Source organism: Actinacidiphila sp. bgisy167 (genome assembly GCF_057707665.1).
This window is the reverse complement of the sequence record NZ_JBYIQP010000053.1, coordinates 1-46770: the sequence shown is the minus strand read 5'-3', so window position 1 is coordinate 46770 and position 46770 is coordinate 1. Positions and strand designations below refer to the sequence as shown.

Here is a 46770-nt window from a genome sequence, read left to right as displayed (position 1 = left end):
TGTTTTCTCTTTTCCCCCCCCCCCCCCGCGCGCGGACGTCCGCGCGCGCGTCATACCGCGCACCAGTCGCCACGCGGCGCTTCCGGTCCACCTCACCGGCCCGCCCCTCCGACGCGGGCGCCCCGCTTCCGGGTAGCGCGCCGGCCCCGGCCGGCTCCCCGAAGCCGCGCGGCCCGCGTCCGAACCGTCCGTCGACCGGCCGGGATCCTTTCTCGGCTGCGTTCCCGTTCCCGACGTGCGCGGTGGCGCGGACGCGCGAGCAGCGGCGCGGACACGGCCCTCGTCCGCGGACTCGGCGCCGCCCGTGTGAACTCGTCCTTCCCGTAGGCGTCGAAGGCCGGGGAGACCAGCCCGGGGACACGCCCGGCCGGACGTCGGCATGTGGGGCTCTTTCGTGGAAATCACGAAACGCGGCGAGTGCAAGACCTTGACAGGCTCCTCCCGGTAGGTGCATGTTCGGCAACGTTGTCATCGCGATGGCAACGTTGTCATCCCCTCGATGATGCCAGGCCGCCTCCTCGTTGAACATCCCTGAACGGAGCCGTTGTCCATGCCGGACCAGTCCCCTCAGCCCTCCCGACGTGCCGTACTCACCACCGGTTCCACCCTGCTCGCGGGGTTCGGGCTCGGCATGGCCTTCCCGTCCGCCGCCGCGGCGCACACCCTGACCTCGAAGCCGGGCGGCGCCCGCGGCGAGCTCGCCGCGTACCGCCCGGTCACGGTGTCCTCCACCGACTACGCCCCCACCCCCGCCGAGTTCGCCGTCGACAGCCTCGACCAGGTCGGCGTGCGGGGCTCCGGCTGGCGCGCAGCGGCCGGCGACCCCCAGTGGATAGCCGTCGACCTCCAGGCGCTGTGCGAGGTGGAGTCCGTGCGCCTCGTCTTCGAGGCGACCGCCGACGACCCGCCGTTCACCCCCTCGACCAGCGGCAGTCCGCGTGACAACACCACCGGCCAGGAGATCCTGTCCAGTTGCGCGGTCGCCTTCGTCATCGAGACCTCCCGTGACGGGCAGTCGTGGACCGTCGTGCACCGCACCGACGACGGCAAGGGCGGGGTCGTGGAGATCGCCTTGCCGAAGCCCGTCACCGCCCGGCATGTGCGGATGACCGTCACCAAGCGCTCCAACGCCAACCCACTGGGCCTCAACGGCTTCCAGGTGTACGGCACCGCGCCCGGCCACCGGCCCGAGGCCACCGGCTGGACCGACTGGGGCACCCACCACCGCACGCCCCCGGCCCTCGAGGTCGCCGACGACGGTACGGTGCCGCTGGAGTCCGGCTGGGACCTGACCATGGACGACTGGGCGGGAGGCAGCGCCGCGGAGCTGTCGGCGCCGTCCGTGGACACCAGCGCCTGGCTGCCGGCCGTGGTGCCCGGTACCGTGCTCTCCTCCCTCGTGGCCGAGGGGCACCTACCCGACCCGGTCGCAGGCTTCGCCAACCTGCACATCCCCGAGGCGCTCTCCCGCCACTCCTGGTGGTACCGCCGCGAGTTCCGCCTGCCCAAGGGCCTGCGCACCGGGGCCGGCCGGCGCGTCTGGCTGGAATTCGACGGGGTCAACCACGAGGCCGACATCTGGCTCAACGGCAAGCAGGTCGGCACCCTCACCTTCCCCTTCGCGCGCGCCGCCTACGACGTGACGGAGCTGCTGACCGCCGATGGCCCGCAGGCCCTCGCGGTGAAGATCAGCCCCATGCCGTTCCCCGGCAGCCCCACCGACAAGGGCCCTGCCGGGCTCGCCTTCGTCGACGCCGGCGCGAACATGATGAACCGCAACTCGCCCACCTACCTGGCCTCCTCCGGCTGGGACTGGATGCCCGCCGTGCGCGACCGTGCCGCCGGCATCTGGAACCACGTCCGGCTGCGCTCGACCGGTGACGCCGTCCTCGGCGACCCCCGCGTCGACACCGTGCTGCCCGACCTGCCCGACACCGGCACCGCCGAGGTCACCCTCGTCGTCCCGGTCCGCAACGCCGCAAGCGAGGCCAGGTCCGTCACCGTCACCGCCGCGTTCGACGACGTGCGCGTGCAGCGGACGGTCAGCGTGCCCGGGGGCGGAAGCGTGGACGTCGTCTTCGACCCGGCCTCGCACCCGAAGCTGCGGGTGCGCGACCCGAAGCTGTGGTGGCCCAACGGCTACGGCGAGCCGGAACTGCACCGGCTCACCCTCACCGTTTCCGTGTCCGGGCAGGAGAGCGACCGGCGTACCACACGCTTCGGCATGCGCCAGTTCGGCTACGAGTACGACGTCCCCCTGACGTTCCAGTCGGGCTCCGACGCGTACGCACAGACGGTGACGTTCGCCCGCACGACCGCCCGTCACGTGCGGATCCTGTGCCACACGCGGGCGACCGACTGGGGCTCGTCCATGTGGAGCCTGACGGTGGCCGACAGCTCCGCGCCCGGCGTCGACCTGGCCCTGCACAAGGACGCCTACGCCTCCTCGACCGACGACCCCGCCAACCAGCCGGGCAACGCCACGGACGGGAACCCGGACACGCGGTGGTCGTCGGAGTTCAAGGACGACCAGTTCATCCGGGTGGACCTGGGCTCCGCGGTGTCCTTCGACCGCGTCGTCGTCACCTGGGAGCAGGCATACGCCGAGACGTACACCATCCAGGTCTCCGACGACGGCGAGGACTGGACCGACGTCGCCTCCGTGGACAACTCCGCCGTCCCCCTGCCCTTCCAGACCGGGGGCTCGGCGAGCCTGCAGAACGTCGACTTCTCCGCCACCACGGCGCGCCACGTGCGGATCCTGTGCCACACGCGGGCGACCAGCTGGGGCTCGTCCATGTGGGGCCTGTCGGTGGTCGACAGCGGCACGCCGGGCGTCGACCTCGCGCTGCGCAAGGAGGCCACCGCATCGTCCTTCGAGGGCGAGGGCAGTGAGCCGGCCAACGCGGTGGACGGCAAGCCGGGCACCCGCTGGTCCTCCACGTACGAGGACGAGCAGTGGATCCGGGTGGACCTGGGCGCCCCGGTGCGCTTCGACCGCGTCGCCATCACCTGGGAGCAGGCGTACGCCAAGACCTTCACCGTCCAGGTCTCCGACGACGGAGAGCAGTGGACGGACGTGAAGTCCGTCGACAACTCCACCGTGCCGCTGAAGATCAGCGTCAACGGCGTCCGCGTCTTCGCCCGCGGCGGCAACTGGGGCTGGGACGAGCTGCTGCGCCGCATGCCCGCGGAGCGTATGGACGCGGCCGTGCGCATGCACCGCGACATGAACTTCACGATGATCCGCAACTGGGTCGCCAGCAGCAACCGCGAGGAGTTCTACGCCAGTTGCGACAAGCACGGCCTGCTGGTGTGGAACGACTTCCCCAACGCCTGGGCGATGGACCCGCCGAACCGCCAGGCCTTCCTCGACCTGGCGCAGGACACCGTGCGGCGCTACCGCATCCACCCCAGCGTCGTGGTGTGGTGCGGCGCCAACGAGGGCAACCCTCCGGGTCCGGTCGACGACGGGATGCGCGCCGCGGTGCGCGCGGAGGCGCCCGCCCTGCTCTACCAGAACAACTCGGCCGGCGGCATCGTCTCGGGCGGCGGCCCGTACGGCTGGGTCGAGCCCGAGCGGTACTACTCCGCCTCCACCTACGGCGGCGGCGTCTTCGGCTTCCACACCGAGATCGGCATGCCCGTCGTGTCGACCGCCGAGACCATGCGGCGCATGGCGGGCGAGGAGCCCGCGTGGCCGGTCGGCGGCGTCTGGTACCACCACGACTGGAGCACCCGCGGCAACCAGGCGCCGCAGAACTACCGTGCGGCCATCGAGGCCCGGCTCGGCACCGCGAAGGACCTGGAGGACTTCTGCCGCAAGGCGCAGTTCGTCAACTACGAGAACTTCCGCGCCATGTTCGAGGCCTGGAACGGCCGGCTGTGGGAGGACGCCTCCGGTCTGATGCTGTGGATGTCGCACCCCGCCTGGTACAGCACCGTGTGGCAGACCTACGACTACGACTTCGACGTCAACGGCGCCTACTACGGGGTCCGCAAGGCCTCCGAGCCCGTCCACGTGCAGGCCGACCCCGTCAGCGGGAGGGTCGTGGCGGTCAACCACACGCCCCGGGCCCTGAAGGGCGCGCAGGTGTCCGCGCGCCTGTACGACCTGACCGGCCGTCCGCTGTCCGCGGAGCGGCACGCGGCGGTGGACGTGGCGGCGTCGGCGAAGGCCGACGCCCTCACGGTGGCCTGGACGGACGACCTGCCGGACTTCCACCTGCTGCGGCTGCGCCTGACGTACCGTAGCGGCGAGGTGCTGTCCGAGAACATCTATTGGCGCTACCGCAAGCCCGAACACATGCAGGAGCTCAACAAGGCAGCCCGGACCCGGGTCTCCGCCGAGGTCACGGACACCGACCTCACGGGCGACCGCCACGGGCTGACGGCTCGGCTGAGCAACCGCGGGTCCTCGGTGGCCGCCCTGGTCCGGCTCTCCCTGCTGGACTCCCGTACCGGCGACCGGGTGCTGCCCACCCTGTACAGCGACAACTACCTGTGGCTGCTGCCGGGTGAGAGCCGCACGGTCACGTTGTCCTGGCCCGCGGGGGCCCTGTCCTCCAAGCGGCCGACGCTGCGGGTCGACGGGTACAACGTGCCGCAGGTCGCCGTGAAGCCGTAACCGGTCGCGCGGGCATGGAGGTGTGGGGGCCGTCCGCCGGGTGGCCCCCACACCGGTTCGGCGTGCCGGGAACCCGTCCCCCAGCGCGGACGTCTGACAGGAGGTGACGACTTCTCCCTCCCTGATGCGCCCGGCGCGGTTCGGCGACCTGGCGGCCATCGTGGACGTGCACACGCAGGCGCGTGCCGCGTACTACCAGGCGGGCGGCCTGCCCGGCTCCGAGATCGACAGTCCCGACGGGTGGGCGCGCCGCCGCGCGTTCTGGGCGCACGCCGTCCAGTCCAGCGCGATGACGGTGCTGTGCGCCGTCGAGGACACCGAGGTGGTCGGTGTGGCGGCCATGGGGCCGCCGAAGGAAGGCGCACAGGCTGCGCCGGCGTGCGGTCAGCTGCACCGGATCCATGTGCGCCCGGACCGCTGGGGCCGCGGGGTCGGGGGGCGGTTGCACGCGGAGTTCATCCGATTCCTTCAGGAGTCGGCCTTGGGGACGGGGCTGTTGGACGCCTGGGAGCACAACACCCGTGCTCTCGCCTTCTACACGCTCCGCGGCTGGGTCCCGGACGGCCACCGCCGCCCCGGCCCGGGTGGCATCGACTTCCTGCGGCTCCGGCTCGACCTGCGCGACCGTGCGACCGCCGCGTCCGCCGCGTCCGCCGCCGCGTCGTCGGGCGCGTCCCTGCCGCAGGTCTGACGCGCGCCGCGTGGCATTGTCTGCGGCGTGCTGATCAAGGGTTACCGGTAGAGGGCGGGCCGCTGACGGCCGGTGAGCCGCTGGCGGCCCGACCCGGCTTCTGGGCGAACCGCCTCCTGGAGTGGTGCGCGGCCGGGCCGGACGGCGAGCGTCCCGCGCCGGAGTGGTTCGGGGACGACGGCGCCGACGCCGACGCCCTCCCCGAGGTGCTGTACGAGGAGGGGTCCTGGCCGGTCCTCCGGGTGCCTTTCGGGGACGGGCACGGCGTCGTCGTGGTCTTCCGCAACTTCGCCGATGATGCCGGGCTGGACTTCCTGCTCACCCATCCCGGCTGGGCCCGTGCCGAGACCCTGCTCTCGTACGACGGCGAGCGCCGCGGCCCCGGTCTCGGCTGGCGCCGGCTGCTGCACGTCGCCGAGACGGGGCCGGATGCCGGGCCGGACGAGGGCCTGTCGGACCCTGACGTCCGACTGCTGCTCCTGCTGCCCCTGCTCGACGACGGCCAGCGGCACGCGCGGCAGGCCGTGCCCCGGATCGCCGGTGCGCTCCGGGCGGTCGGGGCGCCGGAGGAGACGGTGGCGCTCGCGGCCCGGTGCCTGGTCCACGGGACGGCGGACGAGGTCTGGCACGACCCGGCGTGGGGCTCGCCGCTCAGCGGCGGCGCTCCCCGTCCCCCGGAGGGCCACGAGGGGCCTGGAGATGTGCCGTTGCCTGGCCTCGGCGTGACCCCCGCACAGGGGGAACGGCTCGCCCGCGCCCTCGGTGGGCACGGGGAGCCGTCCACTGGAGTCAGTTCGCGAGCGACGTGCCCCATTCCTTCACGGTGACGACCTCCGCCTGCCGCGGGAACACCTTTTCCGTGAGCACGCGGTGCACCTCGGGATCGGAGTCCAGGCATCCGTCGGACAGGACGGTCAGGCCGTAGTCGAGGTCGGCCGCCTGGCGCAGCGTGGAGAGCACCACGCCGGAGGTGGCTATGCCGGTCAGCACGAGGCTGTCGATGCCCCGCGCCCGCAGGACCATCTCGAGGTCGCTGCCCGCGAAGGCGCTGACGCGCTTCTTGGTGACGACGACATCGCCGGGCTCCGGCGCCACCTCGGGGTGGATCTCGGCGCCCGGGTCGCCCGCGGCGAAGCCGCCCGCCTGCGCGAGGGCGCTGAAGCCCTTGTTTCGGGGGCTGATCTCGGGATGTCCGGCGCGGAACCCGATGACGACGTACAGGACGGGGATGCCCGCGGTGCGCGCGGCGGCCACCGCGTCCCGCAATCGGGGCAGGTAGCCGTCGTCCCCGGTGAAGCGATCGGTGATCCCGCGCTGGACGTCCATCACGAGGATTGCGCTGTTCGCCATTCTTGCTGTCCTTTGCTCGTGCCGTTCGGGGTGTCGCCGCCGTTCGGGTCGCTCGCGCCGCCGGGCCGGCGGCCGCGCAGCGCCGAGGCGAGCGCGGCGACCAGGGCCATGACGGCGGCCGCGCCGAAGACGGTGACGAGTCCGTGGTGGAAGGGGCCTGCGACGAGGGCGGGGAAGAACGCCGTGCCGGTCAGGATGTGGACCTGGTGCTCGGGCAGGGTGGTCAGGACCCCGCTGGGTCCGAGGAGGTGGCCGATGGGGTTGTCGCCGAGGAAGGTGGCGAACAGGGTGCTCACCGGCGGCAGTCCGGCGACCTGCTCGGCGGTGCCGGCGGGCACGCCGTTGGCCTGCAGCCCGCTCGCCAGGGTCCGCGGCAGCGACCCGGCAAGTCCGGCGATCATCAGCGAGAAGCACAGGCCGATGGAGAGCGCCGTCCCGGAGTTCTGGAAGGTGGAGCGCATGCCGGAGGCGACGCCGCGCTGGTCCGGCGCGACACTGCCCATGATGGCCGAGGTGTTGGGGGCCGAGAACATGCCCTGCCCGATGCCGCTCACCAGCAGCAGGGCCGCGAAGGCGGGGTAGGGGAAGTCGACGGGGAGCGCGAGCAGGCCCACGAACGAGGCGGCGACGAGGACGAGTCCGGTGGTGGAGAACAGCCTGGCGCCGAAGCGGTCCGACAGGGTTCCGGACACCGGCCCCGCCACCAGGAAGCCGACGGTCAGCGGCAGCATGAAGATGCCCGCCCACAGCGGCGTCTGCTCGAAGTCGTAGCCGCGCAGCGGCAGCCAGATGCCCTGCAGCCAGATGATGAGGGTGAACTGCAGGCCGCCACGGGCGATCGCAGTGAGCAGCGCCGCGAGATTGCCGGCGGCGAACGCCCTGATGCGGAACAGCCCGAGCTGGAACATCGGTTCCGCGACCCGGGTCTGGGCGACGCAGAACGCCACGAGCAGCAGCACTCCCGCCGCGAGGCCGCCGAGCACCCAGGGGTTGGTCCAGCCTGTGGGATGGCCCCCGTAGGGCTGGATGCCGTAGGTGATGGCGGCGAGCAGGCCCCCGGCCCCGGCGGTGAAGGTGAGGTTGCCGACCCAGTCCACGCGTCCCGGTTTGCGCGCACCGGTCTCCCGCAGACTGCGGTACGACCAGACGGTGCCGACGACGCCTATGGGCACGCTCACCCAGAACACCGCGCGCCAGTCGACGGTGGCCAGCAGCCCGCCGGCGATCAGCCCGAGGAACTGGCCCGCGAGCGCGGTGATCTGATTGACGCCCAGCGCCATGCCGCGCTGCCGGGCGGGGAAGGCGTCGGTCAGGATGGCCGCCGAGTTCGCCGTGAGCATCGACCCGCCGACCGCCTGCACGATGCGGAAGCCGATCAGCCACAGGGCGCCGCCGCCGCCCCGCAGCGGGTCGAGGGAGAGCGCGAGCGACGCGCAGGCGAAGATCGCGAACCCCATGTTGTACATGCGGACCCGGCCGAACATGTCGCCGAGCCGGCCGAGCACGACCACCAGCACGGCGGAGACCAGCAGGTAGCCGAGGATCATCCAGAGCAGGTAGCCGATGTTGCCGGGCGCGAGAGGGTCGAGGCCGATGCCCCGGAAGATGGCCGGCAGGGAGATGATCACTATCGAGGCGTCGATGGTCGCGATCAGCACTCCGAGCGTCGTGTTGGACAGCGCCACCCACTTGTAGCGGCCGCTGTCGTCGACCGGCACGGCGGTCACAGCTGCTCCGCCAGCCGGTCGAGCAGCGGCAGCGCGTCGACGAGCTGCCGCCGCTCCTCGGCGGTGAACCGCCCGTCCAGCACCGCGGCCAGCCGCCGCACCGACTCCGAGCGCCGGTCCGCGAGGACCTTCCGGCCCGCCTCCGTGACCGTCATCACCACGCGCCGCCGGTCGGCGGCGTCCGGGCTGCGGCTCACCAGCCCGCGTTCCTCGAGACCGGCCAGCGTCGTCGCCATGGCCTGCGGGCGCACCCGCTCCAGTTCGGCCAGCGACCCCGGCGAGTCCGGGCCGTCCCCGTCGAGCCGGGCGATCACCGACACTTCCGACAGGGTGACGTCCCCCACGGTGTGCGCCTGGCGCAGCCGCCGCGCGATCCGCCCCACACTCAGCCACAAGGCGGCCGCCGCCTCGGTCGGGGCACCGGCCCCGAGTGCCTTCTCGTCCATGGTGATAACAGTAGGTTGATCAATCCGATGTAACGATCCAGCTCTGGTCAAGACCAGGCCAAGGATGCGCCCCGCGGCGCGCCGCACCGAGCCGCCATCCCCCGGCGGGAGCGTGCGGGGACCCCGCTTGCGCGGGGCCCGTGGGCAGCGCATAAGGTTAGGCTCGCCTAATACTTCAAAGGCGAACCACGTACAGGAGTCTGCGCATGTCTCTTCGCCGCCGCGGCACAGCCGCCGTCGCCGTCGTCATAGCCGCCGCGCTGTCGCTCGCGGCCTGCGGCGGGTCCGGCGGCGACGGGAAGGAAGCCGGCGCGGCCGCCTCCGCCGCCGCGGGGGGGTCCAAGGACTCCAAGTCCGTCGCCAAGGGCGGCAAGGACTTCGCCGACGCCGCGGAGAAGACCGCGGCCATGGGCACCACCGCCAAGCCCGGCGAGTGGCCCCGCACCGTCACGCACGCCATGGGGACCACCGTCCTCAAGGCGCAGCCGAAGCGCGTCGTCGTCCTGGACGTGGGCGAGCTCGACAACGTCGTCTCGCTCGGCATCAAGCCGGTCGGCCTCGCACCCACCGAGGGCTCGCCGGAACTCCCCTCCTACCTCAAGGGCGAGGCCGGGGATCCCGCGAACATCGGCACGATCAACAGCCTCAACCTCGAGGCGATCGCCGCGCTCAAGCCGGACCTGATCCTGGGCAGCCAGCTGCGCGCCGCCGACTCCTACGACGAGCTGTCGCAGATCGCGCCGACCGTCTTCTCCATCCGCCCCGGCTTCACGTGGAAGCAGAACTACCTCCTCAACGCCGCCGCGCTGGACAAGACCGCGCAGGCCGAGGCGAACCTGGCCGCGTACGAGAGGAAGGCGAAGGACCTCGGCGTCAAGCTGGGCGACCGCAAGCCGACCGTCTCGATGGTGCGCTTCATGCCCGAGGGCAAGATCCGCCTCTACGCGAACAACTCCTTCATCGGCACCATCCTCAAGGACGTCGGCATCCCGCGGCCGAAGAACCAGGACATCGACGACCTTGCCGCGGAGATCAGCTCGGAGAACATCGACCAGGCCGACGCGGACTACATCTTCACCGGCGTCTACGGTGACCCGAAGGCCACCGACAAGTCCAAGGCCCAGGGGAACCCGCTGTGGAAGAACCTGAAGGCGGTCAAGGACGGGCACGCCTTCGACGTGCCGGACGAGACCTGGTACCTCGGGCTCGGGGTCACCGCGGCCAACGCGGTCCTCGACGACCTGGAGAAGTACCTCACCGCCTGAGCCGGTGAGGCGCCGAGTGCCGAGTGCCGGGCGCCGGCGGGCCGCCGTGCCCGCCGGCGTCCGGCGCCCGTACGACACCCGGCACGAGACCGGCACACGACCGGACACGACACGCGACCCGGAAAGAGAGAGTGAGCGCGGCGCATGGCGCGATCGACCCGTCGCCGTATCGCCTGGCTGGTGGGGTGCGCGGTGATGCTGCTGATCGCCGTCCTGCTGAGCCTGGCCGTCGGCAGCCGCCAGATCGCCCCCGGCGAGGTGGTCCAGGCCCTGCTGCACGGCGGCACCAGTGACGACGCCCAGGTGGTGCGGGCGCTGCGCGTACCGCGCACCGTCATCGGGGTGCTGGCCGGCGCCGCCCTCGCCGTCGCCGGGACGGTGATGCAGGGCATCACCCGCAACCCGATCGCCGAACCCGGCATCCTCGGCGTCAGCCAGGGCGCCTCCGTCGGCGTGGTGTGCGCGATCGCGTTCCTGGGCGTGCACACGCTCACCGGGTACGTCTGGTTCGCCTTCGTGGGCGCGGCGGTCGCCGCCGTCGCCGTCTACGCCGTCGCGGCGGGCGGCTACCGCGGCGCCTCTCCCGTGAAGCTGGCGCTCGCGGGCGCGGCCATGAACGCCTTCCTCGCCTCCGTGGTCTCCGGGATCGTCACCACCGACGCCCACGCGCTGGACGAGTTCCGCTTCTGGCAGGTCGGTTCCATCAGCGGCCGCGGCAGCGACGTCATCGGCCAGATCTGGCCGTTCGTCGCGGCCGGCCTGCTGCTCGTCGCGGCCATGGCGCGGGGCCTGGACGCGCTGGCGCTCGGCGACGACGCGGCCAAGGGCCTCGGCCACAACGTGGCGCGGCTGCGCGTCCTCGGCGCGGTCGGGGCGACCGTGCTCACCGGCGCCGCCGTCGCCGCGGTCGGCCCGATCGCCTTCACGGGCCTGGCCGTGCCGCACATCGCCCGGGCCCTGGTCGGCGCGGCGCACCGCTGGGTGCTGCCGGTGGCCGTCCTCCTCGGGCCGGTGATGATCCTCGCCTCCGACGTGCTCGGCCGTATCGTCTTCCCGCCCTCGGAGGTCCCGGTGGCCGTCATGACCGCGCTGCTCGGCGTGCCGTTCCTCATCGCGCTGGTCCGGCGCCGGACGGTGGTCGCCGCATGAGCGGCACGAGTCGCACGCGGACCGCGCCGGCCACGGGTCAGGGCGCCGTTCCCCCCGCCGCGACGGCCGCCGGGAGTGCCGCCCGGTCCGTGCGCCCGGCGGGCCACACCGTGCTGCGCCGAGGTGGGAGCAGCTTCCTGCTCCACCGCCGGGCCGTCCTGGTCGCCGCCGTCCTCGCCGTGCTGCTGGCGGCAGCCGTCGTGGTCTACCTCTGCGTCGGCGAGTCCTTGGTCTCCCCGGTGGAGGTCGTCGACGTCCTCCTCGGCCGGCCCAGCCCCGACCGACTGGTCGTCGGCACACTGCGGCTGCCGCGACTGGTCGTCGGGATGCTCGCCGGACTCGCCTTCGGCATCGCCGGGGCGCTGGTGCAGACGGTCGCGCGCAACCCGCTCGCGAGCCCCGACGTCATCGGGGTGACCCATGGCGCGGGCGCCGCGACGGTCGCCGCGATGAGCTTCGGCCTCGTCTCGCACACCACCCTGCCGTATGTGTCGATCGCCGGCGGGCTCGGCGCGGCGCTGGTGGTCTACGTCTTCGCCTGGCGCCGCGGGCTGCACGCCTCGCGGTTCGTCCTCGTCGGCATCGGCGTCTCGGTCGCCCTGGGCTCGCTGACCCAGCTCTTCCTCACCAAGGGCGACTTCCTCGTCGCACAGCAGGCCAAGGTCTGGCTGACGGGCTCGCTCAACAGCCGCGGCTACGACCAGGCCGCGCCTTTGGCTACGGTGCTGCTCCTGGCGATCCCCGCGGTGCTGTGGGCTGCCTGGGCCCAGCGCGGGGTGTCCTTCGACGACGACACCGCCGTGGCCCTCGGCATCCGCCTGGACCGCGTCCGGCTCGGCCTGACCGCGCTCGGCATCGTCCTGGCGTCCGTGGCGACCGGGGCCGCCGGACCGATCGACTTCGTCGCCCTCCTCGCCCCCCAGATCGCGCGCCGGCTGACCCGTACGGCGCAAGTCCCGCTGCTGTCCTCGGCGCTGACCGGCGCGCTCGTGGTCGTCGTCGCCGACCTGCTGGCCCGGCGCCTGTTCTCCCCCGTCGAGCTCCCCGTCGGCGTCCTCACCGCAGCGGTGGGCGCCCCGTACCTGATGTGGCTGATCGCCCGCACCCGCAGCCGTTCCGGAGGCACCACCTCATGAGCCGTACCAGCCGACTCGCCGCCCGGGAACTGACCCTGGCGTACGAGGACCGCACCGTCGTCGACGGCCTGGACCTGGAGATCCCCGACGGCAGCGTCACCGTCATCGTCGGCCCCAACGCCTGCGGCAAGTCCACGCTGCTGCGCGCGCTGGGCCGGCTCCTCAAGCCGCGCTCCGGCACGGTCCTGCTGGACGGCGAAGAGCTCTCCCGTCTGCCCGGCCGCCAGATCGCCCGGACCGTCGGCGTACTGCCGCAGAGCCCCACCCCGCCGGACGGCATCACCGTCGCCGACCTCGTGGCGCGCGGGCGCCAACCGCACCAGAGGTGGTGGCAGCAGTGGTCCGAGGCCGACGAACGCGCCGTCGCCGAGGCCCTGGAGCACACCGGCACCGCGGACCTCGCGGACCGGCCGGTGGACGAGCTCTCCGGCGGCCAGCGCCAGCGGGTGTGGATCGCCATGGCCCTCGCGCAGGAGACGGACCTGCTGCTGCTGGACGAACCGACGACCTACCTCGACATCGCCCACCAGGTGGAGGTGCTGGACCTGGTCCGCCGCCTCAACCACCGGCGCGGGCGCACGGTCGTCGCCGTGCTCCACGACCTCAACCAGGCGGCCCGCTACGCCGACCACCTCATCGCCATGAAGGCCGGACGGATCGTCGCCCAGGGCGCACCCCGCGACGTCGTCACGGCGGAACTCGTCCACGAGGTCTTCGGCCTGTCGTCGGTCGTCGTCCCCGACCCGGTCACGGGCAGCCCCCTCGTCGTCCCCGGGGTGCCCTGGCAGCCCGCTGCCGCCGGGTGACCCCTCCCCCGCCGAACGGCACTGCGGAGGCCACATGCCTCGGACATACTGTCCGGGTGAACGCACCGGACCGGTCGGCCCCGTGATCGTCTTCGACGACGACTTCCACAGGAACGTGCTGAAGGACGTCGCCCACGCCGAGGACTTCTGGGAACTGCCGGAGGAGTACACCTGCGGATTCGACGCGCACGCCCACCCCGCATGACGGGCGAGCCCCACCGTGTCTCGCTCGAACGCAGCGGCGCCCCACCCGACGAGGCTGAACTACGCCGCCTCGTCGCCGACCACTACCGGCGTTTCCTCCCCCGCCGGATGCCGCCGCGGGCCGCCGCCCTGGCGGAGTTCGCGGCGTCGCTCCCCCTCGGAGGGAGCTGAGGCGGCACCGCGTCCGCCGACGATCCGCCGGGCGCCGGCGCGGCGCTGTCTGGCAGCATCGCGTCATGAGCGGAACCCGTCTGACCGTCAAGGACATCGTCGTCGACTCCGCGGATCCGGAGCGCCTGGCCGCGTTTCGGGGTGAGCTGCTGGGCCGGGAGGTCGTGGCGAGGATCGGCCCGTACGTCTGGCTCGCGCGGGGCGAGGGTCCGGGCCTCGACTCCGCGGATCCGGAGCGCCTGGCCGCGTTTCGGGGTGAGCTGCTGGGCCGGGAGGTCGTGGCGAGGATCGGCCCGTACGTCTGGCTCGCGCGGGGCGAGGGTCCGGGCCTGGGCATCCCCGGACGGACGGGTCCAAGTCCGTGAAGAACCGCGTCCATTTCGACGTGGCCTCGCCCGATCCGGCCGCGCAGCGGGCGCGGATCGAGGCGCTGGGCGGGCAGGTGCTCGGGGAGTACGCGGAGGGCGGGTTCCTGGTCATGGCCGACCCTGAGGGGAACGAGTTCTGCGTCGTCCCCGAGGGGCCGTTCGACCTCGACGACGACGGACGCGCGAGCTACCTGCGCGACGGCGGCTGATCAGGGACGACCGTCCGGCGCTCTCCGCCCGTGACGGTCGGCGCGGCGACGAGGAGGGCTCGCAGCGGGTCGCGCTCCGTGGGGAGTCCCGCGGACCGGAGCCAGGAGACGCGGTTGGCGACGTTCCCCCAGCAGTCGTCCTGGTCGGACAGGGCCTGCAGGAAGGCGCGCTGGGCGCCCGTCAGGGGGCGGCCGGGGGCGTACGGGAGGGGGAAGGCGGAGGCGAGGAGCGGGCCCCAGTCACTGTCGACAGTGTACTGGCTGCACATCGGGACCAGCGCGAGGGCGGCCGGGAGGACTTGCTCGAAGTCCTGGGCGCGGTCGAGCAGTCCGCGGAGCAGGGTGAACCGGAACCAGCCGTCGAACTGGGGCAGCGGCTCGCCGAACCACGCGTCGGCGGCCGCGGGGTCGCCGAGCGCGTCGAGCAGGGCCGGCACGGCGCCGGGGCCGGTGGTGCCCAGGGCGGCGCAGGCGCGTACCGCCGGGTCGGGGTCCGTCAGGAAGCCGACCGTGTCATGGCCCCAGGCGCCGAGCGACAGGAGGGCGCCCGCCCGTTCGCGGCGGTCGCCGCCGCCTCTGGCGATCCGCTCCAGGCGATCGGCCGCGGCCGGTAAGCGGTCGGCGAGTTCGGGTGCCCGGAGCAGATGTGTCACCGCGCCGAGGGCCGCCTCCCTGACGGTGCCGTCGGCGTCGTCCAGCCAGAGCGCGACCGCGTCGAACAGCTGCGGGCGGACGGCACGGCAGGCCTCGGTCGCCGCGATCTCCTCGGCCCACTCCTCGCCGTCGTCCTCATCGTCCTCCTCCTCGTCCTCGTACGCCGCGGACTCGGCGAGTTCGCCCAGCCATTCCAGTAGCGCGGCGCGCAGCGGCCCGACCCGGTCGTCCCAGGGGAAGAAGCCCTCGTGAACGGCGAGTGTGCGGGGGTCGCTCAGGATGCCCGCGACGAACAGCGCGGCCGGTGGGGTGGCGGAGTACAACGACCCTTGGTGCAGTACGGACATCTCCAGCCGGCCGAGCGACTCCGCCTGCACCTCCGGATCGTCGTGCAGGAGGCCGAGCAGGTCGTCAGGTGTGCCGTCGGCGGGCCCGTAGGCGTGGGCGAGATCGGACCAGTCGGTCTCCAGCAACAAGGCGGCCGGTTCGGGCAGGGCGGCGGTGGCGTCGTTCGCGGACATGGCCGCAGTCTCCGGCATGGGTCTGACAACGGCCCTGCGCATCAGGCGAATCCGGCCTTTCACCCCCGTTTCCGCGTTAGCTGTGGGGCGGCAGTGGACGATGTGAAGCGGGAGAGTAGATTGCGGCTGCCATTGGCATCTGATTCAGCAACAGCCTGGAGAACCAGTGACCGTATCCCCCCGCCGTGCCTGGCACCGCCCCGGCACCCTGATAGCGGCCGCCGCGACCGGCGTCATCGGCCTCGGCCTGTGCGCCACCCCGGCGTCCGCCCACACGCCTCGCTGGAGCGCTGACTGCTCCACGGTGGACATCAACCTGACGGCGTACAACGCGAAGGTCACGAACACGGTGACCCTCACCGCCGACGGCAAGGTACTGCTGTCCGAGACCTTCGACGCCTCGTTCAAGGACACCGTCGAGCTGCCGGCCCACAGCGCTGAGATGCAGCTGCACCTCAGCGTGAAGGCCGGCGACGGCCAGCGCTACTCGTTCGAGGGCGACAAGACCGCCCCCGTCTGCGAGGGCTCGGGCGAGGCCACGCCGACGCCCACCCCCACGCAGTCGGAGGCCGACACCGAGTCTCCCGCGCCCAGCGAGACGCCCAGCCAGGCGCCGAGCGAGGCGCCGAGCGAGGCGGCCAGCGAGGCGCCGAGCGAGGCGGCCAGCGTGGCCCCCACCGCTGTGGCCTCGACCCCCTCCACCGACGAGTCCCCGGCCGGCGACCTCGCCGAGACCGGTGCCTCCAGCTCCACCCCGCTCCTCGCGGGCGGTGCGGCGGTCGCGCTGCTCGCCGGCGGCGGTCTGCTCTTCGCGAACCGCAAGCGCCGCGCCGCTGCCCGTCACTGACCCCGGTCACTGACGGCGGCGCGGTGACGCGCCATGCATGACCCAAGGGTGCCGGACCGTGCTCCGTACGGTCCGGCACCCGGCTTTCGCGCCGCGCCCCGGAGAGGGGGACGCCCCACGTCAGGAGGCCGCTGACCCGATGCGGTGGGAGGCCTCGAACTCCCCCTTGCGCAGCCGGTACACCTGCAGCCGCATGCCGTAGTACTTCTCGGTCTCCCCGACCCATTCCATGCCGACGCTGCGGGCGGTCGCGACCCCGCGCTCGTTCCGCGGGCGGACCACAGCGAAGAGTTCGTCGACGCCCGAGGCGAAGGCGTACCGCGCCAGGCCGTGCCCGGCCTCGGCGGCCAGGCCCATGCCCCACGACGGCTGAGCCAGTTGCATGCCCATCTCCAGGTCGACGCCGTGCGGCGGGAGCGGCAGGACGGCGGCTCCGCCGACGAGTTCGCCGGTCTCGCGCAGTTCGATCGCCCAGCGTCCGGCCGGCCGTTCCAGGGCGTCGCATTCCTCCACCCAGGAACGCAGCAGCTCCCGCATGGACGCCGCGTCGGGCTGCCGGGTCATCGCCGGGGCCAGCCAGCGCGTCACGTCGTCCGTCCCGTAGACGGTCAGCGCCGCCTCCGCGTCCTCGGGGCGCCACGGCCGCAGTACCAGCCGGGGGGTGACGATCCGGGTCTCCTCGTTGCCCCTCGCGCGCCGCGCCGCGCCGGTACCAGTCATCTGCGTCTTCCGTCCCTGTCGCGGGCCCGTCGCCGGCCCTACGCCGGGCGGGTGCCCGAAGTCCCCTGTGGCCTCGAACAACACCGGATGGCCACCGTCGCTTCCCGCCCACCTCCGGACCGTCGCCCGACGGCGCCGAACTAACCACCATGAAAAATTCGACAGGTTACCTTCCCTGCGTTTGCACGTAACCGTCGATACGGATCCATGGGGTGAGGCGTGCCTGACGTGCACCACCACTACGCCGACGTCGAGGGGCACCGGCTCTTCTACCGGGAGGCGGGCCCCGCCGACGCCCCCGCGTCCGCACAGGCCCGGCTCGCTCCGCGTGTGCAGCGACGGGGCGCCGTCGTGCGGGAGGCCGCGCGCCGCGTGGGCCCGCCGCTCACCGGCCCGCCCCGGCCGGCCCCCGGTCAGCCCCCGGTCACCGCGGCCAGCAGCCCGCGGAAGTCCTCCTCGCAGGCCGGGCAGCCGCGCAGATGTGCCGCGACCCCGGGATAGCGCCGCTCCGGCGCCGCGTCGGCCAGGAACAGTTCCAGGTAGACGTCCATCAGGTCGAACGCCCCGTCGCAGCCGGGATCCAGCGGGTCGGGGCTGAGGAGGTCGTCAAGGCCCTGCCATTCGTTCATGAGCGCCTCGCTGTCGTCAGGGGCAGATGTCCATGAGCGGCGAGCCGGGCGCGGAGCTTACGTCGCGCGTCGAACATCGTCTTGTAGAGCGCGTTGCGGTTCGTCCCGAGTTCGGCCGCGAGGGCGTCGGCGTCCACGCCGTTCACCGCGAGCGCGGTGAACACCCGGCGCTGGCGCTCGGTGAGCTCCTCCTCCACGGCCTCGCGCAGGGCCTCGACGAGCTCCCGGGCCTCGCTCCGCCGCACGGGATCGACACCGAGCCGGTCCGGAAGCCGCTCCCACGCCTCGGGGTCGAGCCGCACGCCGGCCGTCCGCCAGAAGTGCCGGCCGAGCTTGCTCGACACCTCGTTCACGACGAACTTGTAGGCCCAGGTCGTGAAGCGGCTGTCACCGCGAAAAGCGCCGATCTTCCGCGTGATCGACAGCACGGCGTCAGCCGCGGCCTGGTGGGCGATGTCGTCCAGCTCCGGCCCGGCGATGCCGTGCCGCGACCCGCGCCGCTGCAGTTCCGCGTACGCGATCCGCAGCAGCAGCGCGTGCAGCCGGGCGGCCGCCTCCTCGTACGCCTCGCCGTCCGCCGACAGCGCCCGAACCCACTGCGCGGACTCCGCGTCCATGGGCCGGTCGCCCCGGCGGCCTTCGCCGGCCCGGCCGTCGTTCTCCGCGGGACCCATGCAGCGATCCTAGACGCGGCCCCCCGCCCCCACCCCCACGGCCGCGCCGGCCCCGACCGGCCCGGTCCCCGGCCCCGGGAAACCGGCCGTGTACGGGAGGTAAGACCCGCGCGTCCCCCGTCACCAATGGGCGTACGGAAAACAGAGAGCCGCGAGCAAGGAGGGACCGTGACCGGCTACCACAGGAATCCGGAGGCCGTCTCGCGACTGTCACCGGAGCAGTACCGGGTGACACAGGAGAACGGCACCGAGCGCCCCTTCACGGGCGCCTACCTGGACAACAAGGAGCCCGGGATCTACGTCGACGTGGTCTCCGGGGAGCCGCTGTTCGCCTCCGTCGACAAGTACGACAGCCGCAGCGGCTGGCCGAGCTTCACCCGGCCGCTGGACCGGACCCACGTCGTGGAGCGGCCGGACCCGGGCTACGGGCTGTCGGCCACTGAGGTCCGCTCGGCCGTGGGCGACAGCCACCTGGGGCACGTCTTCCCCGACGGCCCCCGGCAGACCGGCGGCCTGCGCTACTGCATCAATTCCGCCTCGCTGCGCTTCGTCCACGCCGACGACCTGGAGCGGGAAGGTTACGGGGCCTACCTCGGGTTGTTCGACAATGGTGACAGGACCGATTCGGAGGATTGACATGGCAGGACAGACACAGAGGGCCGTGCTCGCGGGCGGCTGCTTCTGGGGCATGCAGGACCTGATCCGCAAGCAGCCCGGAGTGGTCGCGACCCGCGTCGGCTACACGGGCGGCGACGTGCCCAACGCGACCTATCGCAACCACGGCACCCACGCCGAGGCGATCGAGATCCTCTTCGACCCCGAGAAGACGGACTACCGGGCGCTGCTGGAGTTCTTCTTCCAGATCCACGACCCGACGACGAGGAACCGCCAGGGCAACGACATCGGCATGAGCTACCGCTCGGCGATCTTCTACGTGGACGACGAGCAGAAGCACGTCGCGGAGGACACCATCGCCGACGTCGACGCCTCGGGCCTGTGGCCCGGCAAGGTCGTCACCGAGGTCGAGCCCGCCGGGCCGTTCTGGGAGGCCGAGCCGGAGCACCAGGACTACCTGGAGCGCTACCCGGAGGGGTACACCTGCCACTTCCCGCGGCCGAACTGGCGGCTGCCCGTCCGCGCGAAGGGCTGACCTGCCCGGTCGCGCCGCCCTGGCGACGGGCTCGGGCGGTGCGGCGGCCCTCGGCGGCCAGGGGTCCACGGCCCCGGGCCGCCGTCGCGTGACGGCCGAGGTGTTCCAGCCGTCACGCGTCAGCTGGCGTACGTGAGCCGGGGTACGTCAGGCGGGGTACGTGAGCCGGCGGTACGTGAGCCGGGGTATGTCAGCCGGCGGCCGCGGCGCGGGCGCGCCGGTGGTGGCGCCGGGCCTTCATCCGGTTGCCGCAGGCGGCCATGGAGCACCATCGCGCGGTGTTGGCCTTGCTGCGGTCGAGCAGGAACAGCCGGCACTCGTCGTTGGCGCAGGGCCGCAGGCGTCCGGGCCTGCTCTCCTGGAGCACACCCCAGGCCGTAACGGCCCGGACGGCGGGCACGCGGTCACTGGGTGCCTCCAGCACCCAGTCGATGCCGTGCGGAGCCACCCTCGGCGTCCGGGCGACCCCCGCCAACAGTTTCTGCAGGTCGGCGGGCTGCCCGTCCCCGCGTACGACGCGCTGCAGCGCGTCGCGCGCCTCCAGGAGGTGGCGTAGCTCCTGCGCCGTTCCCGAGCCGCCGTGGGCGCGCAGCCAGCGGCGGCCGGCCTCGGGGTCGGCGAGTTCGTCCACCTGGGTCCCGTCGGCGACCGGGGTCGTGTTGAGCAGCTCCAGCAGGAGATCGTCGTCCGCCGTATCGTCCGCCATGCCGGCACCCCACCCTCCCTTGGGTAACCTGTCATCACACCTTGGCAGGTTACGCCCGCGCGTGACGGCAGTGCGCGACCGCGGTCCCGGGCGAGGTCGAGCGCCGCCGCGCGGGGCCGTGTGAGGCGCGGAGCCCCGGCCCCCGCCCGCACCCGCTTCCTTCCCACAGGCCACGCCCGGATCATCGGGCACCCCACCCCGCGCCGCGGTCGGCGGGGAGGTCACAGCGCACGCAGCTGGCCGCCGTCGACGGGCAGCATCACGCCGGTGAGGTAGCTCGCGGCCGGCGAGAGGAGGAAAGCCGCGGCCGTCGCGAACTCCAGGGGCCGTCCCGTGCGGCGCAGCGCGTTCTCCGGGCTGCCGCCACCGGTCAGCGCGGCCACTTCCCTGGCGCGTTCGGTGTCGATGTGCGCGGGCAGCAGCCCGTTCACCCTGGTGCCCGACCCGCCCAGTTCGCCGGCGAGCGTCTTGGCCACCATGGCGAGCCCCGGCCGCAGGCCGTTGGAGAGGGCCAGCCCGGGGATCGGTTCGCGGACCGAGGACGACAGGACGAAGGCGATCGAACCCGCGCCGGTGAACGCGCGCGCGGCGGCCCGGGCCATGCGCACCGCGCCCAGGAACGTCGTCTCGAAGACGTCCCGCCACACCTGGTCGTCGACCTCCATCACCGTGCCCACGGGCGGCCCGCCCACGCTGACGAGGGCGCCGTCCAGTCGGCCGAAGTGCCGGAGCGCCGCCCCCACGACCTGGACGGCGGACCCCGGCTCGGCGTTGTCCGCGACCACGCCGAGGGCGCGGGCGTCACCGCCGAGGTCCCGGGCCGCCTCGGCGACCGAGGCGGCGCTGCGCCCGGTGACCACCACCCGGGCGCCCTCGGCGGTCAGCACCTCCGCGACGGCACGGCCGAGTCCCCGGGTGCCTCCGGTCAGCACGTAGACGTGGTCCCGGAATCCCAGATCCATCGCGGCGTCCCTTCCCGGCTCGTCAAAAGGTGATCTTCTGCGGCCGGGTGGTCACCACGATGACGGAGGCGACCCCGGCCTCCAGAGCGGCCGTGAACTCCCGTGCGAGCTCCGCGGTGCTCGTCACCTCGGCCGCCCGGCAGCCGAAGCCCCGCGCGACCGAGGCGATGTCCAGACCCGGCAGGTCCAGCCCGGGCACGCCCGGGGTCTCCTCCAGGTCGGCGAAGGACTTCAGGATCGCGTATTCGCCGTTGCGCATCGCGACGTAGACGACGGGCAGCCCCTGCTGCACGGCCGTCCACAGCCCCTGCACCGAGTACTGGAAGGAGCCGTCCCCGATCAGCGCCACCACCGGGCGCCTGACCCCGCGGTCCCGGTCGCCGAGAGCGACGCCCACGGCCGCCGGCAGGGCCCAGCCGATGCCGCCGCTGGGCGTGGCGTAGAACGACTCGGGCTCCACGGCGGGCAGCCACGCGGCGTGCTCGGCCATGGTCGAGGTGGACTCGTTGACGAACACGGCGTGCTCCGGGCGGACCTCGGCGAGTGCCGCGTAGACCTCGGCGGGCGTCGGCGGGCCGCTCGGAGTCGGCGCCGGCTTCCGGTGGCGCGGCATGGGCTCGGGCGGCTCGCGGTCGGCGCCGTCCGCGACCGCCTCGGTGAGCAGTTCGAGCGACATCCGCGTGTCGCCCAGCAGGCTGTCCCCGACCCGGGCCGCCGCGGCGACCGCCGGGTCGCACGTGAGGTGCAGCAGTTCGGTCCCGGGCGGCAGGATCTCGCCCGGGACGTGGGGGTAGTACCGGAAGACGTCGGCCCCGACGACCACGACCAGGTCGTGGCCGGTGAGCCGTTCGCCGATGGCCCGCACCGACATGCCGAGCGCACCCTGGTGGAGCGGGTGGTCCTCGGGGAAGGACGCGCGGTCCGCGAGCGGGGGGCTGTAGACCGCGCACCGCAACCGCTCGGCGAGCGCCACCGCGGCGTGCCACCCGCCGGCGCGGTCCACCTCGGGCCCGAAGACCAGCGCCGGTCGCCGGCTCGCCGTGATGCGGGCGGCGAAGGCCCGCAGCCGCTCCGGGTCCGGCGCGTACGCCGTGCTGACCCCGCGCACGACCGCGGGGCCGGTCAGGGGCCGGTTCCAGTCGTCGAGCGGGACGGAGAGGAACACCGGTCCCGCGGGCGGCTGCAGCGCCGTGGCGTAGGCGCGCATGAAGGCCTCGGGCACGTCCTCGGCCCGCAGGGGCTCGTACGACCACTTCACCCACGGCCTGGGCAGAGTCGTCGCCTCGCGGTTGGCCAGATAGGGCTCGCCGATGACCAGTTCGCGGTGCTGCTGGCCCGCGGTGACGATCAGCGGGGTGTGTCCGTGGTAGGCGGCGACCAGATTGCCGACGCTGTTCCCCAGGCCGGCCGACGAGTGCACGTTGACCAGCGCCGGGCGGCGGGTCGTCTGGGCGTAGGCGTCCGCCATGGCGATGACGGAGGCCTCCTGGAGAGCCAGCACATAGGTGAAGTCGTCGGGGAAGTCCTGGAGGAACGGCTCCTCGGTCGATCCGGGGTTGCCGAAGACCGTGGTCAGCCGCAGTGACCGCAGCAGATCGTAGGTCACGTCGTGGACGGTGGACCGCTCGCTCATGGTGCGCACTGCTCCCGTGGACAGGGTTGGGTTCGGGTCCGAAGCGGACGGCGCCCACCGGTCGCGGGATCTCACACGTCGCCGTCTCCGTGACGCTAGACGCTTCCCTCGCGCCCACCCGGCACATCGGACATGTCGCACTGTCCGATCATCCCAACGGGTGGTGCGTGCCCCCGGACTCAGCGGTCCGCCACCCTTCGCGCGCCAGGCGCAGCGAGGCGCCGGCGTCCCTGTCCGAGGCGGTGAGGTAAGCCCAGCCCAGGGGGTTCCAGCGCAGCCGGCGCACCTCGACGCCGTCGATCACCGCATTCTCCCGCGCCGCGCGCTCCTACGCGTCGGCGGCGCGGTCCGACGCGGTCCGCACCGCGTCCTCGGCGTCGGCGGCCTCGCCGACCACGTAGTAGTGGCTGCGCACGGCCCCCTGGGCCGTACGGAACCGCAATCCCACGAACCATCGGTCCTCGGGGGCGACGGTGGCAAGCATCGGAAAGCGCTCTCCTCGTTCCTGGTCTGCGCGGGGGCCGTGTCCCGGACCGCCGCCCTTCGATCCGTTGGAACAGCGGGCGCACCGCCCCTCATCGCAGACCCGGCGGGCCCAGGTGGACCTGGGAACGGGATTACCACCCAGCGGCCCTGCGAACGCGACGCGCGGGGCCGGGCGCGCTCGGGGCCGACGGCGCCGCCCCGGGGTCACCCCCCGCTGGGACCGAAGCGCTCGGTGCGGATCCGGTCCGGGTGGTGGCCGAGGGCCACCAGCAGTCCCGCGGCCGTCTCGACGAAGCCGGTGGGTCCGCACACGTAGCAGGCGGGTTCGAAGTCCGCGGGCCAGCCCCACTCGGCCAGATCGCGCGCCTGGATCCGGCCCGCGGGGCGGGCACCGCCGTCCGGTGCCGACCGGGTGTAGAGGTACGTCGTGTCGAGGCCGGGCGCGCCACGCTCCATCTCGTCTGTGTAGAACCGGTCCTCGGGCGTGCGCACGGAGTACAGCAGGCGGAACGGCGCTCGGCTGCCCGCCGCGGCGCGGGCGCGCACCATCGCCATGAGCGGGACCAGCCCGGAACCGCCCGCGACCAGCAGCACCGGTTCGGTCTGCTCGGGGCGCCACACGAACCAGCCGCCGACCGGCCCGCGCAGCTCGATCGCGTCCCCGACGGCGAGGTCGTCGGTCAGATAGGGCGACACCTCGCCCTCCTCGACCCGCTGGACGGTCAGTTCGATCCGGTCGCCGTCGGCCGTGGACGCCAGGGAGTAGCTGCGCTGGGTGCTGTAGCCGTCCTCCGCGGTGAGCCGGACGTCGACGTGCTGGCCGGGCAGGTGGCCCGGCCAGCCGGGCACGTCGAACACCAGCGTCCGCGCGGCCGCGGACTCGTGGCGCCGTGCCACCAGTTCGGCGGCGAGCCAGCGCAGACGGTCGCCTAGTCGCCTTGGTACCGCTGTTCGCGCCATGGGTCTCCGTAGTCGTGGTAGCCGACGCTCTCCCAGAAGCCCGGCTCGTCGTCCAGCAGCAGCCGGAGGCCGCGGACCCATTTCGCCGACTTCCACAGGTACAGGTGCGGGACCAGCAACCGGGCCGGGCCCCCGTGCTCGGGGTCGAGCTCCTCGCCGTCGTACTCGTAGGCGATCCACGCCTGTCCGTCGAGCAGGTCCTCCAGGGGCAGGTTGGTGGTGTAGCCGCCGTAGGAGTGGACGAGCGCGTACTCGGCGGCGGTCTCCACCTCGGCCAGCAGCGTGTCCAGGGACACGCCGCGCCAGTGGGTGCCGAACTTCGACCACTTGGTCACGCAGTGCAGGTCGACCGTCGGGGTCTGCGCGGGCAGCGCCGTCAGCTGCGCCCAGTTCCACCGGTGGCGGGTGCCGTCCTCGGTGGTGACGGTGAACTCCCAGTCCTCATGGGTGATCCGCGGGGTGGGGCCGGCCGACAGGACGGGGAAGTCGAAGGTCTCGTACTGTCCCGGCGGGAGCTTGTTGCCCGAGGTGGGACGCCGGCCGTGGAATCCGCGCGAGATGATCGGCATGCCGCGCCGCCCTTCTTCTTCTCGCCGGCCCCCGGCTCGCCCGTGGACGCGGAACGTGCGGAACATGCGGAACTTCAGCATCGCGGACCGGCGCCGTCCGGTCCACCGGAGCCGGCGGGCCTGGCGCCCGGTCCCCGCGAGCGGGGCGCGCCGCGCGGCGCGACCCCCGCGCTCAGCGCAGCCGCGTCGCCGCCCGGCGGCGGTCCGCCAGCACTTCCCGGGCGGCCCGCGTGCCCGAGGCCAGCGCGCCCTGGAGCGACCCGGTCGCCCGGTGGTCGCCGCAGACATGGCGCCCCGGCGCGAAGCGGGTCGTGCGGGTCATCGCGAGCGGCGCCGGCATCGCCGGCAGGGCCTCCCGCACGGTGCGGCGGTGCAACGGCTCCCAGGCGGCGGCGTCCGTGCCGTACGCCTCCGACAGCGCCGCGGTCAGCGCGGGCTCGTCGTCGGTTCCTGGCACTCCGAGCACCGAGGTCGCCACAAGGGCGCGGCCGTCCGGGGACAGCCCGGGCTGCACCTCGGTGAGGACCACGGTGTTCAGGAAGCGCCGGCGCTCGTCCACCATCAGCGTCGGCTCGGCGAGGGGCGACCGGTTCGCGGCGTGGTAGAAGGTCGTCACCGTCCTCGTCGGCGGCGCAGTGAGCCCGGGCAGGAGCCTCACCGCCGCCCCAGGTCCGGTGGCCACCACCACGACGGGCGCGGCGAGATCCGTGCCGTCCTCCAGCAGCACCCCGTCACCGGTCAGCTCGCGCACCGGGGCCTGCGTGGACACCGTGCCCTCCGGCAGCCGCCCGGCCAGCTGCGCGGGCACGGCGCCGATCCCCTCGGCGGGCAGGGCGAGGGTGCCGCGCAGCATGCTGCGCCAGACGAAGTGGAAGAAGCGGCTGGAGGTCTCCAGTTGGTCCTCGAGAAAGACCCCGGACAGGAAAGGCCGGAACAGGGTCTCCACCAGCTCGGACGAGATGCCCGCGGCGGCCAGCGCGGTCAGCGTCGTGGTGTCGGGGCCCGCGCGCAGCCGTGCGGCGGGAAGCACCATGTCGCGGGCGCTCAGGACGGCCAGGGCGGCCAGGTCGCGTCCCGACGCGAGCCGACCGGGGAGCAGATCTGCCAACGCGTACGGCGGCCGGGTCGGGTCCGCGAAGCGCAGCCTCCCCCGGGAGGTGTGCACCAGGACACCCGGGGTGAACGGCCGCAGCCGCAGCGGCGCCAGCTCAAGGCGCCGTTTCACCTGCGGGTAGGAGGTGTTGAAAACCTGGAAGCCGCGGTCGAGGAGGAAGCCGCGGTGCCGGTCGGTGCGCATCCGGCCACCGACGGCGTCCGAGGCCTCCAGCACCCGCACCGCCAACCCGGCAACGGCGAGGTCCGCCGCGCACGCCAGCCCGGCGGCGCCCGCCCCGACCACGATCACGTCGCAGCGGCCACCGCGTTCCTGCAGCATGGTCCATGCCTTTCGTCCGCGTACACCCTGATACGGGCCGACCGCCCTCACGCTACGCGGCTGGCGCCCCGGAACGCCCCCCGCAACACACCGCCGAAGGGGCGCCCCGCGCCGGGCCGGGGCCAGACATCCTGCGGTTGCGCTCGCGCCTCTTCGCTTCCGCACGACGTTCCGGATCCCGCCCGGCGCCCGCCGGAGCATCACCCAGCGCTCGCTCGCCGCCACCGCGGGCGGCAGGGCCGCCCGCCACCGGTCGAGTTCCGCGGGTCTCGCGAGACGTTCTCGTGGCGGCGCACGGCGTGAACCCCCGTCAGGTCGCCACCTGCGGCCTGCCCTCGGCCGACGCCCCGACGGCGGTCCGTGCCGTCGGAACACCGCTCCCGTCGAATCCTGCGGCGCGCGGCCGATGAGTTCCCGCGCGACCGGCAGTCAGCCATGATGGCGAGCACGCCGCGACGCGACCGTGACGGCGTAGCACGGACCGATCGCCGAGAACCTGACACGAGACACCGAGGGAAGACGACGATGCGCACTCTGATCAGCACCGCTTTCATGTCGCTCGACGGCGTGGTGGAGGCCCCGGGTGGCGAGAGCGGTTACCGGAACTCCGGCTGGACCTTCAAGAACATCGAGTTCCTGCCCGAGGCCTTCGAGATCAAGGGGCGGGAGCAGAAGGAGGCCGCCGCCATGCTGATGGGCCGCGTCAGCTACGAGGCGTTCAGCCCCGTGTGGCCGGACATGGCGGAGTTCGCCGACTACAAGATCATGCCGAAATACGTCGTCTCCACCAGTCTCACCGAGGACGACCTCGTGCCGAACTGGGGCGAGACGACGATCCTGCGATCGCTCGACGACGTGGCCGCGTTGAAGGACACCGAGGGCGGGCCGATCATCGTCCACGGCAGCGCCGCCCTGAACCGAGCGCTTTCCGACGCCGGCCTGATCGACCGCTACCACCTGCTCGTCTTCCCGCTCCTGCTCGGCGCGGGCACACGTCTGTTCAGCACCACGGACAAGGACGCCCAGAAGCTGAGGCTGGTCGAACACGAGGCCTACGCCAACGGCCTGCAGAAGAACGTCTTCGACGTCGTCCGCTGACGGACGCGCCCGCCCCCGGGTCCCTGCCGACGTGAGCCACGGGCCGCGTCCACGGGGGCATGGACCCGGCGCCGGACCTGGGCTCCTTGCCGATCGGGCACATCCCTTGCCTCTTTGTCACACCGCCGTGTCTGCGCGGTCCAGGAGGTGAGACCGAAAACACCGACGCCCGGACAGTCCGTACCCCAGGCGTCACCGAGGGTGAGCTCCACGGCCCGACACATCGTCCGGGCCGGAACCCGACATGCGGGGGGTGCGGGGCAGGCGAACAATGGAACCAGCGGAGTTGACGCACCGTGCCAGTCCGTGGCGCAGGCGCCCACAGGCGCGCGTCGCGCTCCCCGTCGGCCGCTCGCGTCGCGATCCCCGTCAGCCCCGCACACGCATCAGTGAGGGTGTTGGTCATGGGCGGTATCAACGGGCAGGCTCTCCAAGGCCTGCGAGAGACGCTGCGCGGGCCCGTCGCCGTGGCGGGGGACCCCGGCTACGAAGAGGCCCGCCGTGTCTACAACGCCATGATCGACCGGCGCCCGGCGGCGATCGCCGGCTGTGTCGACGTGGCGGACGTCCGGACCGTCCTGGCCTTCGCTAAGGACACCGGGCTCGAACTCGCGGTGCGCGGCGGCGGTCACAGCGGTCCGGGGCTGTGTGTGCTCGACGACGGAATCACCCTCGACCTGACCCCGATGCGCTGGGTGCACGTCGACCCCGCGACGCGCACCGCGCGCGTGGGCGGCGGAAGCCGGCAGGGCGACCTCGACCACGCGGCCCACGCCTTCGGCCTGGCCACTCCCACCGGGACCATATCGACCACCGGAATCGGCGGTCTCACCCTCGGCGGCGGCCACGGACATCTGACCCGCCGGTACGGGCTGAGCATCGACAACCTGCTCTCCGCCGACGTGGTCCTCGCGGACGGCACCTACGTCACCGCGTCGCAGCACGAACATCCCGACCTGTTCTGGGCGCTGCGCGGCGGCGGGGGCAACTTCGGTGTGGTCACCACGTTCACCTTCCGGCTGCACCCCGTGGACACCGTGGGCGTCGCGCTGACCCTGTGGCCCGTCGACCACACGCGCGAAGTACTCCAGTGGTACCGGGAGTTCCTGCCCGCCGCACCCGAAACCCTCTCCGGCTTCTTCGCCTTGCTGACCGTGCCGCCCGTACCGCCCTTCCCCGAGCAGATCCACGGGAGGAAGGTGTGCGGCGTGGTGTGGTGCTTCACGGGCGACCTCGATGGGGACCGTCTGGAGGAGACCCTGACCGTCGTCGACGAACCAGGGCCGCCGGCGTTCCACTTCACCACGCCCATGCCCTACCCGTCCCTGCAGAGCATGTTCGACGGACTGATGCCCAAGGGGCTGCAGTGGTACTGGCGAGGCGACTTCTTCGACGCCATCACGGACGAGGCCATCGCCGTACACGAGAAGTTCGGCCCGAACCTGCCCACCGGGCTCACCACCATGCACCTCTACCCGGTGGACGGGGCGGCACGCCGCGTCGACTCCGACGACACGGCCTGGGCCTACCGGGACGCCGTGTGGTCCGGCGTCATTGCCGGCATCGACCCCGAGCCCGCCAACGCGGGCCTCATCCGGCAATGGAGCGTCGACTACTGGACCGACCTGCACCCCCACTCCATGGGCGGCGCCTACATCAACTTCCTCGGCGAGAACGAGACCGCCGGCCGAGTCGAGGGCACCTACCGAGATCACTACGACAGGCTGGCCGCGGTCAAGGAGACGTACGACCCTCACAACTTCTTCCGCGCCAACCAGAACATCCCACCCGCCGTCTCGTGACCTTCTGAGAACACCAGGGGTGTCCGGCTTCGGGATCGAGGGACGACCGCGTGCCCTCGTCGGCCGTCCGTTGACCCGTATCGACCCCTGTCCGGCTGGTCCTGGACGTCCAGGACAACGAGTGGTTCGCCGACCGCCCCGTCCTGCTCGGCTTCACCGGCGAGCGGGTCGAGATCGACCACGGTGAGTCCCACGACCTGCCGATCACCGGGAACACGGTGGCCCCCGCGGGCCGGTGCCGACACGCGCCGCGAGATGCACGTCCTGCGGGGCGAGGTGCATGCCCTGCGGAAGCCGAACGGGTCCGCCCAGGGCCGCGGCGCCGAGAGTGCCGGTGCCTGGGCTGCGCCGCGCCGCCGGCTGCACGAGGTGTGATCGGGCCGCGCCGGGACGGCGCAGGCGCCGGGACGGCGCAGGCGCCGGGACAGGGTACGGAACAAGAGCACGCGCTGGGACACGCCGCGGCGCGCCGAGTCGGACTCCGGCCTGCCGCGGGCGAACCGGGGCGCCCGGGAGGACTGACGTCACCCGCTCGGCTACTCAATGTGCACACTTCGCTACACAGGGCGATTCTTGCTGTGGGCTCGCCGCTGTCTCCGACAGCCCTTTCCTTTGGTGAGCGGCGTCTGCCGCCCCCGGCGGGCCCCTTCTAGGAGGTGACGTGTTGTCCCGAATAGCCGTGCCTCAGGCGGTGCGTGAGCGGCGTCGAGGCGGGATGCGGATGTGGACGGTGGCCGCAAGCATGGCCCTGGCGTCCAGTGCCCTGACAGGTGCCGCGTACGCGGGAGGCGCCGAAGGCGGCGAGTCCGCCGCCGTGAACCCCGGCAAGGAAACCGGTCTTTCCGACCCGTGCTTCCGCTTCCCCTCCTTCCCCGGGTACTGCCCCAGCCGCCCCGGCCACCATCACCACGGCGGCCCGGTGATCCCCGGTCCGCCCGGCCCGCCCGGGCCTGCCGGTCCGCAGGGGCCGGCCGGACCCGCCGGGCCTCCCGGCACACCAGGTGCCCCCGGTCCCGCCGGGCCTCCCGGACCGCAGGGCGACCCCGGCGCACCGGGTGCCCCCGGTCCCGCCGGACCGCAGGGCGACCCCGGTGCACCGGGCGCCCCCGGTCCCGCCGGACCTCCCGGACCTCCCGGAGTGGCTCCGGAACACGGCCTGGTGGACTTCGTCACCGAGGGCCTGTTCGTACCGCCCCCAGGGGTCACCTCGGTCTTCGTCCAGGCGTGGGGCGCCGGCGGAGGCGGTTCGGGTGGCGACACCATCACCAGTGGATCCGGTGGTGGCGGTGGCGGCTTCGCCTGGTGCGTCCTCCCCGTCCAGCCGCTCACCCAGGTCACGGTGAACGTCGGCACGGGAGGTGCGGGAGCGCCCGCGCCCGGGCCCGGGGCGGCGGGGACGAGCACCACCGTGGACAACGGCCTCGGCGATGTGGTGACCGCGTCCGGCGGTGCGGGCGGGCAGGTCCTGGCCGGCGGCGCCGGCGGCCCGGGCATCTGCCCCGGGCTGGGCACGACCCGGCAGGGCGCCGGCGGTGGAGCCGGCGGCACGCCCGGGACCGCTCCGGCGGGACCGGGAGGCGAACCGGCGGTCGACGGCATCGTCCAACCGGCCTCGACGGCCCCGACGGCCGCGGGCACCGGAGGCTCGGGCGGTGCGGGCGGCGTCGGCGAGACCGGCGGCAACGGATACGTCGTCATCTGGTGGTAGCTGCGACAGGGCAGGGCCCGGCGCACCTCGGTGTGCCGGGCCCTGCCCTGTCCGCTCGGGCACCCGGCGCCCGAGCTGACAGGCGCGTGCCCGCGGCCTGTCAGGAGAAGCCCACGACGGCGTGCGGCCGGTACGGACTCTCCAGCTCCTTCACCTCCGCGTCGGTGAGGCGCACATCCAGCGCGGCGACCGCGTCCTCCAGGTGCGACTCCTTGCCGACGCCGACGATGGGCGCCGTGACCACGGACTTGCCCAGCACCCAGGCCAGGGCGACCTGCGCCCGCGGCACCCCGCGCCGGGCCGCGATCGACGCCACGGCGTCGACGATCACCCGGTCCTCCTCGAGATAGAGGGTGTTGCCGAACCCGTCGGTGTCCTGCCGGGCGCTGCCGGCGTCCCAGTCGCGGGTCAGCCGCCCCCGGGCGAGAGGGCTCCAGGGGGTGACCCCGACGCCCTGGTCCGCGCAGAGCGGCAGCATCTCCCGCTCCTCCTCGCGGTGGAGGAGGTTGTAGTGGTTCTGCATGCTGACGAACCTGGTCCAGCCGTGGCGCTCGGCCGTGTACTGGGCCTTGGAGAACTGCCAGGCGTACATGGAGGACGCGCCGATGTACCGCGCCTTACCCGCGCGCACCACGTCGTGCAGGGCCTCCATCGTCTCCTCGATCGGGGTGTGCGGGTCCCAGCGGTGGATGATGTAGAGGTCCACGTAGTCCGTCCCCAGGCGGCGCAGGCTCGCGTCGATCTCGGTGAGGATGGCCTTGCGGGACAGGCCCGCCCCGTTGGCGCCGGAACGCATGCGGCCGTGCACCTTGGTGGCCAGCACGATCTCCTCGCGGGACGCGTACTCGGCGAGGGCCCGGCCGACGATCTCCTCACTGGTGCCGTCGGAGTAGACGTTGGCGGTGTCGAAGAAGTTGATGCCGGCCTCCACGGCTCGGCGGATGAGCGGGCGGGCGGCGTCCTCGTCCAGCGTCCATGGGTGGTTGCCGCGGTCCGGCGTGCCGTAGCTCATGCACCCCAGACAGATCCGCGAGACGTCCAGACCGGTCTTGCCGAGTTTCGTGTACTCCACGTCCATGCCTCCGCGTGCTGGTGTGGTGGTTCGGTTGCCGTACGGCGTTCTGAGTATGCAAGTTTGTGGATCTTCACGTCGACGGATCCTCGTGCGACGCACACCACATACTTGCATTGTGCATCCAAGTGGATGGAGTCCGGTATGCCCCTTATGGGACTTCAGTCCCATAAGCAGCGTGTGCGATGTCACATGACCGGTTTTGCGCCCATGCGCCATGGCCCTGACCTGCAACTTCCCGGAACCTCGAGTTCCGCTTCCTATGACTGCGCCGGTCAGGCCCTTGCGCGGGCGGGAATGCTCGCGCAGAGTCCACGTATCCGGCCCCGGCCGCGCAGCGCGGCAGCCGGCATTCCGGGCGGGGCTAGCCGAAAGGGTCCTCGTCTCACATGCGCAGCCAGGCCAAGCACCGCCGTGGGCGTTCCCTGCGGCTCAAGCTGTCCGCGACGGCCGTCGCCTCCGCAGCGGCCTTCGCCGGGACCGCATGGGCACTCCAGCAGTCCGGGTCGGACACCGCCGGCTCGTCCGGCTCGTCCCCGGCCCATGTCGCCTCCACCGTCCCGAGCGCCTCCGCGCAACCGGACCACGGACTGCTCGAGGCCGACAGCGGCCACCGCGACGCGGCTCCCGAGGCGAAGAAGAAGGACGCCGGGACGGCGCCCGCGAAGCGCCCGGCCCCGGCGAAGACGCCGTCGAAGGCGACCGCGCAGCCGAAGACCGGGCCCGGGACCGAGACGCGGAAGCCGCAACCGAAGCCGAAGCCCGATCCGAAGCCGACGAAGACCGCCGCGAAGCCGCCTCACATCGAACCGGCCCATCCGAAGCCGCCCGCGAGCACGCCGACCCCGAAGCCCACCCACACCGTCACCCCGCCGACCGCACCCACCACGCCACCGCCGCCGCACACACCGGACCCCACCCCTCCGGCGACCACCCCGCCCCCCACCCCGACCCCCACGACGAGCGCACCGCACACCTCCGCGCCTCCGGGCGCCGAGGCCGCGGAGAGCCCGGCGAGCTCCGCCCCGCGGACCGCGCCGCACCGAGCCGACGCCGGGCAGCCGCGGCCCTCCGGATTCCTCCCCCAGGGGGAAGGCGGCGGGCACGCCCTCGCCCCCTGGCTGCCGTTCCCCGCGACCGCTCCGGGGCACACAGCCGGAGCCCCGGGGGGCGCAGCCCCGGCCCGCTGAGCCGCCGGGCACCGCCCGTGTGGGCCGCCCGCCGTGTCGGGCCGGCCCGGGAGCCGTACCGTGGGCGTCCTAGGGAAGCGAGGGCGCCGGGCATGGGTGACACGAAGCGGGACCGCCTGCCGCGCGGCGTGTACGAGCGCGAACTGCTGCGGCTGCAGGTCGAGCTGGTCAAGCTGCAGGAGTGGGTGCGGGCCGGCGGGCACCGGCTCGTCGTCGTCTTCGAGGGCCGCGACGCGGCCGGCAAGGGCAGCACGATCAAGCGGGTGACCGAGCACCTCAACCCGCGCGTCGCACGCATCGCCGCGCTCCCGGCGCCGACCGAACGCGAGCGCACCCAGTGGTACTTCCAGCGCTACGTCGACCACCTGCCGGCCGGCGGGGAGATCGTGCTGTTCGACCGGAGCTGGTACAACCGCGCCGGCGTCGAGCACGTGATGGGCTTCTGCACCCCCGAGGAGCACGTGCGGTTCCTGCACCAATGCCCGATCTTCGAGCGGCTGCTCATCGAGGACGGCATCATCCTGCGCAAGTACTGGTTCTCCGTCAGCGACGCCGTCCAGGAGCAGCGGTTCAGGGCCCGACTGCAGGACCCGACCCGCCGGTGGAAGCTGTCGGGGATGGACCTGGAGTCCATCACCCGGTGGGAGGCGTACTCGCAGGCCAAGGACCAGATGTTCGTGCACACCGACATCCCCGAGGCCCCCTGGTTCGTCGTCCCGAGCGACGACAAGCGCGCCGCCCGCATCAACATGATCGCCCACCTCCTCTCGAGCATCCCGTACGAGGAGGTCCCGCTCCCGGCCGTCGAGCTCCCGCCCCGCCCCGAGTCGACCGGCTACCGGCGCCCACCCCGCGACCAGCAGACCTACGTCCCGGACCACACGGCGGACCTGCGCTGACGCCGCCCCCGGACCGCGCCCGAAGGACTCGAACGAACCACTCCGGACGGCCCAGGCACCCCGCACCCGCACCGGCGCCGAGGCAGAAGTCCACGGCGCCGGGTGCGCGGGCCGCAGGCCGCGCTCACGCTGGGAGGGGGACACCTTTCAGCCAGAAGGAGCGGAACGCCATGAAGGCATGGGTCTTCCAGGGTCCGGGACAGGCCGCCTGGCAGGAGGTGGCCGATCCGGTCCTGCAGGACACGGGCGACGCCATCGTCCGTGTCGACACCGCCGCGGTATGCGGCACCGACCTGCACATCCTCAAGGGCGATGTGCCGGACGTCGCCCCCGGAACGGTGCTCGGCCACGAGGCCGTGGGCGAGGTCGTCGAGACGGGCGCGGACGTGGACTGCGTCCGGCCCGGCGACCGGGTCCTCGTCAGCTGCGTCTCCGGGTGCGGACGCTGCCGGTTCTGCCGTGAGCAGGCCTACGGGCAGTGCCTGGACGGTGGCGGCTGGGTGCTCGGACATCTCATCGACGGCGCGCAGGCGGAGTACGTGCGCGTGCCGTACGCCGACACCTCGCTGTACCCGCTCCCGCACAACGTGCACGGGCACGACGCGGTCCTGCTGTCGGACGTCTTCCCCACCGCCTACGAGGTGGGCGTGCTCAACGGACGGGTCCGGCCAGGGGACACCGTCGCCGTGGTCGGGTGCGGCCCGATCGGGCTGGCCGCCGTCGCGACCGCCCAGCTGTGCTCCCCGCACACCGTGATCGCCGTGGACGTGGCGGCGGCCCGGCTGCAGGCGGCGAAGAACCTGGGCGCGGACGCCGTGGTCATGGCGAGCGAGCAGCCGGAGCAGTTGGTCGCCGACCTCACGGGAGGGCTCGGCGCGGACGTGGTGATCGAGGCGGTGGGGCTGCCGGAGACCTTCCGGATGTGCGCCCGGATGGTCCGGCCCGGCGGCCGGGTGGCGAACGCGGGGGTGCACGGCGAGCCGGTCACCCTCCACCTGGAGGAGCTGTGGAGCCGCAACATCACCATCACCACGGGTCTGGTCGACACGTACTCCACGCCCACCCTGCTGCGTCTGCTGGAGGCCCGGAAGCTGCCGACCGGTGCGTTCGTCACGCACACCTTCGAACTGCACGAGATCGCCGAGGCCTACGACGTCTTCGCGTCGGCGGCCGACACCGGCGCGCTCAAGGTCGTTCTGGGCGGACCCCACCACGACGTCATCGTGCCGTGGGCGGGTTCCGCGCGAAGCGCGGCATAAGGGAGGCGTAACGGACGCGTCAGAAGAACGTCAGGGACGCGGCCGCCAGTCTTGACGAAATCCTGACGGCGTCCGGACGGCTTCACGGGAGATGGGGCGCCGGCCCGTGCGTACGCTGACCAGGCCATCTCGTGGTGGCCGGAACCAGTCGCGTACGTCAGGAGCCCCGATGACCTCCCCCGTCCCTGCGGGCCGCCTGCGTGCGTGGATGCTCGAGGGTCTGTCCGACATGGCCCGGCACCAGCAGGGCGGACAGGCGGCCCCGGAACGGCCAGGCCACGGGCAGCGCTGGTGGCGGGTGATGTGCCTGACCGGCGTCGACTACTTCTCCACCCTCGGCTACCAGCCCGGCATCGCGGCCCTGGCGGCCGGCCTGCTCTCACCGGTGGCCACGGTCGTGCTGGTGGTCGTGACGCTGGCCGGCGCCCTGCCCGTCTACCGCCGGGTGGCCGAGGAGAGCCCGCGCGGCGAAGGCTCCATAGCCATGCTGGAGCGGCTGCTGTCGTTCTGGAAGGGCAAGCTCTTCGTCCTGACGCTGCTGGGCTTCGCGGCAACCGACTTCCTCATCACGATCACGCTGTCGGCGGCCGACGCCTCCACCCACCTGGTCGAGAACCCGCACCTGGCGAGCGCGCTGCAGGGCAAGCAGATGCTGATCACCCTGCTGCTGGTCGCGCTGCTGGGCGCGGTCTTCATGAAGGGCTTCCTGGAGGCGATCGGAGTCGCGGTCGCCCTGGTCGGCGTCTACCTCGTACTCAACGCGGCCGTCGTGGCCGTCGGTCTGTGGCACGTGGCCACGGCCGGGCACGTGGTGACCGACTGGTCGCATGCCCTGACCGCCGAGCACGGGAACGTCGCGGTGATGGTCGGCGTGGCGCTGCTGGTCTTCCCGAAGCTCGCACTGGGCCTGTCCGGCTTCGAGACCGGTGTGGCGGTGATGCCGCACGTCAAGGGCGACCCCTCCGACACCGAGGAGCGCCCCGCGGGACGCGTCCGCGGCACCAAGAAGCTGCTGACCACGGCCGCCGTCATCATGAGCTGCTTCCTGATCACGACCAGCTTCATCACCACCCTGCTGATCCCCGCCGACGAGTTCGAGGCGGGGGGCAAGGCCAACGGCCGCGCGCTGGCCTACCTCGCGCACGAATACCTGGGCAACGCCTTCGGCACCGTCTACGACGTGTCGACGATCTGCATCCTGTGGTTCGCCGGCGCCTCGGCGATGGCCGGCCTCCTCAACCTCATGCCCCGCTACCTGCCGCGCTACGGCATGGCGCCGCACTGGGCGCGGGCGGTGCGGCCGATGGTGCTGGTCTTCACCCTCGTCGCCTTCCTGGTCACGTGGATCTTCGACGCCGATGTCGACGCCCAGGGCGGCGCGTACGCGACCGGTGTCCTGGTGCTCATCTCCTCCGCGGCGATCGCGGTGACCATCGCCGCCCGCAAGGCGGGTCAGCGCAACTGGACGATCGGTTTCGGGGTGATCTCCGCCGTCTTCCTCTACACGACGGTCGTGAACGTCTTCGAGCGTCCGGACGGCGTGAAGATCGGCGCCTGCTTCATCGTCGGCATCATGGTGATCTCGCTGCTGTCGCGGCTCGCCCGCGCCTTCGAACTGCGCATCACCGGCATCAGCGTGGACGACATGGCCGAGCGTTTCGTGCGGGACGTCTCCCACCGCACGATCCGGTTCATCGCCAACGAGCCCGACCGGCGGGACGCCGCCGAGTACCGGGACAAGATCAAGCAGATCCGGTCCGACAACGACCTGCCGGCCGAGGAGGACTTCGTCTTCGTCGAGGTGACCGTCGCCGACCCGTCCGAGTTCGAGGCGGGCCTGATAGTGCGCGGCGAGGTGCTGCACGGCCGCTACCGCGTGCTGACCCTGGAGAGCTCGTCCGTCCCGAACGCGCTCGCGGCGTTCCTGCTGCACGTCCGCGACACCACCGGGCAGCGCCCGCACATCTACTTCGAGTGGACCGAGGGCACCCCCTTCGCCAACTTCCTGCGCTTCTTCCTCTTCGGGCAGGGCGAGGTCGCCCCGGTCACACGCGAGGTGCTGCGCGAGGCGGAGCCCGACCGCGGCCGCAGACCCCGCGTCCACGTCGGCTGACCGCCGGGTCAAAGGCGCGAAAGGACGCCGCCCGCAGGCGTCAGGAGAACGTCAGGGCCGCGCCCGGCGGGTGCCGCGCCGCCTACGGTCGGCTCCATGGAACGGCGAACGACTCCCCGGCCCGGGCGGCGGGGCACACCCGGTGGGCGCCATCGGCTTGTCCGCCCCATGGCGCGAGCCGGGTCGGACCACCGCCTTCGTGTGCCTGGCGGTGCTGCCCGAAACGCGGCCCCGGGCACGCTCTCCCCAAGGCGTGCGGCGCTGCGGCCGGCCCCGGCCGTGCTCGTGCCGCGCCCGGACGGGACGACCGCGGGAAACGGGCGGCCGGTCCCCGCGTCCCCTGCTGTGTCCCGGCGGCTGATGCCGCGGGACGCCCACGGGCGGTGGCTGGGGCGCCGCACTCGCGTCCCAGGAGCGGGTGCGCGTCGCGCCCGCCCCGCCGTCACGCGTTCCGGGAGGGTACGTGTGGGGGCCCGGCTCGGCGGGCCGATCGGCGGCGCCGCGGGGCGCGGCGCCCGATGCGGCCGGGACGCGCCGGCCGGCCGCCGACCCCTGGGCCGCCGCACCTGGTCGTACGGCGAGAGACGAGGCAGTCGGTGATCGAGTCGCCCCATCGGGGCGCCCCCGGCGGCACGGGCGGGCGCGTGGTCGTTGGCCTGAGCGGTTCCCCCGGCAGTCTGGCCGCGTTGCACCGGGCGGTCGCGGAGGCCCGGTCCCGGTCGGCAGGGCTCGTGGCGGTCCTGGCCTGGCAGCCGCCCCCCGAGGGATGTGAGTACCGCCGGGCGCCGCTTCCGCCCCGGCCGCCCTTCGACTGGGAGCAGGATGCGCGTCAGCGCCTGCGCATCGCGTTGGAGGAGGCCCTCGGCGCCGACGCTCCGCCCGGGATGCCGGACTTCCGCGCCGGGACCGGGCGCGGGCCCGCCGGGCACGTGCTGGTGAAGGCCGCCGCCCGCGGCGAGGACCTGCTGGTCGTCGGCACCGGGTCGCGCGGCGTGCTGCCGCGTGCGCTGCGCGGTTCGGTGGCACGTTACTGCGTCGCGCACGCGGCCTGCCCGGTGCTCGTCGTACCGCCGTCCCGGCTGCCCGCCGGGCTCTGAGCCTCAGCGCCGCAGGTGCGCGAGGACGGTGCGCATGGCGCGCTCCACGGCCTCGCGCGCCGCCGGGCCGCGATCGGTCGTCTCGAAGCCGTGGGTGCCGTCGGGCACCTCGATCACTTCCACGTCCGCGCCCGCGTCCTTGGCGGCCGAGAGGAACTCGTCGACCGTTGCCGCGATCTCCGTCCGCTCCCGTCCCACCCGGGTCAGGACGACGGGCGGCGCCCCCGTGCCGCGCACCGCGGCCGCCGGCCGGAAACGGGACTCGGCCAGGCCCCAGTTGGGGAGCGGCGCCAGGACGGGATAGGTGGCCGCCACACAGCGCAGCCAGTGCGGGGGCGCCGCCAACCAGTCCGCGGTCAGCACACCGCCGGCGGAGAAGAACCACAGCGCGACGCGGTCGGCGTCGACCCGCGGATCGGCGCGGACGAGTTCGACCGCCTCGACGAGGTCCTCGGCGGCGCGCGGGAAGTCGCCGAGGGAGTGCAGCCGGTGGTCGACGACCGCACCGACCGCTCCCATGGCCGCCGCGAGGCGGCCGTAACCGACGAAGGCCGGCCAGTCGCGCGGTGCCGGCCGGGCCCCGGCCGGCACCGGGCCCCCGTGGACGAGCACCACGGCGGGGCGGGGCGCGCCGCCGGCGGCCGGCTCCGGGAGGTGCAGGTCGACCCGCTCGCGGCGCTCGCGGGGCCGTTCGGGCAGGTCGAGCAGGAACGGCCGCAGGTGCGCGGGCAACTCGCCCGTCGTGGCGATCCGGTGACCGTCCCCGGCGGCGGCCTTCAGCAGGACGTCGGCGAGTTCGCCCGGGGCGGAGAGCATCGGCCAGTGCCCGGTGGCGAGTTCGAAGAAGGTGACGCGGGGGTCGGTGAGCACCTGGAGCTCGGGGTGCCCCATGCCCACCAGCGCCTCCACCATGGCGATGCTCGAGCCGTTGCCGGTGCACAGGACGCCGGTCGTCGGCAGGCCGGCGGGCGCCCCGGTGAGGCGCAGCGGCCGGGTGAGCGTCCCGATGGGCTGGGGCGCGGCGTCCGCGGCGAGGCGGGCGAGCGCGGCGGCGGGCACGCCCGCGGTGCTGCCCCAGCGCTCCCACGCACCGAGCGGTGGCGGGGCGACGGGCCCCGCGTCCCCGCCGGGTGCGGCCGTGGTGACCGATGCCGTCAGGCGGGCGCGCAGCTCCTGGTCGGGCACCAGTTGCAGCGGCGCGTCGCCGTCCCGGGGCATGCCCGCGTCCAGGTGGACGACCCGGGCGACGCGTCCGGGCCGCCGGTCGGCGGCGGCGACCACCGGGTGGATGCCGTAGCCGTGGCCGACGAGCACCACGTCCGCCGTGTCCAGGGAGTCGACGACCCGGAGGACGTCCTCGACATGGGTCTCCAGGTCGGTGCCGGGCCCTGCCGGGCGGCCGGAACCCGCCATGCCGGTGAGCGTCACCGGACGGACGCCGGCGCCGGCCTCCGTCAGCAGGCCGGCGACGTCCTCCCACACCCAGCCGCCCGTGTGGGCCTCGGGGACGAGTACAAAAACGGTCATGCATGCCTCCCCGCACGCGGTGGTCCGCGGCACGGCCGGGTCGGCCGTCCGCGCTCGCCGCTACGGTAGGAGCTCCCCCAAAGGGAGGTTCAAGCCGTGGAAGCCGACGACAGGTCGAGCGAGGACATGCTGAGCATCGGTGAGCTGGCCGAGCGGGCCGGTGTCTCCGTCAAGACCGCCCGCTTCTACTCGGACCGCGGGCTGCTGCCCGAGTCGGCCCGCAGCGCGGGCGGCCACCGCCGCTACTCCCCCGAGGCGCTCCAACGACTCCGCCTGATCCGCTCCCTGCGTGCCCTGGACCTGCCGGTGTCCGACGTGGGGCGGGCCCTGGATCGGGAGGACGCCCTGGAGGACGTCGTCGCGGGCCACTTGCGGACCCTCGGCTCTCAACTGGCCGCCCTGCGCTGGCGGGAGGCAGCCGTGCGGCTGCTGCAGGACTGCACGGCCGAGGAGCGGGCCGAGCGGCTGGAGCTCGTCGGGGCCGTCTCCGCACCGCCCACCACGGACGCGATGGCCCGCTTCTGGCGCCGCTGGCTGCAGCCCGCGCGGCTGCCGGCCCCCCTGCTGGGCCGGATCCTCGAACTCGCCGTGCCACCGCCGCCGGACGAGCCCGCCCCGGCGCAGGTGCTGGCCTTCGCCCGGCTGCACGCCTTCGCCTCGGCCTCCTGCCCGCCGGGCGCCCTGCGGGGGCTGGCGGCGCACCGGCCTGACGCGGGCCCCCGTCCGGCCGTGCTGTACGAGGGCCTCGAGGAGGCGTACGAACTCGCCGCGCCGGACGTCCTGGCCGGTCGCGAACCCGGTGCGGGCGAGGCGCTGGACTGCTTCGTCAGCGCCCACGCGCGGTCGTTCGGCGCGCGTGACACGCCCGACTTCCGCCGTCGGCTGAGCGGCCTGCTCGCCGCGGAGCCCCGGATCGACCGCTACTGGCAGCTCGTGGGGGAGCTGAGGGGCCCGGGGCGGCCCACCCCGGGCGCCGCTCACACCTGGCTGCGCGGCGCGCTCGAGCGACAGGTCACAGCGCGGTGAGGATGCGCGGGCCCTCCTCCGTGACGGCGACGGTGTGCTCGAAGTGGGCGGCGCGGCTGCCGTCTTGGGTGTGCAGCGTCCAGCCGTCGGGGGCCGTGCGGTAGTCGCCGCGTCCCCCGGCCATCAACATCGGCTCGATGGCGAGGGTCAGCCCGTGCCGCAGGCGGTAGCCGCGGCCCGGCCGGCCCTGGTTGGGCACATCGGGGTCCTCGTGCATCCGGCGGCCGATGCCGTGCCCGCCGAAGTCCCCGGGCATGCCGCACCGGGCCGCGCGGGCCACGGTGCCGATGGCGTGCGAGATGTCGCCCACGCGGTTGCCGACGGTCGCGGCGGCGATCCCCGCGTCGAGGGCCCTGCGCGTGGCCTCGATGAGGCGCAGGTCGGCGGGCCGGGGCGTGCCGACGGTGAAGCTGATGGCGGCGTCGCCGGTCCAGCCGTCCAGTTCGGCGCCGCAGTCGACGCTCACCAGGTCGCCGTCGCGCAGCCGGTAGGCGGTCGGGACGCCGTGCACGACGGCGTCGTTGACCGAGGTGCAGATCACGGCGGGGAACGGCGTGGGGGCGAACGACGGCCGGTAGCCGAGGAAGGGCGACCGCGCGCCCGCCGCGTCCAGGACGGCGCGGGCCGCCTCGTCCAGTTCCCGCAGCGACACACCGACGCGCGCCGCCTCGCGGGCGGCGGCGAGCGCACGAGCCACGACCCGCCCCGCCTCGCGCATGGCCGCGAGCGCGGCTTCCGTCTTGATCTCCACCATGCCCATGGCTCCGTCCCGCCCCCTGAGGGCACCCAATTCTTATACCGGTATTAGTATCACGGACATGGTGCGCACTCCTCTGACCCCCTGGGAACGGCGACGCGGCGAGCGCTTCGGTGCGCTGCTGCGACAGGCCCGCGGCGACCGCAGCATGGTGGAGGTCGCCTCAGCGGCCGGCGTCTCCGCCGAGACCCTGCGCAAGATCGAGACGGGCCGCGCTCCCACCCCGGCCTTCTTCACCGTGGCCGCCCTCGCCGCGGCCCTGGACATCTCCCTGGACGACCTCGCCTTCGCCTGCGTCCCGGAGGCCGACGCCGCGGTCGAGGTCGGGGCCCTGTCCGCGTAGGTCGCGCTGGGGCTCCACTCCCGGGTGGGGACCCCGGGGCCCGTCCACCGGCGCGGTCGGTGCCGGCCCCGCACCGTGCGGCGGGGCGGTGCCGCGCCGGGGCGGGCCCCAAGCCTTCAGCCGGGGCCCCCCGCACCTCGGCATTCGCGGCGCTGACTCACATCGCCGGGCACCGCGCGCACCGGTCGACGCCTGCGGTGACACACTCCGCCGGGGTGGGAGCGCATGGCGGCCGGTGGGAGTCGGCAAGGCACTCGCGGCTGACCCCGGCCCGTCTTCTCGGCCACCACCGGTCGGCCGTCAGTCGCCCGGCGGCCGCAGGACGCCTTTCGACCGCCTGACGCAACCAGCCCGGCACTGCCTCGCGTGGCGCCGCGCTCAGTTGCCCCCAAAGCCCCCGCCGTCGCCGAACCCGCCGAACCCGCCGCCGTCACCGAAGCCCCCGCCGAAGTCGCCGGGGTCGAAGTCGGCGCCCGAGTAGTCGCCGCCCTGGCCGTCCGGCCCGCCGCCGTATCCGCCCGCATGGCCGTCGCCGTACGCGTAGGGGGCCTGGCCTCCCCAGGAGCTGCCGAGCAGGGTCCCCAGGAGGATGCCGGGCAGCATCCCGCCTCCGAAGTAGCCCTGGGCCCAGGGGGCGTAGGCCGGGCCCGCCTCCCAGTACGGACGGGGGCCGCGGGGTGTGCCGACCTGGCGCGCCATGGGCTCCAGGCCGTCCGCGAGCCGGGCCGCGTCGGCCGCGCACACCGGTACGATCCGCTCGGACCCGCCGCCCTCGGGGGTCCACGGCGCGTCCTCGACCGAGGGTCCGTGCCGGGGGTCGAAGAAGCACGGAGGACGGCGCTCGGGCAACGGCCCGCCCGTCATCCGCGCGTCCAGGGTCGCGAGCGCGAAGCGCCCCTCCTCCAGGGCCCGGCTGACCCGCTCCACATCGTCGGGGGAACGCGCGCGGTCCATGGCGGTCTTCGCGGCGTCGTAGGCGTCCAGGGCCCGCGCGTAGTCCTCGCGCATGGCGTCGTCGGCAGCCGCGCCGCCCGGGTCGAAGCCGATCCGGCTCAGCTCCTCGCCGAAGGCGGTGATGTCCTCGTCCACCACCGGGCGCAGTTGGTCGAGCCGGGCCCGGTCCTGCTCCTCCCGGCGCCGCCTGGCCCGCCGCGACATCAGAACGGCCCCGCCGGCCCCGACCAGGACGAGGACGGCCAGCGCCACCAGCACACCGGCCCCGCCGCCCTGGCCGTCGCCGACGGAACCGTCGCCCCATGAGGCCGGGGCACGGCCGGAGGCCTGCGGCAGCGCCTGGTCCACGAAGGCGGTGACCATCGAAGCGGGATCGCCGGGATCGGAACGGCGCACGGCGGCGGCCAGGTTCTCGACGGCGTTGCGCGGCATCACGACGGGATCCGCACCCGCGTCGAAGCGGTCGCCGAGCGCGACAGCGTACACGCCGGTGATGCCGACCTTGGTCCGCAGGTCCGTCAGCAGGGTGGCGGCGGGGAACTGCTCGGTGTCGGGGAGGACGGCGACGAAAACCGGTTTGTCCGCCTTCTCGATGCGTGCGGCGAGGGCGGTCGCCTCGGCCGGCGGCAGCACGTCACGTGCCCGGGGGTCGACGTAGACGGGTCCCTCGCGCAGGGCCGCGGCCACCGTGTCGAGGCCGCTCGCGGCCCGTGCCCCGGGGCCCGTCGCGACGACGAGGCTCAGGACGCCGCAGATCACGGCGAGTACCGGCATGAGGCGGAGGAGCCGCCGGACGGTCCTCATGCTTACGACGCTAACCCAGATCGGGCGGACGCGGGAAACGGGCGGCCGGCCGGTCCCCGGCCGCCCGCGGCGCCCCGGGTCAGCGGGGCGGCAGGGCGCTGGCGCAGCGGGAGCAGTACAGCGCGTCGCTCTCGCCGGACAGGCGGCCGCACTCCGGGCACACGCGATGCAGCAGGCATGCGGCGTCGCCCTCGGCGGTGGCGGGGGCCGGGGCCGGGGCCGGGGCGGAGACGGTCAGGCCGGGGCGGCGGGCGTGCACCGTGAGGTAGGTCAGCCCCGCGGCGCCGGCGTACAGCGCGCGGCAGGTGCCGCGGGGCAGCCAGACCAGGGCGCCGGGCGCCAGGGTCGTCTGGTGCCCGCCGCCGTCGACGGAGAGGTGCCCGCCGCCGTCGACGACGTACAGCAGGACGTCCAGGTCCGCCTCGACGTGCGGCTGGACCTCGGTGCCCGCCGGAAGGCGGATGACGTTCGCGTCGAGCTGGCGGCGGTCCGCGCCGAGGCGCCACAGTGCTCCGCGCTGTCCGACGGGCGTGCGGCCGATCAGGTCCGCCACTTGGGCGAGGACACCCGGCGCGGGCTTGGTCTCCACGTTCGTCCTCCCTGACTCCCTGACTCCCTGAGCCCCCTGGCTCCCTGACTCCCCGGCTCCTGTGGAACAGCCGAACCGTACTCCGCGGCGCGTGCCCCCGCACGGCGGGGCGTGAGCGGCGGGGCGGCGTGGGGAGCCGTCCCCTCGCCGCGACGCGCGCACCGGGCAGGCGGACGATAGGTGCAGGACGCCGGAGCGGACGCCGCGTGGAGGCCGGGATGCCAGTGGGCCGGATCGGGATGGTCGTGCACGGGGCGCGCGAGGACGCGAGCGGGGCCGCCGCGGCGGTGCAGCGGTGGGGCGCCCGGCACGGGGTCCCCGTGATGGAGATCGACGTATGGCGCAAGGACCGGCCCCGGTACAGCGGCCGGGAGGAGGCGGCCGCCGCCGGCTATCCGGATCTGATCGTGACCCTGGGCGGCGACGGGACCTTCCTGCGCGGCGCGCGGGTGGCCGCGGCGTGCGGGGCGGCCGTGCTGGGCGTGGACCTGGGGCGCGTCGGCTTCCTGACCGAGGTGTGCACCGAGGACGTGGAGCGGGCGCTCGACTGCGTCCACGAGGACCGGGCCGCCGTCGAGGACCGCATGACGCTCACCATGCGGGCGTCGCGGCCGCTGGAGATACCCGAGGGCATCGACTCACTGCTGCGGTACGGGCGCGGGCCCGCGCTGCCGCCGCCCCGGGTCCGGCCCAGCGACCCCGAGGACGTGGGCTGGGGCGTGCCGATGGCCGTCAACGCGGTCAACGACGTGGTCTTCGAGAAGCTCGCCCGGGACCGTCAGGCCAGCCTCGCGGTGTATCTGGCGGGCCGGTTGTTCGCGTGCTACTCCGCGGACGCGATCGTGGCGGCCACCCCGACGGGCTCCACCGCGTACAGCTTCGCCGCCGGGGGCCCGGTGCTCTCCCCGCACATGGACGCGCTGGTCTTCACGCCGGTCGCGCCGCACATGGCCTTCGACCGCACCCTGGTGGCGGCTCCCGACGAGGTCGTGGCGGTCCGCGTGCTGCCCCGTTCGGGACGTGTCGCGGTCAGCATCGACGGCCAGTTGAGGGGGGTCCTCGATCCCGGCGACTGGGTCGCGGTGTACAAGGCGCAGCACCGGCTGCGACTGATCCGGCTGGGGCCGACCGACTTCTACGGGCGGCTGCGCGACCGCTTCCGGCTCAGTGACGCGCCGGCCGCGGTCGCCGACGGGGTGGCCCCACCGCTGTACCGGCCCTCCGCCCCCGTTCCGCCCGACCTGCGGAACCTGCGCCTGCCGCCTGCGGGCCGGCGCTGAGCCCGCAGCAGCGCGCCGTCCCCACCGGCCCGTGGACGGGCGCCGGCAGGGACCGCGCACGCGCCGGGCGCGTGACCCGGCGGCTCACCGACCCTGCCCGGGAGGGGTCACAGTCCCTGCCAGGCGGGCTTGGCCGCATAGGTGGCCCGGAAGTATCCGGCCAGCTTCAGCCGGGAGGCGGCCGCCTCGTCGACGACGACGGTCGCGTGCGGGTGCATCTGCAGCGCGGAGGCGGGGACGACCGACGCCAGCGGGCCCTCGACCGCGAGGGCGACCGCCTCCGCCTTGGCCTCTCCCGTGGCGAGCAGCACGAGGTGACGGGCCTCCAGGATGGTGCCGATGCCCTGCGTGATGACGTGGTGCGGCACCTCCTCGGGGCGGTCGAAGAAGCGGGCGTTGTCCTTGCGGGTCTGCTCCGTCAGCGTCTTGATCCGGGTACGCGAGGCCAGGGAGGAGCACGGCTCGTTGAAGCCGATGTGGCCGTCGGTGCCGATGCCGAGCAGCTGGAGGTCGACTCCCCCGGCCTCCGCCAGCGTGCGCTCGTACGCCGCGCACGCCTCGACGATGTCCGACGCCGTGCCGTCGGGTCCCATGAAGGACTCCTCGGCGAGGCCGAGGGGTTCGACGACCTCGCGCAGGACGACGGAGCGGTAGGACTCCGGGTGCCCGGCGGGCAGGCCGACGTACTCGTCCAACTGGCAGATCCGGGCGCGCGAGACGTCGACCGCGCCCTGTCCGGCCAGTCCGGCCAGGGCTCGGTAGACCGGGAGCGGGGTCGATCCGGTGGCGACGCCGAGCAGGGCGTCGGGCTTGCGGCGCAGCAGGTCCGCTATGGCGCCCGCGATGAGTTCGCCACCCGCCGTGGCGTCCGGGACGATGACGACTTCCACTTCAGGACCGCCGATCTGGTGAGAAGTACCTAACTGGTTTAGACCAATTTACCAGCCGCGCGCACACTGGAGCCACCGCCGCCCAGGTGCCTTCGGGCGAATGCCGGGCGCGCCGCGTTGCCGGGTGCGCCGCCGGTGGTAGCAAGCAGGGACAGGCGCGCAGGACGCGGGCGTACGGCGGGGCACGAGCGGAGGTGCGGACGGTGTCCCAAGGACGGCGGATCCGTATCCGCGAGGGGCGCCGGGAGGTGCGCGGGCCCGCCCGGC

Annotated in this window: 46 protein-coding genes; 25 read left to right on the top strand and 21 right to left on the bottom strand. The window is 73.6% G+C overall.

Features of this window, described 5'->3' with window-relative positions:
• The first annotated feature begins 550 nt into the window (after positions 1-550).
• From AC3ET4_RS20230 to AC3ET4_RS20220, 3 genes are all read left to right on the top strand, one after another.
• Positions 551-4627 carry a discoidin domain-containing protein gene (locus tag AC3ET4_RS20230; protein WP_431951336.1) on the top strand — a complete coding sequence of 1359 codons (4077 nt, stop codon included), beginning with the start codon at positions 551-553 and terminating at the stop codon, positions 4625-4627.
• A 103-nt stretch (positions 4628-4730) separates the two neighbouring features.
• The gene (locus AC3ET4_RS20225; RefSeq protein WP_431951334.1) at positions 4731-5318 is read left to right on the top strand and encodes a GNAT family N-acetyltransferase; all 588 of its coding nucleotides are present in this window, start codon (positions 4731-4733) and stop codon (positions 5316-5318) included.
• 206 nt (positions 5319-5524) lie between these two features.
• Entirely contained in the window at positions 5525-6145 is a 621-nt protein-coding gene (locus AC3ET4_RS20220; RefSeq protein WP_431951332.1) for a hypothetical protein, read from the top strand.
• Here the strand turns inward: AC3ET4_RS20220 and AC3ET4_RS20215 are convergent.
• The 3 genes from AC3ET4_RS20215 to AC3ET4_RS20205 are packed head-to-tail and all read right to left on the bottom strand — an operon-like array spanning position 6108 to position 8841.
• A complete protein-coding gene (locus tag AC3ET4_RS20215; RefSeq protein WP_431951330.1) occupies positions 6108-6668 on the bottom strand; it encodes a cysteine hydrolase family protein in 561 nt (186 codons plus the stop codon). The two genes, AC3ET4_RS20220 and AC3ET4_RS20215, sit on opposite strands and share 38 nt — an antisense overlap.
• A complete protein-coding gene (locus AC3ET4_RS20210) occupies positions 6644-8395 on the bottom strand; it encodes an MFS transporter (protein ID WP_431951328.1) in 1752 nt (583 codons plus the stop codon). Before AC3ET4_RS20210 ends, AC3ET4_RS20215 begins: the two co-directional genes overlap by 25 nt.
• Positions 8392-8841 (bottom strand): MarR family winged helix-turn-helix transcriptional regulator, encoded by a 450-nt coding sequence (locus AC3ET4_RS20205; RefSeq protein ID WP_431951326.1) that lies wholly within the window; start codon positions 8839-8841, stop codon positions 8392-8394. The genes AC3ET4_RS20210 and AC3ET4_RS20205 overlap by 4 nt, the downstream gene beginning before the upstream one ends.
• Positions 8842-9047: 206 nt before the next feature.
• On the opposite strand from AC3ET4_RS20205, the gene AC3ET4_RS20200 reads away from it, so the two are divergent.
• From AC3ET4_RS20200 to AC3ET4_RS20165, 8 genes are all read left to right on the top strand, one after another.
• A complete protein-coding gene (locus AC3ET4_RS20200) occupies positions 9048-10106 on the top strand; it encodes an ABC transporter substrate-binding protein (RefSeq protein ID WP_431951324.1) in 1059 nt (352 codons plus the stop codon).
• A gap of 144 nt (positions 10107-10250) precedes the next feature.
• A complete protein-coding gene (locus tag AC3ET4_RS20195) occupies positions 10251-11255 on the top strand; it encodes a FecCD family ABC transporter permease (protein WP_431951322.1) in 1005 nt (334 codons plus the stop codon).
• On the top strand, positions 11252-12391 hold the full coding sequence (locus tag AC3ET4_RS20190) for a FecCD family ABC transporter permease (RefSeq protein WP_431951320.1): 1140 nt from the start codon (positions 11252-11254) through the stop codon (positions 12389-12391). Before AC3ET4_RS20195 ends, AC3ET4_RS20190 begins: the two co-directional genes overlap by 4 nt.
• The gene (locus tag AC3ET4_RS20185) at positions 12388-13197 is read left to right on the top strand and encodes an ABC transporter ATP-binding protein (RefSeq protein WP_431951318.1); all 810 of its coding nucleotides are present in this window, start codon (positions 12388-12390) and stop codon (positions 13195-13197) included. Before AC3ET4_RS20190 ends, AC3ET4_RS20185 begins: the two co-directional genes overlap by 4 nt.
• A gap of 34 nt (positions 13198-13231) precedes the next feature.
• The gene (locus tag AC3ET4_RS20180) at positions 13232-13402 is read left to right on the top strand and encodes a hypothetical protein (protein ID WP_431951316.1); all 171 of its coding nucleotides are present in this window, start codon (positions 13232-13234) and stop codon (positions 13400-13402) included.
• A complete protein-coding gene (locus AC3ET4_RS20175; RefSeq protein ID WP_431951314.1) occupies positions 13399-13572 on the top strand; it encodes a hypothetical protein in 174 nt (57 codons plus the stop codon). The genes AC3ET4_RS20180 and AC3ET4_RS20175 overlap by 4 nt, the downstream gene beginning before the upstream one ends.
• A 65-nt stretch (positions 13573-13637) precedes the next feature.
• Positions 13638-13937 (top strand): VOC family protein, encoded by a 300-nt coding sequence (locus AC3ET4_RS20170; RefSeq protein WP_431951312.1) that lies wholly within the window; start codon positions 13638-13640, stop codon positions 13935-13937.
• On the top strand, positions 13934-14149 hold the full coding sequence (locus AC3ET4_RS20165; protein WP_431951310.1) for a VOC family protein: 216 nt from the start codon (positions 13934-13936) through the stop codon (positions 14147-14149). The genes AC3ET4_RS20170 and AC3ET4_RS20165 overlap by 4 nt, the downstream gene beginning before the upstream one ends.
• Here AC3ET4_RS20165 and AC3ET4_RS20160 read toward each other — a convergent pair.
• Positions 14128-15324 carry a HEAT repeat domain-containing protein gene (locus AC3ET4_RS20160; RefSeq protein WP_431951308.1) on the bottom strand — a complete coding sequence of 399 codons (1197 nt, stop codon included), beginning with the start codon at positions 15322-15324 and terminating at the stop codon, positions 14128-14130. The genes AC3ET4_RS20165 and AC3ET4_RS20160 overlap by 22 nt on opposite strands.
• Before the next feature lie 166 nt (positions 15325-15490).
• On the opposite strand from AC3ET4_RS20160, the gene AC3ET4_RS20155 reads away from it, so the two are divergent.
• Positions 15491-16171: an LAETG motif-containing sortase-dependent surface protein gene (locus AC3ET4_RS20155; RefSeq protein ID WP_431951306.1), complete on the top strand. Its 681-nt coding sequence runs from the start codon at positions 15491-15493 to the stop codon at positions 16169-16171.
• Positions 16172-16291: 120 nt separating this feature from the next.
• Here AC3ET4_RS20155 and AC3ET4_RS20150 read toward each other — a convergent pair whose 3' ends face one another.
• The 3 genes from AC3ET4_RS20150 to AC3ET4_RS20140 form a co-directional block, all read right to left on the bottom strand.
• Positions 16292-16891: a GNAT family N-acetyltransferase gene (locus AC3ET4_RS20150; RefSeq protein ID WP_431951304.1), complete on the bottom strand. Its 600-nt coding sequence runs from the start codon at positions 16889-16891 to the stop codon at positions 16292-16294.
• A gap of 413 nt (positions 16892-17304) precedes the next feature.
• Complete coding sequence (locus AC3ET4_RS20145) at positions 17305-17520, bottom strand: hypothetical protein (RefSeq protein ID WP_431951302.1); 216 nt, start codon at positions 17518-17520, stop codon at positions 17305-17307.
• Entirely contained in the window at positions 17517-18194 is a 678-nt protein-coding gene (locus AC3ET4_RS20140) for an RNA polymerase sigma factor (RefSeq protein WP_431951300.1), read from the bottom strand. Before AC3ET4_RS20140 ends, AC3ET4_RS20145 begins: the two co-directional genes overlap by 4 nt.
• A gap of 168 nt (positions 18195-18362) precedes the next feature.
• On the opposite strand from AC3ET4_RS20140, the gene msrB reads away from it, so the two are divergent.
• Both msrB and msrA read left to right on the top strand, forming a co-directional pair.
• A complete protein-coding gene (msrB, locus tag AC3ET4_RS20135; protein WP_431951298.1) occupies positions 18363-18830 on the top strand; it encodes a peptide-methionine (R)-S-oxide reductase MsrB in 468 nt (155 codons plus the stop codon).
• A gap of 1 nt (position 18831) precedes the next feature.
• Entirely contained in the window at positions 18832-19344 is a 513-nt protein-coding gene (msrA, locus tag AC3ET4_RS20130) for a peptide-methionine (S)-S-oxide reductase MsrA (RefSeq protein WP_431951296.1), read from the top strand.
• A gap of 190 nt (positions 19345-19534) precedes the next feature.
• Here the strand turns inward: msrA and AC3ET4_RS20125 are convergent, their stop codons facing one another.
• From AC3ET4_RS20125 to AC3ET4_RS20090, 8 genes are all read right to left on the bottom strand, one after another.
• Positions 19535-20050, bottom strand: a complete 516-nt coding sequence (locus AC3ET4_RS20125) for a CGNR zinc finger domain-containing protein (RefSeq protein WP_431951294.1) — start codon at positions 20048-20050, stop codon at positions 19535-19537.
• A 221-nt stretch (positions 20051-20271) separates the two neighbouring features.
• Positions 20272-21012 (bottom strand): SDR family oxidoreductase, encoded by a 741-nt coding sequence (locus AC3ET4_RS20120; protein ID WP_431951292.1) that lies wholly within the window; start codon positions 21010-21012, stop codon positions 20272-20274.
• A gap of 22 nt (positions 21013-21034) precedes the next feature.
• Entirely contained in the window at positions 21035-22645 is a 1611-nt protein-coding gene (mdlC, locus tag AC3ET4_RS20115) for a benzoylformate decarboxylase (RefSeq protein WP_431951290.1), read from the bottom strand.
• 148 nt (positions 22646-22793) lie between these two features.
• Positions 22794-22949, bottom strand: coding sequence for a hypothetical protein (locus AC3ET4_RS20110; RefSeq protein ID WP_431951288.1), 156 nt, complete (start codon positions 22947-22949; stop codon positions 22794-22796).
• 24 nt (positions 22950-22973) lie between these two features.
• Positions 22974-23129 carry a hypothetical protein gene (locus AC3ET4_RS20105; RefSeq protein ID WP_431951286.1) on the bottom strand — a complete coding sequence of 52 codons (156 nt, stop codon included), beginning with the start codon at positions 23127-23129 and terminating at the stop codon, positions 22974-22976.
• Between the two features lie 206 nt (positions 23130-23335).
• Positions 23336-24091, bottom strand: coding sequence for a ferredoxin reductase (locus AC3ET4_RS20100; protein ID WP_431951284.1), 756 nt, complete (start codon positions 24089-24091; stop codon positions 23336-23338).
• A complete protein-coding gene (locus AC3ET4_RS20095) occupies positions 24061-24660 on the bottom strand; it encodes a sulfite oxidase-like oxidoreductase (RefSeq protein WP_431951282.1) in 600 nt (199 codons plus the stop codon). The genes AC3ET4_RS20100 and AC3ET4_RS20095 overlap by 31 nt, the downstream gene beginning before the upstream one ends.
• Before the next feature lie 172 nt (positions 24661-24832).
• Positions 24833-26095: an NAD(P)/FAD-dependent oxidoreductase gene (locus tag AC3ET4_RS20090; RefSeq protein ID WP_431951280.1), complete on the bottom strand. Its 1263-nt coding sequence runs from the start codon at positions 26093-26095 to the stop codon at positions 24833-24835.
• 525 nt (positions 26096-26620) lie between these two features.
• Here AC3ET4_RS20090 and AC3ET4_RS20085 point away from each other — a divergent pair.
• The 3 genes from AC3ET4_RS20085 to AC3ET4_RS20075 all read left to right on the top strand — a co-directional run bounded on the left by AC3ET4_RS20085 (position 26621) and on the right by AC3ET4_RS20075 (position 30703).
• Positions 26621-27193 (top strand): dihydrofolate reductase family protein, encoded by a 573-nt coding sequence (locus AC3ET4_RS20085; RefSeq protein WP_431951278.1) that lies wholly within the window; start codon positions 26621-26623, stop codon positions 27191-27193.
• A gap of 404 nt (positions 27194-27597) precedes the next feature.
• A complete protein-coding gene (locus AC3ET4_RS20080; RefSeq protein ID WP_431951276.1) occupies positions 27598-28995 on the top strand; it encodes an FAD-binding oxidoreductase in 1398 nt (465 codons plus the stop codon).
• A gap of 1138 nt (positions 28996-30133) precedes the next feature.
• A complete protein-coding gene (locus tag AC3ET4_RS20075) occupies positions 30134-30703 on the top strand; it encodes a glycine-rich domain-containing protein (RefSeq protein WP_431951274.1) in 570 nt (189 codons plus the stop codon).
• 100 nt (positions 30704-30803) lie between these two features.
• Here AC3ET4_RS20075 and AC3ET4_RS20070 read toward each other — a convergent pair whose 3' ends face one another.
• On the bottom strand, positions 30804-31775 hold the full coding sequence (locus AC3ET4_RS20070; RefSeq protein ID WP_431951272.1) for an aldo/keto reductase: 972 nt from the start codon (positions 31773-31775) through the stop codon (positions 30804-30806).
• 389 nt (positions 31776-32164) lie between these two features.
• Between AC3ET4_RS20070 and AC3ET4_RS20065 the strand changes: the two genes are divergently transcribed.
• The 5 genes from AC3ET4_RS20065 (at position 32165) to AC3ET4_RS20045 (ending at position 38333) form a co-directional block, all read left to right on the top strand.
• Positions 32165-32965: a hypothetical protein gene (locus tag AC3ET4_RS20065; RefSeq protein WP_431951270.1), complete on the top strand. Its 801-nt coding sequence runs from the start codon at positions 32165-32167 to the stop codon at positions 32963-32965.
• Between the two features lie 92 nt (positions 32966-33057).
• Positions 33058-33864 carry a polyphosphate kinase 2 gene (gene ppk2, locus AC3ET4_RS20060; RefSeq protein ID WP_431951268.1) on the top strand — a complete coding sequence of 269 codons (807 nt, stop codon included), beginning with the start codon at positions 33058-33060 and terminating at the stop codon, positions 33862-33864.
• 170 nt (positions 33865-34034) lie between these two features.
• Positions 34035-35123 carry an alcohol dehydrogenase catalytic domain-containing protein gene (locus AC3ET4_RS20055; RefSeq protein ID WP_431951266.1) on the top strand — a complete coding sequence of 363 codons (1089 nt, stop codon included), beginning with the start codon at positions 34035-34037 and terminating at the stop codon, positions 35121-35123.
• 169 nt (positions 35124-35292) lie between these two features.
• Positions 35293-37236: an APC family permease gene (locus AC3ET4_RS20050; protein ID WP_431951264.1), complete on the top strand. Its 1944-nt coding sequence runs from the start codon at positions 35293-35295 to the stop codon at positions 37234-37236.
• A 644-nt stretch (positions 37237-37880) separates the two neighbouring features.
• Positions 37881-38333, top strand: coding sequence for a universal stress protein (locus AC3ET4_RS20045; RefSeq protein WP_431951262.1), 453 nt, complete (start codon positions 37881-37883; stop codon positions 38331-38333).
• Positions 38334-38336: 3 nt separating this feature from the next.
• On the opposite strand, the gene AC3ET4_RS20040 is transcribed toward AC3ET4_RS20045, so the two are convergent.
• Positions 38337-39860 carry a dienelactone hydrolase family protein gene (locus tag AC3ET4_RS20040; RefSeq protein WP_431951260.1) on the bottom strand — a complete coding sequence of 508 codons (1524 nt, stop codon included), beginning with the start codon at positions 39858-39860 and terminating at the stop codon, positions 38337-38339.
• 126 nt (positions 39861-39986) lie between these two features.
• Here AC3ET4_RS20040 and AC3ET4_RS20035 point away from each other — a divergent pair, with 126 nt between their 5' ends.
• On the top strand, positions 39987-40886 hold the full coding sequence (locus AC3ET4_RS20035; RefSeq protein WP_431951338.1) for a helix-turn-helix domain-containing protein: 900 nt from the start codon (positions 39987-39989) through the stop codon (positions 40884-40886).
• On the opposite strand, the gene map is transcribed toward AC3ET4_RS20035, so the two are convergent.
• On the bottom strand, positions 40873-41640 hold the full coding sequence (map, locus tag AC3ET4_RS20030) for a type I methionyl aminopeptidase (protein WP_431951258.1): 768 nt from the start codon (positions 41638-41640) through the stop codon (positions 40873-40875). The genes AC3ET4_RS20035 and map overlap by 14 nt on opposite strands.
• A gap of 64 nt (positions 41641-41704) precedes the next feature.
• Here map and AC3ET4_RS20025 point away from each other — a divergent pair, with 64 nt between their 5' ends.
• Entirely contained in the window at positions 41705-41986 is a 282-nt protein-coding gene (locus AC3ET4_RS20025; RefSeq protein WP_431951256.1) for a helix-turn-helix domain-containing protein, read from the top strand.
• A gap of 378 nt (positions 41987-42364) precedes the next feature.
• Here AC3ET4_RS20025 and AC3ET4_RS20020 read toward each other — a convergent pair whose 3' ends face one another.
• Both AC3ET4_RS20020 and AC3ET4_RS20015 read right to left on the bottom strand, forming a co-directional pair.
• Positions 42365-43744, bottom strand: coding sequence for a hypothetical protein (locus AC3ET4_RS20020; RefSeq protein ID WP_431951254.1), 1380 nt, complete (start codon positions 43742-43744; stop codon positions 42365-42367).
• A gap of 79 nt (positions 43745-43823) precedes the next feature.
• Entirely contained in the window at positions 43824-44333 is a 510-nt protein-coding gene (locus AC3ET4_RS20015) for a cupin domain-containing protein (RefSeq protein WP_431951252.1), read from the bottom strand.
• A 218-nt stretch (positions 44334-44551) separates the two neighbouring features.
• Between AC3ET4_RS20015 and AC3ET4_RS20010 the strand changes: the two genes are divergently transcribed.
• Positions 44552-45613, top strand: coding sequence for an NAD(+)/NADH kinase (locus tag AC3ET4_RS20010; RefSeq protein WP_431951250.1), 1062 nt, complete (start codon positions 44552-44554; stop codon positions 45611-45613).
• 107 nt (positions 45614-45720) lie between these two features.
• Here AC3ET4_RS20010 and nagB read toward each other — a convergent pair whose 3' ends face one another.
• Entirely contained in the window at positions 45721-46503 is a 783-nt protein-coding gene (gene nagB, locus AC3ET4_RS20005; protein ID WP_431951248.1) for a glucosamine-6-phosphate deaminase, read from the bottom strand.
• Positions 46504-46770 lie beyond the last annotated feature (267 nt).

Bases quoted from the DNA above. Each gene is read 5' to 3' on its own strand.
- map (WP_431951258.1), bottom strand. From the start codon at position 41,640: ATGGTGGAGATCAAGACGGAAGCCGCGCTCGCGGCCATGCGCGAGGCG.
- AC3ET4_RS20185 (WP_431951318.1), top strand. From the start codon at position 12,388: ATGAGCCGTACCAGCCGACTCGCCGCCCGGGAACTGACCCTGGCGTAC.
- mdlC (WP_431951290.1), bottom strand. From the start codon at position 22,645: ATGAGCGAGCGGTCCACCGTCCACGACGTGACCTACGATCTGCTGCGG.
- AC3ET4_RS20215 (WP_431951330.1), bottom strand. From the start codon at position 6,668: ATGGCGAACAGCGCAATCCTCGTGATGGACGTCCAGCGCGGGATCACC.
- msrA (WP_431951296.1), top strand. From the start codon at position 18,832: ATGGCAGGACAGACACAGAGGGCCGTGCTCGCGGGCGGCTGCTTCTGG.
- AC3ET4_RS20170 (WP_431951312.1), top strand. From the start codon at position 13,638: ATGAGCGGAACCCGTCTGACCGTCAAGGACATCGTCGTCGACTCCGCG.
- AC3ET4_RS20065 (WP_431951270.1), top strand. From the start codon at position 32,165: ATGCGCAGCCAGGCCAAGCACCGCCGTGGGCGTTCCCTGCGGCTCAAG.
- ppk2 (WP_431951268.1), top strand. From the start codon at position 33,058: ATGGGTGACACGAAGCGGGACCGCCTGCCGCGCGGCGTGTACGAGCGC.
- AC3ET4_RS20190 (WP_431951320.1), top strand. From the start codon at position 11,252: ATGAGCGGCACGAGTCGCACGCGGACCGCGCCGGCCACGGGTCAGGGC.
- AC3ET4_RS20150 (WP_431951304.1), bottom strand. From the start codon at position 16,891: ATGACTGGTACCGGCGCGGCGCGGCGCGCGAGGGGCAACGAGGAGACC.
- AC3ET4_RS20085 (WP_431951278.1), top strand. From the start codon at position 26,621: ATGCGCACTCTGATCAGCACCGCTTTCATGTCGCTCGACGGCGTGGTG.
- AC3ET4_RS20175 (WP_431951314.1), top strand. From the start codon at position 13,399: ATGACGGGCGAGCCCCACCGTGTCTCGCTCGAACGCAGCGGCGCCCCA.
- AC3ET4_RS20035 (WP_431951338.1), top strand. From the start codon at position 39,987: ATGCTGAGCATCGGTGAGCTGGCCGAGCGGGCCGGTGTCTCCGTCAAG.
- AC3ET4_RS20080 (WP_431951276.1), top strand. From the start codon at position 27,598: ATGGGCGGTATCAACGGGCAGGCTCTCCAAGGCCTGCGAGAGACGCTG.
- AC3ET4_RS20145 (WP_431951302.1), bottom strand. From the start codon at position 17,520: ATGAACGAATGGCAGGGCCTTGACGACCTCCTCAGCCCCGACCCGCTG.
- AC3ET4_RS20140 (WP_431951300.1), bottom strand. From the start codon at position 18,194: ATGGGTCCCGCGGAGAACGACGGCCGGGCCGGCGAAGGCCGCCGGGGC.
- AC3ET4_RS20100 (WP_431951284.1), bottom strand. From the start codon at position 24,091: ATGGCGCGAACAGCGGTACCAAGGCGACTAGGCGACCGTCTGCGCTGG.
- AC3ET4_RS20090 (WP_431951280.1), bottom strand. From the start codon at position 26,095: ATGCTGCAGGAACGCGGTGGCCGCTGCGACGTGATCGTGGTCGGGGCG.
- AC3ET4_RS20205 (WP_431951326.1), bottom strand. From the start codon at position 8,841: ATGGACGAGAAGGCACTCGGGGCCGGTGCCCCGACCGAGGCGGCGGCC.
- AC3ET4_RS20010 (WP_431951250.1), top strand. From the start codon at position 44,552: ATGCCAGTGGGCCGGATCGGGATGGTCGTGCACGGGGCGCGCGAGGAC.
- AC3ET4_RS20050 (WP_431951264.1), top strand. From the start codon at position 35,293: ATGACCTCCCCCGTCCCTGCGGGCCGCCTGCGTGCGTGGATGCTCGAG.
- AC3ET4_RS20160 (WP_431951308.1), bottom strand. From the start codon at position 15,324: ATGTCCGCGAACGACGCCACCGCCGCCCTGCCCGAACCGGCCGCCTTG.
- AC3ET4_RS20120 (WP_431951292.1), bottom strand. From the start codon at position 21,012: ATGGATCTGGGATTCCGGGACCACGTCTACGTGCTGACCGGAGGCACC.
- AC3ET4_RS20200 (WP_431951324.1), top strand. From the start codon at position 9,048: ATGTCTCTTCGCCGCCGCGGCACAGCCGCCGTCGCCGTCGTCATAGCC.
- AC3ET4_RS20095 (WP_431951282.1), bottom strand. From the start codon at position 24,660: ATGCCGATCATCTCGCGCGGATTCCACGGCCGGCGTCCCACCTCGGGC.
- AC3ET4_RS20020 (WP_431951254.1), bottom strand. From the start codon at position 43,744: ATGAGGACCGTCCGGCGGCTCCTCCGCCTCATGCCGGTACTCGCCGTG.
- AC3ET4_RS20055 (WP_431951266.1), top strand. From the start codon at position 34,035: ATGAAGGCATGGGTCTTCCAGGGTCCGGGACAGGCCGCCTGGCAGGAG.
- AC3ET4_RS20040 (WP_431951260.1), bottom strand. From the start codon at position 39,860: ATGACCGTTTTTGTACTCGTCCCCGAGGCCCACACGGGCGGCTGGGTG.
- AC3ET4_RS20230 (WP_431951336.1), top strand. From the start codon at position 551: ATGCCGGACCAGTCCCCTCAGCCCTCCCGACGTGCCGTACTCACCACC.
- AC3ET4_RS20180 (WP_431951316.1), top strand. From the start codon at position 13,232: ATGCCTCGGACATACTGTCCGGGTGAACGCACCGGACCGGTCGGCCCC.
- AC3ET4_RS20025 (WP_431951256.1), top strand. From the start codon at position 41,705: ATGGTGCGCACTCCTCTGACCCCCTGGGAACGGCGACGCGGCGAGCGC.
- AC3ET4_RS20105 (WP_431951286.1), bottom strand. From the start codon at position 23,129: ATGCTTGCCACCGTCGCCCCCGAGGACCGATGGTTCGTGGGATTGCGG.
- AC3ET4_RS20195 (WP_431951322.1), top strand. From the start codon at position 10,251: ATGGCGCGATCGACCCGTCGCCGTATCGCCTGGCTGGTGGGGTGCGCG.
- AC3ET4_RS20125 (WP_431951294.1), bottom strand. From the start codon at position 20,050: ATGGCGGACGATACGGCGGACGACGATCTCCTGCTGGAGCTGCTCAAC.